The organism is Janthinobacterium sp. BJB401, from assembly GCF_013372745.1.
In the GTDB taxonomy this organism is placed as follows: domain Bacteria; phylum Pseudomonadota; class Gammaproteobacteria; order Burkholderiales; family Burkholderiaceae_D; genus Janthinobacterium; species Janthinobacterium rivuli.
The window spans coordinates 1-56,724 of the sequence record NZ_JABXFH010000005.1 but is presented as its reverse complement, the minus strand read 5'-3'; the positions used below and the strand labels follow the sequence as shown (position 1 = coordinate 56,724).

General features: G+C 62.8%; 52 protein-coding genes, 2 pseudogenes and 1 riboswitch (1 of these 55 only partly in view). Of the genes and pseudogenes, 17 read left to right on the top strand and 37 right to left on the bottom strand.

Translation table 11 applies throughout. The features are described from left to right. The 3 genes from HWE17_RS05410 to HWE17_RS05400 form a co-directional block, all read left to right on the top strand. Nucleotides 1-471, top strand: the 3' portion of a protein-coding gene (locus HWE17_RS05410) for a DUF3455 domain-containing protein (protein ID WP_035824701.1). The gene continues 87 nt to the left of window position 1, outside the view; the window shows 471 of its 558 coding nt (coding positions 88-558); its start codon lies beyond the left edge, outside the window; it ends in the stop codon at nt 469-471. 215 nt (nt 472-686) lie between these two features. Further along, on the top strand, nt 687-1,244 hold the full coding sequence (locus tag HWE17_RS05405) for a sigma-70 family RNA polymerase sigma factor (protein WP_176388078.1): 558 nt from the start codon (nt 687-689) through the stop codon (nt 1,242-1,244). Next, nucleotides 1,241-1,957, top strand: a complete 717-nt coding sequence (locus HWE17_RS05400) for an anti-sigma factor (RefSeq protein WP_176388077.1) — start codon at nt 1,241-1,243, stop codon at nt 1,955-1,957. Before HWE17_RS05405 ends, HWE17_RS05400 begins: the two co-directional genes overlap by 4 nt. Nucleotides 1,958-1,960: 3 nt before the next feature. Here HWE17_RS05400 and proC read toward each other — a convergent pair whose 3' ends face one another. Continuing rightward, on the bottom strand, nt 1,961-2,791 hold the full coding sequence (gene proC, locus HWE17_RS05395; protein WP_176388076.1) for a pyrroline-5-carboxylate reductase: 831 nt from the start codon (nt 2,789-2,791) through the stop codon (nt 1,961-1,963). Between the two features lie 16 nt (nt 2,792-2,807). Beyond that, complete coding sequence (locus HWE17_RS05390; RefSeq protein ID WP_176388075.1) at nt 2,808-3,509, bottom strand: YggS family pyridoxal phosphate-dependent enzyme; 702 nt, start codon at nt 3,507-3,509, stop codon at nt 2,808-2,810. A gap of 70 nt (nt 3,510-3,579) precedes the next feature. Here HWE17_RS05390 and HWE17_RS05385 point away from each other — a divergent pair, with 70 nt between their 5' ends. The 4 genes from HWE17_RS05385 (at nt 3,580) to HWE17_RS05370 (ending at nt 8,550) form a co-directional block, all read left to right on the top strand. Continuing rightward, nucleotides 3,580-4,623: a type IV pilus twitching motility protein PilT gene (locus tag HWE17_RS05385; protein ID WP_035824693.1), complete on the top strand. Its 1,044-nt coding sequence runs from the start codon at nt 3,580-3,582 to the stop codon at nt 4,621-4,623. A gap of 3 nt (nt 4,624-4,626) precedes the next feature. Then, complete coding sequence (locus HWE17_RS05380; RefSeq protein WP_176388074.1) at nt 4,627-5,766, top strand: PilT/PilU family type 4a pilus ATPase; 1,140 nt, start codon at nt 4,627-4,629, stop codon at nt 5,764-5,766. A gap of 1 nt (nt 5,767) precedes the next feature. Continuing rightward, nucleotides 5,768-6,253 carry a glutathione peroxidase gene (locus tag HWE17_RS05375; protein ID WP_176388073.1) on the top strand — a complete coding sequence of 162 codons (486 nt, stop codon included), beginning with the start codon at nt 5,768-5,770 and terminating at the stop codon, nt 6,251-6,253. 185 nt (nt 6,254-6,438) lie between these two features. After that, nucleotides 6,439-8,550, top strand: a complete 2,112-nt coding sequence (locus HWE17_RS05370; protein ID WP_176388072.1) for a bifunctional diguanylate cyclase/phosphodiesterase — start codon at nt 6,439-6,441, stop codon at nt 8,548-8,550. On the opposite strand, the gene glcF is transcribed toward HWE17_RS05370, so the two are convergent. Genes glcF through HWE17_RS05355 form a run of 3 tightly spaced genes read right to left on the bottom strand, consistent with a single transcriptional unit; the run spans nt 8,543 to nt 12,360 of the window. Then, nucleotides 8,543-9,778, bottom strand: a complete 1,236-nt coding sequence (gene glcF / locus HWE17_RS05365) for a glycolate oxidase subunit GlcF (RefSeq protein WP_176388071.1) — start codon at nt 9,776-9,778, stop codon at nt 8,543-8,545. The two genes, HWE17_RS05370 and glcF, sit on opposite strands and share 8 nt — an antisense overlap. 4 nt (nt 9,779-9,782) lie before the next feature. Further along, nucleotides 9,783-10,853 carry a glycolate oxidase subunit GlcE gene (gene glcE, locus HWE17_RS05360; RefSeq protein WP_176388070.1) on the bottom strand — a complete coding sequence of 357 codons (1,071 nt, stop codon included), beginning with the start codon at nt 10,851-10,853 and terminating at the stop codon, nt 9,783-9,785. A gap of 16 nt (nt 10,854-10,869) precedes the next feature. Further along, nucleotides 10,870-12,360 carry an FAD-linked oxidase C-terminal domain-containing protein gene (locus HWE17_RS05355; RefSeq protein ID WP_176388069.1) on the bottom strand — a complete coding sequence of 497 codons (1,491 nt, stop codon included), beginning with the start codon at nt 12,358-12,360 and terminating at the stop codon, nt 10,870-10,872. Nucleotides 12,361-12,511: 151 nt separating this feature from the next. Between HWE17_RS05355 and HWE17_RS05350 the strand changes: the two genes are divergently transcribed. Then, nucleotides 12,512-13,066, top strand: coding sequence for a cob(I)yrinic acid a,c-diamide adenosyltransferase (locus HWE17_RS05350; RefSeq protein ID WP_176388068.1), 555 nt, complete (start codon nt 12,512-12,514; stop codon nt 13,064-13,066). 50 nt (nt 13,067-13,116) lie between these two features. Here the strand turns inward: HWE17_RS05350 and HWE17_RS05345 are convergent, their stop codons facing one another. The 12 genes from HWE17_RS05345 to HWE17_RS05290 all read right to left on the bottom strand — a co-directional run bounded on the left by HWE17_RS05345 (nt 13,117) and on the right by HWE17_RS05290 (nt 25,142). Continuing rightward, complete coding sequence (locus HWE17_RS05345) at nt 13,117-13,317, bottom strand: hypothetical protein (RefSeq protein WP_176388067.1); 201 nt, start codon at nt 13,315-13,317, stop codon at nt 13,117-13,119. A gap of 83 nt (nt 13,318-13,400) precedes the next feature. Further along, the gene (locus tag HWE17_RS05340) at nt 13,401-13,601 is read right to left on the bottom strand and encodes a hypothetical protein (protein ID WP_035824671.1); all 201 of its coding nucleotides are present in this window, start codon (nt 13,599-13,601) and stop codon (nt 13,401-13,403) included. A gap of 89 nt (nt 13,602-13,690) precedes the next feature. Next, a complete protein-coding gene (locus HWE17_RS05335; RefSeq protein WP_176388066.1) occupies nt 13,691-13,882 on the bottom strand; it encodes a hypothetical protein in 192 nt (63 codons plus the stop codon). A gap of 30 nt (nt 13,883-13,912) precedes the next feature. Continuing rightward, entirely contained in the window at nt 13,913-14,293 is a 381-nt protein-coding gene (locus HWE17_RS05330) for a glutaredoxin family protein (protein ID WP_255206125.1), read from the bottom strand. A gap of 82 nt (nt 14,294-14,375) precedes the next feature. Next, nucleotides 14,376-14,561 carry a hypothetical protein gene (locus tag HWE17_RS05325; RefSeq protein ID WP_176388065.1) on the bottom strand — a complete coding sequence of 62 codons (186 nt, stop codon included), beginning with the start codon at nt 14,559-14,561 and terminating at the stop codon, nt 14,376-14,378. Nucleotides 14,562-14,845: 284 nt separating this feature from the next. Next, nucleotides 14,846-15,994 carry a cytochrome-c peroxidase gene (locus HWE17_RS05320; RefSeq protein ID WP_255206124.1) on the bottom strand — a complete coding sequence of 383 codons (1,149 nt, stop codon included), beginning with the start codon at nt 15,992-15,994 and terminating at the stop codon, nt 14,846-14,848. A 25-nt stretch (nt 15,995-16,019) separates the two neighbouring features. Next, complete coding sequence (locus HWE17_RS05315; protein WP_176388064.1) at nt 16,020-18,569, bottom strand: TonB-dependent receptor plug domain-containing protein; 2,550 nt, start codon at nt 18,567-18,569, stop codon at nt 16,020-16,022. Nucleotides 18,570-18,781: 212 nt separating this feature from the next. Next, entirely contained in the window at nt 18,782-20,854 is a 2,073-nt protein-coding gene (locus tag HWE17_RS05310) for an FUSC family protein (protein WP_176388063.1), read from the bottom strand. A 155-nt stretch (nt 20,855-21,009) separates the two neighbouring features. Next, the gene (locus HWE17_RS05305; protein ID WP_176388062.1) at nt 21,010-21,978 is read right to left on the bottom strand and encodes an IS1595 family transposase; all 969 of its coding nucleotides are present in this window, start codon (nt 21,976-21,978) and stop codon (nt 21,010-21,012) included. 135 nt (nt 21,979-22,113) lie between these two features. Beyond that, nucleotides 22,114-23,982 carry a 1-deoxy-D-xylulose-5-phosphate synthase gene (dxs, locus tag HWE17_RS05300; RefSeq protein ID WP_176388061.1) on the bottom strand — a complete coding sequence of 623 codons (1,869 nt, stop codon included), beginning with the start codon at nt 23,980-23,982 and terminating at the stop codon, nt 22,114-22,116. Next, nucleotides 23,983-24,894 (bottom strand): polyprenyl synthetase family protein, encoded by a 912-nt coding sequence (locus HWE17_RS05295; RefSeq protein ID WP_255206123.1) that lies wholly within the window; start codon nt 24,892-24,894, stop codon nt 23,983-23,985. It abuts the gene before it with no gap. Then, the gene (locus HWE17_RS05290; RefSeq protein ID WP_046683420.1) at nt 24,891-25,142 is read right to left on the bottom strand and encodes an exodeoxyribonuclease VII small subunit; all 252 of its coding nucleotides are present in this window, start codon (nt 25,140-25,142) and stop codon (nt 24,891-24,893) included. Before HWE17_RS05290 ends, HWE17_RS05295 begins: the two co-directional genes overlap by 4 nt. Before the next feature lie 405 nt (nt 25,143-25,547). On the opposite strand from HWE17_RS05290, the gene HWE17_RS05285 reads away from it, so the two are divergent. Both HWE17_RS05285 and HWE17_RS28940 read left to right on the top strand, forming a co-directional pair. Further along, on the top strand, nt 25,548-26,648 hold the full coding sequence (locus HWE17_RS05285) for an aromatic ring-hydroxylating dioxygenase subunit alpha (RefSeq protein ID WP_035824656.1): 1,101 nt from the start codon (nt 25,548-25,550) through the stop codon (nt 26,646-26,648). 54 nt (nt 26,649-26,702) lie between these two features. Beyond that, nucleotides 26,703-27,095: pseudogene (locus HWE17_RS28940) on the top strand (EamA family transporter); the annotation flags it as partial. On the opposite strand, the pseudogene HWE17_RS28935 reads toward HWE17_RS28940, so the two are convergent. Next, nucleotides 27,050-27,145, bottom strand: a pseudogene (locus HWE17_RS28935) (hypothetical protein); the annotation flags it as partial. The pseudogenes HWE17_RS28940 and HWE17_RS28935 overlap by 46 nt on opposite strands. 494 nt (nt 27,146-27,639) lie before the next feature. Between HWE17_RS28935 and HWE17_RS05275 the strand changes: the two are divergent. Continuing rightward, complete coding sequence (locus tag HWE17_RS05275) at nt 27,640-28,491, top strand: sulfurtransferase (RefSeq protein ID WP_176388060.1); 852 nt, start codon at nt 27,640-27,642, stop codon at nt 28,489-28,491. 45 nt (nt 28,492-28,536) lie between these two features. Here the strand turns inward: HWE17_RS05275 and HWE17_RS05270 are convergent, their stop codons facing one another. The 4 genes from HWE17_RS05270 to polA all read right to left on the bottom strand — a co-directional run bounded on the left by HWE17_RS05270 (nt 28,537) and on the right by polA (nt 35,268). Then, a complete protein-coding gene (locus tag HWE17_RS05270) occupies nt 28,537-30,273 on the bottom strand; it encodes an ABC-F family ATP-binding cassette domain-containing protein (RefSeq protein ID WP_176388059.1) in 1,737 nt (578 codons plus the stop codon). Between the two features lie 257 nt (nt 30,274-30,530). Further along, a complete protein-coding gene (locus tag HWE17_RS05265) occupies nt 30,531-31,289 on the bottom strand; it encodes a ZIP family metal transporter (RefSeq protein ID WP_176388058.1) in 759 nt (252 codons plus the stop codon). A 243-nt stretch (nt 31,290-31,532) separates the two neighbouring features. Beyond that, nucleotides 31,533-32,417 carry a dienelactone hydrolase family protein gene (locus HWE17_RS05260; RefSeq protein WP_035824644.1) on the bottom strand — a complete coding sequence of 295 codons (885 nt, stop codon included), beginning with the start codon at nt 32,415-32,417 and terminating at the stop codon, nt 31,533-31,535. A 91-nt stretch (nt 32,418-32,508) separates the two neighbouring features. Continuing rightward, on the bottom strand, nt 32,509-35,268 hold the full coding sequence (gene polA / locus HWE17_RS05255) for a DNA polymerase I (RefSeq protein ID WP_176388057.1): 2,760 nt from the start codon (nt 35,266-35,268) through the stop codon (nt 32,509-32,511). A 292-nt stretch (nt 35,269-35,560) separates the two neighbouring features. Between polA and HWE17_RS05250 the strand changes: the two genes are divergently transcribed. From HWE17_RS05250 to HWE17_RS05240, 3 genes are all read left to right on the top strand, one after another. Then, on the top strand, nt 35,561-35,956 hold the full coding sequence (locus HWE17_RS05250) for a hypothetical protein (protein WP_176388056.1): 396 nt from the start codon (nt 35,561-35,563) through the stop codon (nt 35,954-35,956). Between the two features lie 83 nt (nt 35,957-36,039). Next, entirely contained in the window at nt 36,040-36,996 is a 957-nt protein-coding gene (locus HWE17_RS05245) for a homoserine kinase (RefSeq protein ID WP_176388055.1), read from the top strand. Between the two features lie 2 nt (nt 36,997-36,998). After that, nucleotides 36,999-37,790, top strand: coding sequence for a BPSS1780 family membrane protein (locus tag HWE17_RS05240; protein ID WP_176388054.1), 792 nt, complete (start codon nt 36,999-37,001; stop codon nt 37,788-37,790). 171 nt (nt 37,791-37,961) lie between these two features. Here the strand turns inward: HWE17_RS05240 and HWE17_RS05235 are convergent, their stop codons facing one another. Continuing rightward, the gene (locus HWE17_RS05235; protein ID WP_034749150.1) at nt 37,962-40,265 is read right to left on the bottom strand and encodes a UvrD-helicase domain-containing protein; all 2,304 of its coding nucleotides are present in this window, start codon (nt 40,263-40,265) and stop codon (nt 37,962-37,964) included. Nucleotides 40,266-40,374: 109 nt separating this feature from the next. Between HWE17_RS05235 and HWE17_RS05230 the strand changes: the two genes are divergently transcribed. Beyond that, nucleotides 40,375-40,650: a hypothetical protein gene (locus tag HWE17_RS05230; RefSeq protein ID WP_176388053.1), complete on the top strand. Its 276-nt coding sequence runs from the start codon at nt 40,375-40,377 to the stop codon at nt 40,648-40,650. Continuing rightward, the gene (locus HWE17_RS05225; RefSeq protein WP_176388052.1) at nt 40,647-41,171 is read left to right on the top strand and encodes a GNAT family N-acetyltransferase; all 525 of its coding nucleotides are present in this window, start codon (nt 40,647-40,649) and stop codon (nt 41,169-41,171) included. Before HWE17_RS05230 ends, HWE17_RS05225 begins: the two co-directional genes overlap by 4 nt. 13 nt (nt 41,172-41,184) lie before the next feature. Here HWE17_RS05225 and HWE17_RS05220 read toward each other — a convergent pair whose 3' ends face one another. From HWE17_RS05220 to HWE17_RS05165, 12 genes are all read right to left on the bottom strand, one after another. Further along, on the bottom strand, nt 41,185-42,039 hold the full coding sequence (locus tag HWE17_RS05220; protein WP_176388051.1) for a hypothetical protein: 855 nt from the start codon (nt 42,037-42,039) through the stop codon (nt 41,185-41,187). A 183-nt stretch (nt 42,040-42,222) separates the two neighbouring features. Beyond that, nucleotides 42,223-43,329: an S-(hydroxymethyl)glutathione dehydrogenase/class III alcohol dehydrogenase gene (locus HWE17_RS05215; protein WP_152284325.1), complete on the bottom strand. Its 1,107-nt coding sequence runs from the start codon at nt 43,327-43,329 to the stop codon at nt 42,223-42,225. 26 nt (nt 43,330-43,355) lie between these two features. After that, complete coding sequence (locus tag HWE17_RS05210; RefSeq protein ID WP_035824626.1) at nt 43,356-43,988, bottom strand: ANTAR domain-containing response regulator; 633 nt, start codon at nt 43,986-43,988, stop codon at nt 43,356-43,358. Between the two features lie 78 nt (nt 43,989-44,066). Continuing rightward, a complete protein-coding gene (gene thiE / locus HWE17_RS05205; RefSeq protein ID WP_176388050.1) occupies nt 44,067-44,678 on the bottom strand; it encodes a thiamine phosphate synthase in 612 nt (203 codons plus the stop codon). Nucleotides 44,679-44,688: 10 nt separating this feature from the next. Beyond that, nucleotides 44,689-45,444, bottom strand: a complete 756-nt coding sequence (locus HWE17_RS05200) for a hydroxymethylpyrimidine/phosphomethylpyrimidine kinase (protein ID WP_176388049.1) — start codon at nt 45,442-45,444, stop codon at nt 44,689-44,691. An 8-nt stretch (nt 45,445-45,452) separates the two neighbouring features. Further along, nucleotides 45,453-46,247 carry a thiazole synthase gene (locus HWE17_RS05195; RefSeq protein WP_176388048.1) on the bottom strand — a complete coding sequence of 265 codons (795 nt, stop codon included), beginning with the start codon at nt 46,245-46,247 and terminating at the stop codon, nt 45,453-45,455. A gap of 143 nt (nt 46,248-46,390) precedes the next feature. Beyond that, entirely contained in the window at nt 46,391-46,603 is a 213-nt protein-coding gene (gene thiS / locus HWE17_RS05190) for a sulfur carrier protein ThiS (RefSeq protein WP_176388047.1), read from the bottom strand. A gap of 11 nt (nt 46,604-46,614) precedes the next feature. Further along, on the bottom strand, nt 46,615-48,528 hold the full coding sequence (thiC, locus tag HWE17_RS05185) for a phosphomethylpyrimidine synthase ThiC (RefSeq protein ID WP_176388046.1): 1,914 nt from the start codon (nt 48,526-48,528) through the stop codon (nt 46,615-46,617). Between the two features lie 79 nt (nt 48,529-48,607). Beyond that, nucleotides 48,608-48,723, bottom strand: a riboswitch (TPP riboswitch). 84 nt (nt 48,724-48,807) lie between these two features. After that, a complete protein-coding gene (locus HWE17_RS05180) occupies nt 48,808-49,065 on the bottom strand; it encodes a hypothetical protein (protein WP_035824618.1) in 258 nt (85 codons plus the stop codon). Nucleotides 49,066-49,103: 38 nt separating this feature from the next. After that, nucleotides 49,104-49,910 (bottom strand): response regulator, encoded by an 807-nt coding sequence (locus HWE17_RS05175; protein WP_176388045.1) that lies wholly within the window; start codon nt 49,908-49,910, stop codon nt 49,104-49,106. 28 nt (nt 49,911-49,938) lie between these two features. Next, a complete protein-coding gene (locus tag HWE17_RS05170) occupies nt 49,939-51,843 on the bottom strand; it encodes an ATP-binding protein (protein WP_255206122.1) in 1,905 nt (634 codons plus the stop codon). Nucleotides 51,844-51,887: 44 nt separating this feature from the next. Further along, complete coding sequence (locus tag HWE17_RS05165; protein ID WP_035824612.1) at nt 51,888-52,628, bottom strand: Crp/Fnr family transcriptional regulator; 741 nt, start codon at nt 52,626-52,628, stop codon at nt 51,888-51,890. Nucleotides 52,629-52,865: 237 nt separating this feature from the next. On the opposite strand from HWE17_RS05165, the gene HWE17_RS05160 reads away from it, so the two are divergent. After that, entirely contained in the window at nt 52,866-54,950 is a 2,085-nt protein-coding gene (locus HWE17_RS05160; RefSeq protein WP_176388044.1) for a bifunctional diguanylate cyclase/phosphodiesterase, read from the top strand. On the opposite strand, the gene HWE17_RS05155 is transcribed toward HWE17_RS05160, so the two are convergent. Continuing rightward, the gene (locus HWE17_RS05155) at nt 54,947-55,996 is read right to left on the bottom strand and encodes a porin (RefSeq protein ID WP_035824610.1); all 1,050 of its coding nucleotides are present in this window, start codon (nt 55,994-55,996) and stop codon (nt 54,947-54,949) included. The two genes, HWE17_RS05160 and HWE17_RS05155, sit on opposite strands and share 4 nt — an antisense overlap. Nucleotides 55,997-56,467: 471 nt before the next feature. Continuing rightward, nucleotides 56,468-56,724 (bottom strand): ankyrin repeat domain-containing protein (locus HWE17_RS05150; RefSeq protein ID WP_176388043.1); only part of this gene is annotated, 257 nt, incomplete at its 5' end.

Sequence of the window (56,724 nt, the reverse complement as noted above, 5' to 3'; positions counted from 1 at the left end):
AGCGCGCGCTATTCGCAGGAACAATTGCCGAACGCCGTCAAAGTGCCCGATGGCCACCAGGTCGCCATGCAAACGGTGGGCGTGGGCAAGATCGCCTACGAATGCAAGGCCAAGAAAGACATGACGGGCCATGAATGGGTCTTCGTGGGACCGGACGCAGCCTTGAACGACCGCAGCGGCATGCAGGTCGGCACGTATGTCGGCCCGCCTGCCACCTGGGCCAACCTGGACGGCTCGAAAGTGACGGCGACGCAAGTGGCCGTGGCGCCGGCCGGTGCGGGCAACATCCCGTATCAGCTGGTGAAAGCCAACCCTGCCACGGGCAGCGGCGCCATGCAGGGCGTCAGCTACATCCAGCGCGTGGCCACCAGCGGCGGCGTGGCGCCAAGCAGCCCCTGCGGCATGGAGTCCATCGGCGCCAAGCAATGGGTGCCTTACCAGGCCGACTACATCTTTTGGAAAGCAGCATAAAAACACCTATCAAAACCTGCTGCGCGTCGGGATAGGCGGCCTGCGATGCTCACCGTACCTTCGTACGGTTGCGCGTCTTAGCCACCTCTCCCTTCCGCTCGCAACGGTTTTGTTAGGTGTTGTAAAACATTGAGGCAACGGTTGGCAAGCTGGTTTCTGGCCTATACTCGGTCTTGAAAACTTGCTAACCGTTAACTCCAACGATTGCGCCAACCTTGCCAACCCTAGCCACCCCTTACGATTACGATGCCGCCCTGCGCGCCTGCGCCAGGGGCGAGCAGCAGGCATTGCACGGCCTGTACCAGCAGGAAAGCCGCTATCTGCTGGGCGTGGCTCTGCGCATCGTGCGCCAGCGGGACCTGGCCGAAGACGTGCTGCACGACGCCTTTCTGAATATCTGGCGCCGCGCCGGCAGCTTCGACGCCACGCGTGGCAGCGGCAAGGGCTGGATCTATGTCGTGGTGCGGCACCAGGCGCTGGATGTGGCGCGCGCCCGCGCCCATGAAGTATCGGCCGACGAGGATACCGTGGAAACCCTGCTGCACGAACGCCAAGGCCATGATGCCGGCGATGCCTATGCCGACCAGGCGGATCTGGGCAAGCTGCACGATTGCCTGGGCCACCTGGATGAAGGCAAACGCAATAGCATCCTGTACGCCTATGTCGATGGCTGTTCCCATAGCGAAATCGCGCAGCGGCTGCAAGCGCCGCTGGGCACGGTGAAAGCCTGGGTCAAGCGGGGCCTGGCCGCCTTGCGGGAGTGCATGGGATGATCGACAGCGACGATGAATTGCACAGGCTGGCCAGCGAATACGTGCTGGGCACCCTGGAACGGGCCGAACGGGCGGACGTGGAACAGCGTTTGCCGCGCGACGCCGCCTTGCGCGACGCCATCGATGCCTGGGAACAGCGTTTGCTGCCCTTGACCACGCTGGCGCCGCCCGAAACACCCTCGGCGCAACTGTGGCCGCGCATCAGCGCCAGCCTGTTCACGCCACAAGCCGTGCGGCAGGCGGGCGGCTGGCAGGCTTGGTGGAACAACCTGGCCTTCTGGCGAGTGCTGGCCGGCGGCGGCCTGGCGGCCACGGCTGTGCTGGCCGTGCTGGTCAGCGTGCAACTGCAAGCACCAAGCGGACCCGGCTATCTGGTGGTGCTGGTGGCGCCGCAGGATAAATCGCCGGGCTGGATCGTGCAGGCGGGCGGACGCGGCGGCAAGAACCGCGACCTGAGCCTGATCCCGCTGGGCCCGACTGCCGTGCCGCAGCAAAAAGCCTTGCAATTCTGGACCAAGGGCAAGGACTGGGGCGCGCCCGTCTCGCTGGGCCTCGTCAAGCCGGGCCAGAGCCTCAAGTTGACGTTGGACAAGCTGCCGCCGCTGCAACCCGATCAACTGTTTGAAATCACGCTGGAGCCGCAAACAGGCTCGCCGACGGGCCGGCCGACGGGGCCGATCCTGTATATCGGCCGAGCCGTCAAGGTAATGTAGCGTTTATTTGCCCAGCTCGTCCCCCATCTCGCGCCCGCGCTGCGCGGCCGCCTTGATGCCCTTGACGATGGCCACCTTTACGCCGCTCTCTTCCATGCTGGTGAGTGCCGCATACGTCGTGCCGCCCTTTGACGTGACCCGCTCGCGCAGCAAGGACACGGGTTCGCTGGAGTTCGCCGCCAGCTGCGCCGCGCCCGTAAAGGTGGCAATCGCCAGTTGCGTGCCTTGCTCCGGCGTCAAGCCCAGCTCGGCCGCCGCCTGCTGCATCGCTTCGATAAAGTAAAACACGTAGGCAGGGCCGCTGCCGGACACGGCCGTCACAGGATCGATCTTGGCTTCGTCATCGAGCCAGACGGTCTGGCCGACGGCGCGCAGGATGGCATCCGCCGTCTTTTTCTGTTCTTCGCTCACGCCGCCGCTGGCCACCATGCCCGTGATGCCCATGCCGATCAGGGCCGGCGTGTTCGGCATGCAGCGCACGATGGCTGGATAATCGCCGAGCCAGCGCGACAGGTCTTGCGCGCGGATGCCGGCCGCGATCGACAGGATCAATGGCGTCCGGTCACCATCGAGGAAAGGCAGCAACTGCGCCGCCACCTCGCGCATGCTTTGCGGTTTCACGGCCAGCACGATCACGTCCACGGCGCGCAGCGCGTCGCTGGCGGAGGTGGCCGTCGTCACGCCGAATTGCGCCTGCAGTTTTTCCAGCGCGGGGGCGTGCGGGTCGATCACGTGGATGTTGCCGCCCAGGGTCAATTTGCCCGCCAGGCCGGCGATCAGGGCGGCGGCCATGTTGCCGCCGCCTACGAATGCGATATTCAATTCTGTCGTCATGCTTGTTCTCTCTTTATCAGGAATAGTTGCGGGAACCGAAAATGGCGCTACCCACGCGCACGATGGTGGCGCCTTCCAGCACGGCGGCGCGCAAGTCGGCCGACATGCCCATCGACAGGGTGTCGAGCGCCAGGCCGTCCGCCTTCAATTGTTGGTACAACACGCGCAATTGCGCAAAGGCAGCGCGCTGCAGCGTGATATCCGTTTCCGGTTCGGGAATCGCCATCAGGCCGCGCAAGCGCAAACGGGGCAGTTGCGCCACGGCATGCGCCAGCGCCGGCAGTTCGGCAGGTGTCACGCCGCTCTTGCTCGCTTCGCCGCTGATATTGACTTGCAGGCAGATATTCAAGTCCGGCAAGCCGGCCGGGCGCTGTTCCGACAGGCGCGCGGCGATCTTTTCCCGTTCCACCGTATGCACCCAGTCAAAATGTTCGGCGATGGGGCGCGTCTTGTTGCTCTGGATGGGGCCGATGAAATGCCATGCCGGGACGTGCTGCGGTGCGGCCGCTTTTACAAAGGCGATCTTGTCGAGCGCTTCCTGCAGATAATTTTCGCCAAACGCCGTCTGGCCCGCGCGCATGGCGTCCAGCACGGCGTCCGCGCCAAAGGTTTTCGACACGGCCAGCAGGGTCACGTCGGCCGGCGCACGCTGCGCCTCAGCGGCGGCCTGCGCAATACTGTCTCGCACGGCTTGCAAGTTCTGTTCGATTGTGGACATAATCATTTTCTAGTGTATAGGGGCGGCGGCACAGTGCGCCAGCCCATCAATGCAGGCACAGGGATTATAAATGGACATTTCCGAACTACTCGCTTTCTCCGTCAGCAACAAGGCTTCCGACCTGCACCTGTCTTCCGGCCTGCCGCCGATGATACGGGTCAACGGCGACGTGCGCCGCCTGAACGTGGCGCCGCTCGAGCACAAGGAAGTGCACAGCATGATCTACGACATCATGAACGACAGCCAGCGCAAGGCGTATGAAGAAGCGCTGGAATGCGATTTCTCGTTCGAGATTCCCGGCCTGGCCCGCTTCCGCGTCAACGCCTACAACCAGGAACGGGGCGCCTCGGCCGTGCTGCGCACGATTCCCTCAAAAGTGCTGACCCTGGAAGAGCTGAACGCGCCGCGCATCTTCGGCGAGCTGGCCATGCGCCCGCGCGGCCTGGTGCTGGTGACGGGTCCGACGGGTTCGGGCAAGTCGACCACCCTGGCGGCGATGGTGAACCACGTCAACGAGCGCCTGAACCACCATATTCTGACCATCGAAGACCCGATCGAATTCGTGCATGAACCAAAAAAATGCCTGATCAACCAGCGCGAAGTCGGTTCGCACACGCATTCGTTCAGCAATGCGCTGCGCTCGGCCTTGCGCGAAGACCCGGACGTGATTTTAGTGGGCGAATTGCGCGACCTGGAAACCATCCGCCTTGCGCTGACGGCGGCCGAAACGGGCCATCTGGTCTTCGGCACCCTGCATACCTCGTCGGCGGCGAAATCGATCGACCGCATCATCGACGTCTTCCCCGCCGAGGAAAAGGAAATGGTGCGCGCCATGCTGTCCGAATCCTTGCAAGCCGTCATTTCGCAGAACTTGCTCAAAACCAAGGATGGCGCGGGCCGCGTGGCCGCGCATGAAATCATGCTGGCCACGCCGGCCGTGCGCAACCTGATCCGCGAAGCGAAAGTGGCGCAAATGTATTCGGCCATCCAGACCGGCAGCAACGTCGGCATGCAGACCCTGGACCAGTGCTTGAGCGACCTGGTGCGGCGCGGCACGATCTCGGCGGAAACGGCCCGCTCGGCCGCCAAGGCCCCTGAAAACTTCCCCGGATAAGCCATGCAGACGACGCACGAACACTATGGCGCCATTCACGCGCTGCTGGCGCAGATGCGCGCACGGGGCGGCTCGGACCTGTTCATCACGGCCGGCTTTCCTGCCGCCATCAAGCTCGACGGCAAACTGACGCCGCTGGCGGGCGACGCACTCGATGCGCAGCAAGCGGCCGGCTACGTGCGTGCCGTCATGAACGAACGCCAGGCGGCCGAGTTCGAATCCAGCCGCGAAGCCAATTTCGCCATCAGCCCGGACGGACTCGGGCGCTTCCGCGTGTCCGCCTTCGTGCAAATGGGCCAGGCAGGCATGGTCTTGCGATTGATCAATACCGCCATCCCCACCCTCGATGGGCTCGGTTTGCCCGCCATCCTGCAAGACGTGGTGATGAGCAAGCGCGGCCTCGTCATCATGGTGGGCGCCACGGGCTGCGGCAAGTCGACCACCCTGGCGGCCATGGTGGGCCACCGCAACGCGCACAGCCATGGCCACATCATCACCATCGAAGACCCGGTGGAATTCATCCATCCGCACGGCAACTGCATCGTTACCCAGCGCGAAGTGGGCGTCGATACGGACGACTGGGGCACGGCCCTGAAAAACACCCTGCGCCAGGCGCCTGACGTGATACAGATCGGAGAAATCCGCGACCGGGAGACGATGGACCACGCCATCGCGTTTGCCGAGACGGGCCATCTGTGCCTGGCGACCTTGCACGCGAACAACGCCAACCAGGCGCTGGACCGCATCATCAATTTCTTCCCCGAAGAGCGGCGCCAGCAGTTGCTGATGGACCTGTCGCTCAATTTGAAGGGCATGATTTCGCAGCGCCTGATCCCCGGCAAGGACGGCGGCGGACGCAAGGCGGCGCTGGAAATCCTGCTCAATTCGCCGCTGATGAGCGACCTGATCTTCAAGGGCCAGGTGCACGAGATCAAGGAATTGATGAAAAAATCGCGCGAGCATGGCATGCAGACCTTCGACCAGGCCCTGTTCGACCTGCACGAAGCGGGCGCCATCAGCTATGAAGACGCGCTGCGCAATGCGGACTCCGTCAACGACCTGCGCCTGACGATCAAACTCAAGGGCGCCACGGCGCCGGAATCCGCCCCGCAAGCGGGCGCCACCAAACTGGGACTCCTCTGACATGACCAGCATCCACGATTTCCAGGCCGAGGCACTGGACGGCACGCCGGTCGACCTGGCGCGCTACAAAGGCAAGGTATTGCTGATCGTCAACACGGCCAGCGCCTGCGGTTTCACGCCGCAATACCAGGGGCTCGAAACGCTGTACCGCGCATTTCACGAGCAGGGCCTGGTCGTGCTGGGTTTTCCCTGCAATCAATTCCGTCAGCAGGAACCGGGATCGAACGGGGAAATTGGCGCCTTTTGCGAGAAAAACTTCGGCGTCACCTTTCCCCTGTTTGCCAAGGTCGACGTGAATGGCGCGCAGACCCATCCCCTGTTTGCGCAATTAAAACAGGCGGCGCCCGGCATATTGGGCACGCAATCGATCAAATGGAATTTCACCAAGTTTTTGGTGCGCAAGGATGGCAGCGTATTTCGCCGCTATGCGACGGCCAGCAAACCGGCCAGTCTAGCGGCCGACATACGGCAATTGCTACAGGAGTAAAAACGGATTACTTTGATTTAAGACAACAATCATGTGAAATCCATAAAACTGCATTTATTTCATGCTTGATATCAATATTGTGTTTCAAATAGCAAATATCGGTGATAATGTTTACATAATTATTCGCAGATATCGATCATAAAACGATGCCAGTCTTTGGGAAAATATTATCTTCTTGGATGCGGATGGGCAGTTATCCCCGCCTCTTCATCCCTATTACCTTCCTGATACTCGCCGTTTCCGCCGTTCGCTATCACGCCCTGCTGGGTACGGAAACGGCGCTGGCCAATGCGCGCTACCAGAGCGACGCCCGGCAACTCGACCTGTTCCTGGCCAATAGCGTGCTGCCGCTGGCCGTGCACACGGACCGGCATGCGACGCACGACAGCGTGCGGCAGGCGCTGCGCAGCGCCCTGCCGCTGAACCGCAGCCTCGTTTCCGCGCGCTGGGATACGGCTGGCGCGCATGTCGAAGTGCTGGCCGACAACAAGCCAGGCGACACACCGGCCGACGGCGTGCCGGCGTGGTTTGCGCGCCTGGCGGGCATGGCGGCCATCCGCAGCCGCCTGACGGTGGCGCTGCCGGACGGCGGCGACGGCATCCTCGACCTGCACTACACGCCCGGCCGGCCCCTGGCGCAGGTGTGGCAAAGGGTGCTCGAGCAGGCCGTCCTCAGCAGCATCAATATCGTCCTCGTCTTCCTCCTGCTGGGCTTGATCCTGGCGTCGCACCGCAAGCTGCTGGCGCGCTTCGTGCAAGCGACCGACCATTTTCGTGATGGCAATTTCGCCGTGCGCCTGGCGGCTGGCGCCACGCCCGAGGCGCAAGCCGTGTCGCAGTCGTTCAACGGCATGGCCGGCGATATCGAAGGACTGCTGACTTCGCTGAAAACCAGCCAGCGCCAGCTGGGCGAACAGCTGAACGAAACCGTGCACATGCAGCAAGCGCTGCAAAAGCTGTCGTGGCAAAACTACAATGACGTGCTGACGGGTTTGCCCAACCGTGCCGCGCTGGCCGCCCGCTTCGAGCAGGAACTGTTCCTCGCGCGCGAACGCCAGCGCCTGCTGGCCGTCTGCCTGTTCGACCTCGACCACTTCCAGGCCATCAACGACCGCTACGGCGCCGAGGCCGGCGATGAAATCCTCAAGCAGGTGGCCGGCCGCCTGCACGCCTTTACGGGCCAGATCCATTACGCGGCGCGCCTGGGCGGCGATGAATTCGTCATGCTGCTGTGCGGCCAGGCCAGCATCGCCAGCATCGAACAGAACATCACGCAATTGATGCAGGAACTGAGCCGCCCCTACCAGTGCGACCAGCAGGCGCTGCACGTGACGGCCAGCGCCGGCATCGCCGTCTACGCGGGCAAGGACCTGAATACGGAAAGCCTGCTGCGCCACGCCGACCACGCCGTCTACCAGGCGAAACTGACGGGGCGCAACCAGTACCACTTCTTCGACACCAACCTCGACGAGGAAGTGCGCACGCACCACAACCAGCGCACGGAAGTGCGCCACGCCCTGATCAACGGCGAACTGCGGCTGTACTACCAGCCCAAGGTGAACATGCGCGCTGGCACGGTGGTGGGCATGGAAGCGCTGCTGCGCTGGCAGCATCCGCGCCGCGGCGTGCTGTCGCCTGCGCAATTCCTGCCGCTGGTGGAGCAGACGGATTTGATCATCGACATCGGCGAATGGGTGCTGCGCCAGGCCCTGTGGCAGATGCAGCGCTGGGTGGCTTGCGGCAAGCACTGGGTAGTCAGCGTGAACATCGCGGCACGCCACTTCCAGCAAGCCGACTTTGTCTCGCGCCTGGAAACCATCCTCGGCGAATTTCCCGGCGTGCGCGCCAGCATGCTGGAACTGGAAATCCTCGAATCGTCGGCGCTGCACGACATCGAAGACGTGCGCCGCATCATCCGCGCCTGCCAGGCGCTGGGCATCACCTTCGCGCTCGACGATTTCGGCACCGGCTACTCGTCGATGTCATATTTAAAACGCCTGCCGGCGAATATCGTCAAGATCGACCAGAGCTTCGTGCGCAACATGCTCAACGACCGCGACGACCTGCACCTGGTGCGCGCCGTCATCGGCCTGGCCCGTTCCTTCAGCTTGACGGTGATCGCCGAAGGCGTGGAAAGCGTCGAGCATGGCGCGCGCCTGATCCAGCTGGGCTGCGACCTGGCGCAAGGCTACGGCATCGCCCGCCCCATGCCGGCCGACGCCGTGCTGGAGTGGGCTGCGAACTTCGTGCCGGCGCCCCAATGGCGCATTGCGCAGTACAGCGAAGCGCCTATTTAGGCGTCAAGGCGGAGTCGATCAGCTCGATCCAGTGCCGCACGGGCGTCTCCGTGCCTGACTGCAGGTGGCTCAGGCAGCCGATATTGGCCGACACGATCATCTCCGGCTCGCACGCTTCCAGATTCGCCACCTTGTTGTCGCGCAGCTGCTGCGACAGTGCCGGCTGCAGTATCGAATACGTGCCCGCCGAACCGCAGCACAGATGGCTGTCGGCGCACAGGCGCACGTCGACGCCGACGGCGCGCAAGACCTGCTCCACCTTGCCGCGCACCTGCTGGCCGTGCTGCAGGGTGCATGGCGGGTGATATGCCACCCTTTTCCCGATGCGTCCTTTCAGCAGCGCCGCCAGCTCGTTTTCAAACGCCGGCATGATCTCGGACAGATCGCGCGTCAGTGCCGCGATGCGCCGCGCCTTCTCCGCATACTGCGCATCGTGCGCCAGCAGATGGCCATACTCCTTGACGGTGGCGCCGCAGCCGGAGGCCGTCATGACGATGGCTTCGGCGCTGTCCACGCTGTCTACGTAAGGCCACCAGGCGTCGATATTGCGGCGCATGTCGTCCAGCGCCGCGTCCTGGTCATTCAAGTGATGGCGCAGCGCGCCGCAGCAGCCGGCCTTGGGCGCGACGATCAATTGCACGCCCAGCGCGTCAAACACGCGCGCCGTGGCCGCGTTGATGTTCGGCGACATGGCCGGCTGCACGCAGCCGTCCAGCAGCAGCATGCTGCGCGCATGCTGGCGCGTCGGCCATGCCCCCGCTTGCGCGCCCGGACGCAATTTATCCTGCAAGCTTTTCGAGAGCAGCGGGCGCAGCGCCTGCCCCGCCTTGTAAACAGGCGTAAACAGCCAGCGGCGCGGCAAGGCTTCCTTCAGGGCGAAGCGCAGCGCGCGTTCGCGCAAGGGGCGCTGCACGCGCTGCTCGACGACGTTGCGGCCGATGTCGACCAGGCGCCCGTACTGCACCCCGGACGGACAGGTCGACTCGCAGTTGCGGCAGGTCAGGCAGCGGTCCAGGTGCGTCTGCGTCTTGGCCGTGACGGGCGCGCCTTCGAGCACTTGTTTGATCAGGTAAATGCGTCCGCGCGGGCCATCGAGTTCGTCGCCCAGCAATTGGTAAGTGGGACAGGTGGCCGTGCAAAAGCCGCAATGCACGCAGGCGCGCAAAATGGCTTCGGCTTCGTCGCCTGCCGGCGTATTCTTGATGAAATCGGCGAGATTGGTTTGCATGCGCTCAATCCATTCTGTGCGGGTTGAAGATGCCGGCCGGGTCGAAAGCCTGCCGCAGGCGCTGGTGGATGGTGGCGATAGCGGGCGCCAGCGGGTGGAACACACCCACGGCCTTGTCGCCGCCGCGAAACAGCGTGGCGTGGCCGCCGGCGGCCGCCACGGCCTGGCGAATCTGCGCGCTGCTGGCCGCATCGGCGTCGCCATCGAGCTTGAGCCAGCGCTGCGCCCCGCCCCACTCGATCAGCTGGCGCCCCTTTAAAATCATGGCGCTGGCGTGCGGCGGCAGAGACAAGCGCCACAGGCTGCCCGCGCCCGCGAAGAATGCGTGCGTTTGCTCGCGCACGGCCAGCCAGAAGGCGGCCGCGTCATCGTGCGTCAGCACTTCGCCTCCCAGCGATTGCTGGGCCGCCGAGACAGCCGCCTCGGCGCCGGACAGGCGCACCGTCAACACGCCATCGTGCCAGCAGCTGGCCGATATCGGCAGCGGCTTGCCCGCCCACTCATTGAGCATGCGCAAGGCGGCGATTTCCGCGCAGGCCACGCGGAGCGTCGCTTCGCGCAGCGGCAAGGGCAGCACCTTCAGCGACACTTCCAGGATCAGGCCCAGGGTGCCCAGGGACCCCGCCAGCAGGCGTGAAACATCGTAGCCGGCCACGTTCTTCATGACTTGCCCGCCAAAGGCCAGGCGTTCGCCATGGCCATCCATCAGCACGGCGCCCAGCACGAAATCACGCAAGGCCCCCGCGCTGGCCCGGCGCGGGCCGGACAAGGCGCTGGCGACGACGCCGCCCACCGTGGCGCCGGGGCCGAAGTGCGGCGGCTCGAACGCCAGCATCTGGTTGTGCGCGGCCAGCGCCGCCTCGATTTCCAGCAGCGGCGTGCCGCAGCGGGCCGTGATCACCAGCTCCGTCGGTTCATAGTCGATGATGCCCGCATACGCGCGCGTATCGAGCACCTCGCCTGTCAGCTGCTGGCCATACCAGTCTTTCGAACCGCCGCCGCGCAGGCGCAAGGGGCTGCCCGCCGCGCTGGCCGCCAGGATCTGCTGCCTGAATTGTTCCACGATTGCTTGCAAAAGAGTCTCCGGCAGATTAAAAACGGGGCAGGTTGGCGAACGGCAAACGCCCCGCCGTCACATGCATCTTGCCGAATTCGGCGCAGCGGTTCAAGGTGGGGATCGCCTTGTCCGGGTTCAGCAAAGCATGGGGATCGAAGGCGCGCTTGACGGCGAAGAAGGCATCGAGTTCGGCGCGCGTAAATTGCACGCACATGGAATTGATCTTTTCCATGCCCACGCCATGCTCGCCCGTGATGGTGCCGCCCACGGCCACGCACAGGGCCAGGATGTCGGCGCCGAACGCTTCTGCGCGCTCGAATTCGCCGGGCATGTTGGCGTCGAACAGGATCAATGGGTGCAGATTGCCGTCTCCAGCGTGGAACACGTTGGCGCAGCGCAAGCCATGCGTTGTTTCCATGGCGGCGATACCCGTCAGCACTTCCGCCAGTTTCTTGCGCGGGATGGTGCCGTCCATGCAGTAGTAATCGGGCGAAATGCGCCCGGCGGCGGGAAAGGCGTTCTTGCGGCCGGACCAGAATTTCATGCGCTCCGCTTCCGACTGCGACACGGCAATCGCGCTGGCGCCCGCCCCTTCCAGCACGGCCGTCATGCGCGCGATTTCCTCTTCCACTTCCTCGTGCGTGCCATCCGCTTCGCACAGCAAAATGGCGGCCGCGTCGATGTCGTAGCCAGCCTTGACGAACGGCTCGACCATGCGCGACGACGTCTGGTCCATCATTTCCAGCCCGGCCGGGATGATGCCGGCGGCGATCACGTTGGCCACGGCGTTGCCGCCCGTGACGACGTCGTCGAACGAGGCCATGATGACTCTGGCCGTGGCCGGCTTCGGTATCAGTTTCACCGTCACTTCCGTGACGATGCCGAGCATGCCTTCGGAGCCGATGAAGACGGCCAGCAGGTCGAGGCCCGGAGCGTCGAGGCATTCGCCGCCCAGTTCCAGCACGTCGCCAGCGATGGTGACGACGCGCACGCGCAGCACGTTGTGCACGGTCAAGCCGTATTTCAGGCAATGCACGCCGCCCGAGTTTTCCGCCACGTTGCCGCCGATGCTGCAGGCGATCTGCGAGGATGGATCGGGCGCGTAATACAAGGCATATTGCGCCGCCGCTTCGGAAATGGCCAGGTTGCGCACGCCCGGCTGCACCACGGCGATGCGCGCATACGCATCGACGCGCACGATGCGGTTCAAACGCGCCGTCGACAGCACCACGCCATCGGCGATCGGCAAGGCGCCGCCCGACAGGCCCGTGCCGGCCCCGCGCGGCACGATCGGCACCTTCAACTCGCGGCAGACGCCGAGGATGGCGATGACCTGTTCTTCCGTGTCCGGCAGGGTCACCACCATCGGCAGCTGGCGGTAGGCGGCCAGGCCATCGCATTCATACGGGCGCGTATCTTCGGCGTCGGACAGCACGCAGCGTGCCGGCAGCACGGCCAGCAGGGCAGCGACGACGGCTTGCTGGCGCGCGGCGGTCAATCCGGATTCAGGAGCGGTATTGAGCATAAGATGGAGGACAAATGAGCATGGGCGTGCAACGATTGTAAGCACAAACGTGGCGTGCAGCGCATTTTTTGTCACAATGGCGGGCAAATGCGGGGCCAGGCGGCGCGCGGTGTCGTATGCTGCCCCCATTCTTCTTTACAGGATCGACATCATGGGCAACCGACTTTCGAAAATCGCCACGCGCACGGGCGACAATGGCAGCACCGGCCTGGGCGACGGCAGCCGCACCAGCAAGGACAGCGCCCGCATCCACGCCATGGGCGACGTGGACGAACTCAATTCGAATCTGGGATTGCTGCTGTGCGAAGCCATGCCCGACGCCTTGCGCGACGAGCTGGTGGCCATCCAGCACGACCTGTTCGACCTGGGCGGCGAAATCTGCATCCCCGGCTACCAGCTGATCAAGGAAGAGCACGTGCTGCGCCTCGACGACCTGCTGGCGAAATACAATGCGGACTTGCCGGCGCTCTCCGAATTCATCCTGCCGGCCGGCTCGCGCGCCGCCTCGCTCGCGCATGTATGCCGCACCGTGTGCCGCCGCGCCGAGCGCAGCATCGTCGCGCTGGCCAATGCGGAAGCCCTGCACGAACATCCGCGCCAGTACGTGAACCGCCTGTCCGACCTGCTGTTCGTGCTGTCGCGCGTGCTCAACCGCTTTGCCGGCGGCAGCGACGTGCTGTGGCGGCATGACCGCACGCGGGGTTAAAGCGGCCTATGCCGGCCTGGCCAGCGTACTGGCCAGCCGGCAATCATCATTTACGGCAAGTATGGATCGCAGCTTTTAGTGCACATCCGGTGAATCTTGGTGCACGCGCCTGGTGCGGTCGGATGATCCGTCATGCACTGCACCAGATCGTCGTCACACTGCGCATAGCATTCCGGCTCGCCGCCGCCGGCGATCGCATACGAGGCGCTGACGCCCATGGCAAACAAAAAGAAACCCAGCTTTTTGAACATAAGTACTCCTTTGTAGAAACGAGGGACTGCGGACGGATGAGGTGATTCAGCCAGACCTTCCAGGATACTGGCAGGCCGGTAATTTACGGCAAGTCTGGAGCGCAGCGGTCATTGCACAGCATGTATGCCTTATTGCAGATACCTGGCGACATCGGATTTTTAATCATGCACTGCTCCAGATTGTCATCGCAGGTGAGATAGCATTCCAAATCGCCGCCGCCAGCGATCGCATACGAGGCGCTGACGCCCATGGCAAACAAAAAGAAACCCAGTTTTTTGAACATAAGCACTCCTGTTGAATTGACAGACGATGAGCAACAGCCATGGCGCGCCGTCTCTTACGCGCCATCGATAAGCTGGTATTGTCTCCGCGTCAAGGACGCGGTGGATGCAGGCATTCCTTCTGGCAAGCCTGATAATTTTCCATGCAGGCCGGCTGGCCGAATTCCACGCAATCGAGCAGGTTGCGTTCGCAGACAAAGGTGCAGTCAGGGCCAAAGGCCTGGGCACTGAAGGACAGCGCGGCGCCGGCGGCAAACAGGAACGCGGCAATCTTTTTGAACATGGTCAGCCTTTCAAGTTAACAATTGAAACGTCAGATTTTCTTCAGCGCCGCTTCCAGCGCGCCCGTATTGAAACCCTGGATCTTGCGGTTGCCGATCAACACCACGGGCACGCCGCCGCCACCGAGTGCTTCATGGGCTTTTCGTGCTTCCGGGGATTTTTCGATATCAAGATCGACGAAATCGATCTTGTTCTCCTTGAAGTACGCGCGCGTCTTGGCGCAATAGCCGCACCAGTCCGTGCCGTACAGCACCACTTTCGTCTGGGCGTTCGGGAAATACGCGGCGTAATTGCCCTCTGTGTAATTCGACTTGAGCAAGCCGGGCAACAGGGACAGGCCATAACCGCTGCCCAGGCCGGCGGCCAGTATCAAGCCATACATGGCGATGGTTTTAATTTTTTTCTGCATCATAAGTATTGTCAGAGGCGTCAAGAATCGAGGGCGACCGGTGCAGCATGCGCTTGCCGGCCGCCTCGCAATGCAAAAACAGCTATCAGGCGCCGGTTTGGCAGGCTCTCAGGCAGGCTTTGTAATTGTTGCTGCACAATGGGGATCTGTCGCCATACATCATCTTGCATTCCCGCAGTTCCTCCTCGCAGCTATAGCAGTCGATATCGGAAGCGATGGCATAGGAAGCGCTCAGTCCCAAGGTAAAAATAAACGCGGCAATCTTTTTCATTTACTACTCTCCATGTTGGCGATGGCATCAGGCAAAGCCGGCAATCGCGTCAGATCAGTCGTAAAAAATCCATACAGATTTCGTCTTTGCTTGCTACGAAAACGAATATAGACCGCACTTATTTTAGAGTCAACGTTTCCTTTCGATAAATTTCCAGTTAGGAAAATATATCGGGAAAGCCCGTGAAATGTGGAATTTGGAGAGATTGGCAGGCGTCAAACGTCTATACAATATCGGCGCCGCATGCAGGAAAAGGCCGGTTGCGGGCGCAACCGGCCGAGCGGCTACAGCACTTCGAGAAAACTCTTCAGCGCGATGATTTCCTCGGATGTCAGCTGCAATTGCTGCAGCAAGGGCGAGGTAACGGGAAACTTCGGATCGGCCGCCTGTTCGGCGTTGCGCGGCACGGGGCGCGACATGCCCGCGTTGTACATGTTCAGCAAGCCCACCATCTGCGGGAACAGGCCATTGTGCATCCACGGCCCCGATTGTGCCACGCCGCGCAAGCCGGGCGTGCGGAACTTGCCCACGTCCTCATCCTTGCCCGTCACCAGGTAGCGTCCCAGGTCTTCATATTTCTTGCGCCCGTAATACGTCAGTCCCAGGTTGTGAAATTGCTGGTCCGTCAGCATGGCGCTGCTGTGGCACGTCATGCAGCGCGCCTTGGTGCGGAACAGATGCAGACCCAGCAGTTCGCGGTCGTTCAAGTCCGTGCGCCGGCCCTCCAGGAAAGTATCGAAGCGCGTGACGGGCGGCAGCACCGTGCGCTGGTAGTCGGCCAGCGCCGTCAGGATGCGCGGCAGGGTCACGCCGGCCCCCTCGCCAAAGGCGGCGTCGAACTGCGCCGGGTAATCGTCCAGTTTGGCCAGCTTGGCCGCCAGGGCTGGCACGTCCATGGCCATCTCGTCCGGATGCTGCAAGGGGCCCAGCGCCTGCTCTTCGAGGGTGGCCGCGCGGCCGTCCCAGAACAGCGGCTTGAGCTGGCCCACGCCCAGCAAGCCAGGCGCATTGCGCTGTCCCAGTCGTCCTTCGTGGCCGACGGAGGTACGCTTGCTGTCGGCAAAGCTGTGGGCCGGACTGTGGCAGCTGATGCAAGCCACCGCGTTCGAGCGCGACAAGCGTGGATCGTTGAACAGGCGCTGCCCCAGCGACGCCACGGCCGGCGCCACCTGCGGTGCGGGCATGGCCGAGACGGGTGCCATTTCCTGCGGCGTGACGCCATCAGCCACCTGCGGCCGGGGCCAGCTGGCGATGGGCTGCGCGTACGTCTGCCGCAGGCACGCCATGTCCCAGCCCTTGTCCGCCGCGCAGGCCACGCTGGCGGGCACGGCATCGCTGGCGCGGCCATCCATGCTTATCATCAGGCCCGCGCCGCCCACCAGCAAGGCGGCCACGGCGAAGGTGGTTTTTTTCAGGTGGGATGCGATGCTCATGCGCCTGCCGTCATGGTCGTTGTCATCAGAAGCGGTAACCGAGTTCCAGCGTGAACTGGCGGCCTTTTTCATACACCAGCGCGGTAGCGGACTGATACAGCGGGTTGGTGCGGTTGGTGAGGTTTTCAATGCCCAGGTTGACGAATCCTTCGCCCGGGCCCGTTTTCGGCAATGCATATTGCACGCGCATGTCCCAGCTGATGGACTTGCCCACCGTGATGTCCTTGAAAACCGTCGCCACGCCACCGTCGAACATCAGCGATTCGCCCGTTGTCACCATGCCCGTTTCCGGACCCCGCACGCGGAAGAAATTATCCACTTTCAGGCGGTAGGCAGGCACGTCCGTCGACAGCAGCAGGCGCGCCGTCCAGGGCCGGTTGTAATTATTCGCCGGGCGGTCGATCCAGCGCACAAACTTGCCCTGGTAATAGATGTAGTCATCGAGTTCGCCGGCGAGATTGCTCAGAGTGTCATCGTAGCTGGCGTGCGACGAACGGGTGCGCGTGTGGTCATAGGCGAACTGCACCTGCGTGCTGCTGCCGCCCCAGCGCAGCGGACGCGCCGTTTCGGCCGCCAGCGTCCACACCTTGCTGTCGGTGCTGCCAATATTATCCCAATAATAATGGGCGGCCGATTCCAGGTGCTGCACGATTTCGTCGCGCCCCTCGCGCAGCACGCGCTTGGCGCTCCACTTCACGCCGCCCCAAAGATGGCTGACGCCCAGCATTTTTTCATCCGTGTACGGCGTTTTCATGTCGCCCAGCTGGTACCAGGTCCAGTTGGTGGCCATCTCGGGCGCGGCCCAGTCTTTCAGCAGGCCGCCCGACAGGGTGCGCGTCTGCGCCTTCGTCTGCAGTGCCAGGCGCTTCGAGTTGGCATAAAAATCGAAGAAATTGCGGCCATAGTAGCGGTTGGCGCCCACTTCGACCTGCGTCGTGCCCTTGCCCGCCACGTCCCAGAACGCCGACAGGCGCGGCGCGATGCTCGACTTGGGCGACAGGTCGTCGCTGTCGTAACGCGCGCCCAGGCGCAGGCGCACATTGCCGGCCCGGATATCGTCCTGCAAAAAGGCACCGCGCGTCTTGTTGCTCAGCTCATAGCCGCCCGCGTAATAAATGACGCGCGACGACAGGTATTGGCCGCGCACATTTGAGGCCGCGTTCCAGGGCGTCGCCAGGGAACAGTATTGCGTATCGACGCCGCCCACCATATTGCAGGTGCTGGTATTGACCGACGCCGTGTACTGTTCGTACGTGGTGTTGCGCTGGTAACTCGAATGCTGGGTGCCCAGTTCCAGACCCGCCTGGAAGGTGTGCGTGGCGCCCAGCAGGGCGAACGACTCCCACTTCAGCTTGCCTTGATACTGGGCGCTTTCCTGCTCCTGGTCAACGTCGCCATAGCCGCCCTCGTTGCTGGACCAGCCCGTCGCGCCCGTGCCCGTCTTGACGCCCCAGTTCTTGTTGCTCGAATAGCGCCAGCCTTTCCAGACGGTGGCATCGGCATCGCGCGAGCTGTCCATCCTGTTCCAGCTCAAACGGTGTTCCGCCGTGGCGTTGCCCAACAGCGCTATCGGGTGGGTCAGGCCCAGGTTGAGGCCATTGCCGCCGCTTTTCAAATGATACGTGCTGTTCTTCGCATTGGCGATGAAATAGTCGCCGTCTGACGGTGCATGCATGAGAGAAAAATCGGCCAGCACGCCGGGGCTGATGCTCCAGAAACCGCGCACAAAGGCGTTGTCGCTGCCGCGCCGCTGCACCTTGCGATTGGCGTCGCTTGCGCTCTGCAGGCCGTTGCCGTAACCATTCAGCGGAATTTCCGAGGTCTTGCGGATGAAGCTGCCGATCAGGCTGAAATTCTCCGTCACCTTGCCCTGCAGCGCGGCGCGGTACGTCCATTTCTCGAATTCCGGCTGCAAGTCGGCCGTGGCCGAGTTGGCAGCGCTTTCCCGCTGCGCGTCGCTGAGTTTGTACTTCATCCACGCCGAGCGCGTGCTTTCGACCGACACCTGGCCGGCCAGCTTGCGCGCGGGCGCGCAGGTATTGGCATTGACGACGCCGCCCTTGAAACGGCCATATTCGGCGCCGATGTTCGAGTCGAGCACCGTCACATCGCACAGCAGACTGGTATCGACTGCAAAGCCCTGGCTGGCCGACGGCGGCGTGGTGAGATTGGCAGGATTGTTGCTGCCCGGGCCGATATCGTTGTTGAGCGACATGCCATCCATCTGGTACAGATTGTCGTAGAACTTGGCGCCATTGATGCTGATGTCGGCTGGCGCCAGCTCGCCCTGGGTGGCGGAGGCTTGCTGCTTGTTATCGAATTGCACGCTGGGATTGATACGCAACAAACTGGTGATATTGCCGTCGATTCCATTCATGGCTTCGATCTGGCGCTTGTCCAGGCGCTGTTCGCCCACGGATTCGCGCTCGGCCTGCAAACGCACTTCGGGCAGCACTTGCGGCGTGGATTCTTCGCTGTCGGTGTCGGCGGCAAAAACACATGGCGTGACGGCGCTGGCGCCAAAGGCCAGGCTGATGGCCAACACGGACTGGCGCACGGTAAGAATGGAAGACATGGAAACCTTGCAACTGCGGATGAGAAGGCGGCAGTCTCATGATGCCGTCCTTCACTCGCGTCGCCAGTGTCGCCTTCTCATGCTGCCAGTCACAAATGATAACGATTACCATTTGCATTTACAATGCAGGAAAATCAAGACTCGGCCGTTTTTTTGACATGGGTAAAAATTTCAGCCGTCTTGTTGCATCCTCACCACGCCTGCTTTGTCATTCAGGCGCCTGACGCCACGCCACCTGGCTGCGCTTGCGCCAGCACATGCTCGCGCAGCAAGCCGCGCAGCAGCTGCACCTGGGCCACGGCATCGGCTTGCAGCGGCGTCAGGCTGTCGGCAAGACACGGGCCAGGCGCGCCGGCAGTGGCTTCACCGCGCAGCAGCGCATCGATTTCCCCGCTGACCTCGGCAATCCACCGTTGCAATGCCGGCGGCGCCGGCTCGGCCTGGGGACTCAGGCTGATGCGCGCCGTGCTGCCTGCCACGCGGCGCAGCAGCGGCAAGGTGCGCAGCGCCGCCAGGCCCACGCCACTGCTGCGGTCCAGGCGGCGCTCGATGCGCAAGCGCTGCAGCACCTGTTCCGCGTTATTGCTGGCCAGCCCCGCCTCGCGGCGCAGGCGCGCGATGGCGCTGTCCCATTTACCACCGGCGGCCAGCACGGCCAGCAAGTATTTCAGGTTGGCCGACACGGCTTGCGCCAGGCGTTGATCCAGGTCGTCCGCCTCGCGGTCCGGCCACAGGAAAAACGTGGCCAGCAAGGCCAGCACGCAGCCGAGCACATTGTTGCCGAGGCGGCTCATGGCATACACCATCTCGCTGGCCGGCGCCGCATAGTCGGCCACCAGCACGAAGGCGGGCGTCATGAACAGCACGTGCAGGCTGTAGCTGACACGGCGCAAGGCCATGGTGGCAACGATCAAGGGAAACACCACCAGCGAGATGCCCAGCGGTGTGTAAATGGCCAGGCCGATCAGCACGGCCAGCACGGCGCCCAGCACGCTGCCCGCGACCCGTTCGATGCCGCGCGGCCAGGTGGTCGACACGGACGGCTGCAGTATCAGCAAGGTCGCCATCGTGGCCCAGTAGCCGAACGGAATATGCAAGGCCTCGACCAGCAGGAAGCCGGCCGTCGTCGCCAGCGACACGCGCGCCGCATGGCGCCAGCTCAGCGACTGCGGCGTGGCGTTGACTTTCGCCGTTTGCCAGGCCTGCCCCAGCGCCAGGAAAGCGGCCTCGCGCCACGGCAGCTGCGCCGCGCGCGGCAAGCCCAGTTCCATGAAATCCACGTTCAGGCGCAAGGGCAGCAAGGCGCCCAGCGCCGCTTCCAGGCGCCGTCCGCAGCCCGCCAGGCGGCGCTGCAATGCCAGCGGCGGCGTTGCCGGCTGGCGCTGCACGGCTTGCCCCAGGCGGCGCAGCAGCACGGCCATCACTTCCAGGCTGCGCCGCGCGCGCGGGTCCTGGCGCAGGCGCTGCTGCTCGCGCTCGCACGTATGCGTGACGGCGATCAGATAGGCGAAGATGCGCTCGGCATCGCTGAGCGCCAGCAGCAGATTATCGTACAAGGCGCTGCGTCCCGCGCGCGCCGGGGGCACGGCGGCCAGCGCCACCCGCGCCGCTTCCAGCGCGGCGCGCGCCTGCGAGCGGTAGCTGGCGCCATGCGCGGCAACACCCGCCTGCGCGGCGCCATGTTCGAGGAAGCGCGCATTGTCGCGCGCGATGCCGGCCAGGCGCGAATACGCGGCACGGATGGCGCGTCTGGCCGGGCTGAACGGGTGGATGCGCCAGACGGTAAAACTGAGCACGGTGGCGAACAGGCAGCCGAACATGTACAGGCCCAGGAAAGGCGCCGTCTGCGTCATCGATTCCAACGGATGCGTGACCATCACCACGCAGGCCGTGGCCGCCAGGATGGCCACCTGCGCCGTGGCCGCGCCCCAGATGCGCGCCAACGCGCCGGCCCAGGAAAACAGCAGCACGGCAATGGCCGCCGCCGCCACGCCATGCCCGGCCGCCAGCGCCGTCAGGCCGCCAGCGACCGTTGACAGCAAGCCGAAGCCCACCATCGAGACGAAGCGCATGCGCCGCGTGCCAGCCGCGTCGGCCAGGCAGGTCCAGAAGGCGCCGATGGCGGCCCAGGAAAAATCGGGGTGGTCGAACAGCAGGCCCAGCAGCAGCATGGCGCTCGAGGCGCAAGCGGCCCGCAGTCCCTCGGACAGATTCGTTTCATCGATGGCCAGGCTGACCATCCACAGGGGACGGCGCTGCGCCAGCTTGTCGGTATAGGCGTGCATGCCCGTCAGCCAGCGGCCGGCCAGTGCGCGCGTACGGCGGTGAAGTTTCCTGAAGTGCAAGTTGGACTTTGAGAAGGTATCAAAGCGTCATCGTAGCATTCCCCGGCAGAAAATGCTGCAGTGCAGCGTAAAATTCCTGCGAACGAAAAAAAAGGCTATGTCACCGTCAAATGTGGGAATGCGCCCAGCGTTGCTTTCAATAACGTTTCCGGTGAGCGGATACGCCTGGCGTCGAGTATCCAGCGCCATCCCAGGTAGTTCGGCAGGTAGCGCGTCGCCACGCCATGAAACGGACCCAGCCATTGCCGCAAACGGCTGTGATAGGCATTGACGTTCTGCACATGGGCGGCGCCCTGCACGCGGATGCCGGCGCGCAAGTTGACGGCCTGGTGGCTGATGCCCGCTTCCCTCGCAAAGGCCCGGTAGGCGGCATGGCCATCAGTCACCAGCAGCACGTCCTTGTCGATAACGGGTAACAAGCAATGATGCAGCTGCGCTTTCGTCAATGCCCCTTTTCCCGTGACAAAATCGAGCGTCTGCCCCGTGCGGTCGCGTGCCACCAGGATGCAGACCTGTTCATTGGAAATGCCGCGCTTGTGGGCATGGCCGCCCCGGCGGCGCGCCGGACGCGTCATGTTTTTGGATCCCTTTTCCGATTCCAGCAGATATAACTCGTCGGCTTCGGCAATGCCATGCAGACCATGCGGTCTGTCCGTCTTTGCCAACGACAAAAACCGGTGGCGCCAGCGGAACGTCGTGTTGCGGTGTACGCCCAGCTGTAACGCCGCCTTGCGCACGGAATCCGATGCCAGCAGGGAATCGGCATAATCGAGCCACAGCGCCTTGTGGCGCAAGCGGGCCAGCGGCGTGCCCGTCAAGGCATTGAAGGTGCGGCCGCAGGACACGCAGCGGTAGCGCTGCAGGCCGTGCGCATGGCCATGCCGGTGCAAGTGGTCTGAATGGCAGGCGGGACAGGCCAATCGCGGTTGGGCCACACTTTCCAGCAGCGCGACGGTCGCGTCGTGTGGCGCGCTGCCACACAGCAGGGCAATGCTTGCTTGCCGCTGACGCTGGCTCAACTGAGCAAACTGCGCAATCAAGGTGATCCATTCGGCTGGCCGCATGATCTGCTCCTGCAGGGTGGGTATGCAGAGTCAGACAGCACGGTCACAGGAAGATTCCGGCATTTCCCCTACTTGCCGATGACAGAGCCAAAAAAAAGCGGCACCGCAGTGCCGCTTTTCAATATGCAGGCAAACTTAGCTGACGGCGGCCAGGCGCGGCTGCGTGCCGCCAAAACGCTGCTCGATCGACGCGGCGATGCCGGTGGCATCGAGACCCACGCTTTTCAGCAACTGCACGGGGTCGCCATGGTCGATAAAGACGTCGGGCAAGCCCAGCATCAAAATCGGCTTGACGATCCCTTCCGCCGCCAGCGCTTCGGCCACGGCCGAACCGGCGCCGCCCATGATGCAGCCCTCTTCCACCGTCACCAGATAATCGTGATCAAGAGCAAGCTGCTTCACCAGCGCCACGTCGAGCGGCTTGACGAAGCGCATGTTGGCGACCGTCGCGTCGAGCTTATCGCCCGCCGCCACGCTCGGCGCCACCATCGAGCCGAAGGCCAGGATGGCGATGCGCTTGCCGTGGCGCTTGATCTCGCCCTTGCCGATTTCAATGCTGGTCAGTTCCGGCACGATGGCCGCGCCGGCGCCGGCGCCGCGCGGATAGCGGATGGCGGCCGGGCCCGGATAGTGGTAACCCGTGGTGAGCATCTGGCGGCATTCGTTTTCGTCCGACGCGGCCATGACGACCATGTTCGGGATGCAGCGCAGGAACGCCATGTCGTAATTGCCCGCGTGCGTGGCGCCATCGGCGCCCACGAGGCCGGCGCGGTCCAGCGCAAACGTCACGTCCAGGTTTTGCAGGGCCACATCGTGGATCAATTGATCGTAGGCGCGCTGCAGAAACGTGGAATAGATGGCCACGACGGGTTTCAAGCCTTCGCAAGCCAGGCCCGCGCCAAAGGTCACGGAATGCTGCTCGGCGATGCCGACGTCGAAATAGCGGTTCGGGAATTGCTGTTCGAACTTGACCATGCCCGAACCTTCGCGCATGGCCGGCGTGATGCCCACCAGGCGCTTGTCATGCGCGGCCATGTCGCACAGCCAGTTGCCGAACACTTCCGTGTACGTCATCTTGGCCGGCGCCGTGGCCGGCTTGATGCCTTCCGCCGGATTGAACTTGCCCGTGCCGTGGTACAGGATCGGCTCCGCCTCGGCCAGCTTGTAACCTTGCCCCTTCTTGGTGACCACGTGCAGGAATTGCGGGCCCTTCAGTTGCTTGATGTTTTGCAAAGTCGGGATCAGCGAATCGAGGTCGTGGCCATCGATGGGGCCGATATAGTTAAAACCGAATTCCTCGAACATGGTGGCGGGCACGACCATGCCTTTGGCATGCTCTTCAAAGCGCTTCGCCAGCTCCAGCACGGGGCCGGGCAAGACGGACTTGCCGACATTTTTCGCGGCCGCATAGAACTGGCCCGACATCAAGCGCGCCAGGTGACGGTTCAGCGCGCCGACGGGCGGCGAGATCGACATGTCGTTGTCGTTCAGGATCACCAGCAGGTTGACGTCTTCTTGCACGCCCGCATTGTTCATCGCCTCGAAGGCCATGCCGGCCGTCATCGAGCCGTCGCCGATCACGGCGATCGCGTGCAGCGGGTCGCCCTTGATCTTGGCGGCCTGGGCCATGCCCAGCGCGGCCGAGATCGACGTCGACGAATGCGCCGTGCCGAAGGTGTCGTATTCGCTCTCGTCGCGTTTCGGGAAGCCGGAAATGCCATCCTTCTGGCGCAGGGTGTGCATGCGCTCGCGGCGGCCCGTGAGGATCTTGTGCGAATAGGTCTGGTGGCCCACGTCCCACACGATGCGGTCGTGCGGCGTGTTGAACACGTAATGCAGCGCGACGGTCAGCTCGACCGTGCCCAGGTTGGACGACAGGTGGCCGCCCGTCTTGGAAACGGAATCGAGCAGGAAGCCGCGCAATTCCTGCGCCAGCGGCACCAGTTGCGAGCGGGCCAGCTTGCGCACTTGCGCTGGTTCATTGATGGTTTCTAACAGTTTCATTTATGCCTTCCGCTGCACGACCAGGTCTGCCAGCTCGCGCAGACGGCGTGCCTTGTCCCCGAATGGCGCCAGCGCCGCATGGGCGTCGCACCGCAATTGTTCTGCCAGGGCTCTCGATGGTTCCAGCCCCAGTATCGATACGTAAGTGGGCTTGTTGGCGGCCGCATCCTTGCCTGCCGTCTTGCCCAGGGTGGCCGAATCGGCCGTGGCGTCGAGCACGTCGTCGACCACCTGGAACGCCAGCCCGACGGCGCGCGCATACGCGTTCAGCGCCGTCATGTCGTCGGGTGTCAAGTCCTTGCCGGCCAGCGCGCCGAGAATCACGGCCGCGCGCAGCAAGGCGCCCGTTTTCAGTTGATGCATCTGTTCCAGCTGCGGCAAGGTCAAGGCCAGGCCGACGCTGTCGAGGTCGATCGCCTGGCCGCCGCACATGCCGCTAGACCCGGAAGCCTGTGCCAGCAGGCGCACCATGGCCATTTGCCGCGCCGGCGGAATGGCCGCGCCTTCGGCCAGCAGCATGAAGGCCTGCGATTGCAGGGCGTCGCCGACCAGCAGGGCCGTCGCTTCATCGTAGGCGATGTGCACGGTGGGTTTGCCACGGCGCAAGGCATCATCATCCATGCACGGCATGTCGTCATGCACGAGCGAATACACGTGAATCATTTCCAGCGCGCAAGCGGCGCGCGCGAGGGTATCTTGATCGGCATCAAACAATTCGCCAGCCGCCATCACCAGCAGCGGACGCACGCGCTTGCCGCCACCGAGCAGCGCATAGCGCATGGCCGCGTGCAGCTTGTGCGGCACGACGTCCGCCGCCGGCAGGAACTGGTCGAGCCGAGCTTCCACGCCGGACTGGGTCGCTTGCATCCAGTCGCCGAAGGTCACGCCGTCTTGTTGCACGCTGGCCATCATTGAGCGGCCTCGCCGGCATCCACGAACGGTTTCAACATGTCGCCTTCGAGTACTTTCACCTGCGCTTCGACACTGTCGAGCTGGGTAGCGCAATACTTGACCAGTTCCGAGCCGCGCTGGTAGGCCGCGACCGATGCTTCCAGCGGCAACTGGCCCGCTTCCATTTGCGTTACCAGCTGCGCCAGTTCCGCCATCGCCTCTTCAAACGAGGCCGGCGCTGCGGCAGCGGCAGTTAATTTCTTCGACATAGACTCAGATCTCTTCGTGGCACGAGGGGCTTGTAGGGAGACGCCGGGGATTCCCGGCCAGCATAGAAGCGTTATTTTAGAACAAACCACACTATTAAGTGAAAACTAAAGCGCAATCGGCGCGCTCAAAGTCAATAGCGTTGCCAGCTTGGCAGTGAATTTTAGCGCAATCGCCCCCATCTACCGGAAATTGCGCGCCAAATGACAATGTTTCTCATTAAAGTCATTATTTGCCGGGGGGTTTGGCAATGCCGAGGCCGATACGCGCTATAATCGCCGGTTCTGTCCGAAATACCGTTTCAACAAATTTGAATTCAGGTCTTTGCGGATTCTTTCTCTCTGTAGCGGCTGCCCAGGGAATGGCCTGGGGCACTGCTGACCGTTGTACATTTATGGGGGGTTGGGATGTCCGATCTGGCTACTCACGCCAAGCTGGCGCGCTCAAACGCGCAACTTCCGGTCCACGTCTATTTTGACGAAACGCTGTTGCAGCGTGAAATGCAGCAATTGTTCCAAGCCGGCCCGCGCTATGTCGGGCATGAGCTGATGGTGCCGGAAACCGGCGATTTTGCGACCCTGGCGTCTGAGAACGAAGGGCGCATGCTCGTGCGCAACGCCAATGGCATCGAAGTGCTGTCCAACGTGTGCCGCCACCGGCAGGCGCTGATGTTCAATGGCCGCGGCAATGCAAACAACATCGTCTGCCCGCTGCACCGCTGGACCTACGACCTCAAGGGCGAACTGATCGGCGCGCCGCATTTCCCCGAGACGCCGTGCCTGAACCTGTCGAAAACGCCGCTGCAAAGCTGGAATGGCTTGCTGTTCGAGCAAAATGGCTACAACGTAATGGAAAAATTGAAAGATTTGTCCGTCTCGAAAGAACTCGATTTTTCCGGCTATATGTTCGACCACGTGGAAATCCACGAGTGCGACTATAACTGGAAAACCTTCATCGAAGTCTATCTGGAAGACTATCACGTCGAACCGTTCCATCCGGGCCTGGGCAGCTTCGTCAGCTGCGACGACCTGCGCTGGGAGTTCGGCAAGGATTACAGCGTGCAAACCGTGGGCGTGCACCGCGGCTTGCAGCAGGCCGGCTCGCCCGCCTACAAGAAGTGGCAGGAGCAGGTGCTGCAATTCCGTGGCGGCGAAGCGCCACCGTATGGCGCCATCTGGCTGACCCTGTATCCGAACATCATGGTGGAATGGTATCCGCACGTGCTGATCGTCTCGACCCTGTGGCCCGACGGTCCGCAAAAGACGCGCAACGTGGTGGAGTTCTATTATCCGGAAGAAATCGTGCTTTTCGAGCGCGACTTCGTCGAAGCGGAACGGGCCGCCTACATGGAAACTTGCGTCGAGGACGATGAAATCGCCCTGCGCATGGATGCCGGCCGCAAGGCCCTGATGGCGCGCGGCGTGAGCGAAGTGGGCCCTTACCAGTCGCCCATGGAAGACGGCATGCAGCATTTCCACGAGTGGTACCGCAATAATATCGAACTATAATTCCCTCCAGGGCCGCATTGCGCGGCCTTTTCTTTTTCATCGTCAGGATTTCTCATGCAATCGCTTTGGATGCTATTTGCCAGTTTCATGTTCGCCATCATGGGAGTGTGCGTCAAACTGGCGTCGGATATGTATTCGACGTCCGAAATCGTCATGTACCGCGGCATCATCGGCATGACCGTCATGAGCTGCACGATTTTGTACCAGGGCGGCAGTTTTAAAACCACGATGCCGGGCCAGCATCTGTGGCGCGGCGTGGTGGGCGTGATCGCCCTGTGGCTGTGGTTTTATGCCATCGCCATCCTGCCGCTGGCCACGGCCATGACCCTGAACTATATGGCGCCCATCTGGATCGCCGTGATCCTGCTGGCCGGCGGCTGGTGGAAAGCAACAAAACAAGTCGAGTGGCCGCTGGTGGCGGCCATTGCCATGAGCTTTGTCGGCGTGACCCTGCTGCTGCAACCCGTGTTCGAAACGGACCAGGCGGCCGGCGCCATCACGGCCTTGATTTCCGGCATGCTGTCGGCCCTCGCCTATTTGCAGGTGCGCAAGCTGGGCTTGCTGGGCGAACCCGAATACCGGGTCGTGTTTTATTTCTCGGTCGTCAACTTCCTGGCCGGCGTGATCGGCCACGTGGCCAGCGCTGGCGGCGGCCCCGTCGTCTGGCACGCGCACACGAGCGGCTATGGCATCGGCTTGCTGGCCGCCATCGGCCTGTGCGCCACCATGGCGCAGATGGCCATGACGCGCGCCTATCGCCTGGGCAAGACCCTCGTGGTGGCGAACTTGCAATACACGGGCATCGTCTTTTCCAGCTTCTGGGGCGTGGTGATCTTTGGCGACCTGTTCGACTGGCACGGCTGGGCCGGCATCGGCATCATTCTCGCGTCCGGCATCGCGGCAACCTATTACAATACCCGCAACACGGCCCGTGGCGCGGCGATCGCGCGCACGGATCCGATTGCCAGCGAAGTGTAAAGGAGCATTTCCGATGTACACCACCTTGTTACAGGCCAGCGAACTGGCCGACCACCTGAATGACAGCAACTGGGTCATCCTCGATTGCCGCCACGACTTGCTCAACCCGACCGCCGGCAGCGACGCGTTTGCCGCCGGCCATATCCAGAACGCGCAGTTCGCCGATATCGACACGGCCCTGTCCGGCCCGAAGACGGCGCGCGGTGCGGCATTTACGGGACGGCATCCCTTGCCCGAGCGCAACGCCCTGCTGGCCACTCTGCGTGGCTGGGGCATCGATGACGACACGCAAGTGATCGCCTATGACGGCCAGGGCGGCATGTTCGCCGCCCGTGTGTGGTGGCTGCTGCGCTGGGTCGGCCATCCAGCCGTCGCCGTGCTCGACGGCGGCCTGGCCGCCTGGCAGGCGCAAGGCTTGCCCCTGGTCACGCCGGTGGCGCCCCGCCCTGTCGGCACCCTGACGGAAAAAGCCAGCCTGACGCGCACGGTCAGCGTGCAGGACGTCATCGCCAACCTGGAAACCCAGGCCTTGACCGTCATCGACGCGCGGGCACCCGACCGTTATCGCGGCGAAAACGAAACCATCGACCCCGTCGGCGGCCATATCCCCGGCGCGAAAAACCGTTTTTTCAAGGACAACTTGCAGGCGGACGGCCGTTTCAAAAGCGCCGATGAACTGCAGCGCGACTTCAGCGCATTGATCGCCTCGCCGCAAGCCACCATCCTGCAGTGCGGCTCCGGCGTGACGGCTTGCCACAACCTGCTGGCCCTGGAAGTGGCCGGTCTGCCTGGTGCGGCCCTGTATCCGGGCTCGTGGAGCGAATGGTGTGCCGATCCGGCGCGGCCCGTGGCGACGGGGAATTAAAAAATGGCGGACCAACTGGTCCGCCATTTTCTTACCAGTGGATAACTACGACGTTATCCCCAGCGCTTGATTCAAACGTTCCAGTTCTGCCAGCCACGCCTGCTGGCTGGCCGGCTTCTGGTGGCGCGGCTTGCGTGCCAGGTCCTCGGCCAGCAATTGCTCCAGTTCACACAAGCGCTCCAGCTGCACGTCGATGTCCGCCAGTACCGCAGACACCTGCTCCACTCTTGGCGCGGGCGTCAGCGCTTGCCCATCCTCTGCGCTCAGCCGTGCATACGCGCTGGCCGCATCCGGCCACTCTTCCAGCCCGCCATCGGCCACCACCCAAAAACGGTTGCAGGCCGTCTCGATCAGATCGCGGTCGTGCGACACCAATAAACAGCCGCCGGCAAAGCCGCGCAAGGCTAGTCCCAGTTCCGCCTTGCCCTGCATGTCCAGGTGGTTGCTCGGTTCGTCCAGCAGCAGCAAGTGGTAGCTGGCCAGGGACAAGCCCAGGAACAGCAGCCGCGCCCGCTCGCCGCCGCTCAGGGTCGCGACTGTCTGGCCATGGCGCGCATACGGAAAGCCGGCCGCAATCAAGGCCTGCTTGCGCGCCACCTGGCTGCGCGCGGCCTCGTTCTGCACGGCAAACGGATACAGGGCGTCAGGCAGGTCGGCATCATCGGCCAGCTGCTTGAGCGACTGGTCGTAGTAACCGATGTTGGCGGCGTGGTGGTAGCGCAAGTCACTGCGCTCCTCCTGTGCCTGGATCGCTTGCCAGCACAGCCGTAGCAAGGACGACTTGCCGCTGCCGTTGGCGCCCAGCAAGGCGATGCGGTCGCCCGGTTTCAGCCACAGCTGGCCGACCCGGAATAGTACGGCAGACGTGGGCACGGCGCGCACATCGAGTTCGTCCAGCGCCAGCAGCTGGTCGGCTGCCAGCGCCTTGCCGCGCAGGCGCAAACACCACGGCGCACCGTCGCTGACGAACGACTGTTCATCCTGCAGCTTGTCGATGCGCCGCTGCATGCTCTTGGCCTTGCGCGCCATGCCGACGTTATCGTAGATCTTGCCCCACAGGGCCAGGCGGGTGCTGCTGACGGCCAAGCGGTCGATTTCCTTCTGTTCGGCCGCATGGCGGGCGGCCGCGGCAAGATCGGCTTCGGCCAGCGCCGCCAGCGCGGGGCCGCACGGCAAGTCGAAGTCGTACAGGCGGCTATCGCGCAAGATCCAGCTGCGCGTGGCAACATTGTCGAGCAGGCGCTGGTCGTGCGAGACGAGGATGAAGGCACCGCGCCAGGCCAGCAGGAATTGCTCCAGCCACAGCAGCGACGGCAAGTCCAGGTGATTGCTCGGTTCGTCGAGCAGCAGCACGTTCGGCTCCTGCAGCAGGGCGCGTCCCAGCAATAATCTCGTGTGCTGGCCGCCGGACAGCGAGTGCACGGGCACTTGCGCGGTTTCTTGGTCGAAACCCAGTTCAGCCAGCAGGCTGTCGACCCGCCAATGCAGTTCCGGCTGCTCCAGCACGGGCGCCAGCAAGGCGTCGTACAGGCTCAGGTTGGCAAGTTCGGCCGGCAAATGCTGCTCCACATGCTGCAAGCGGCAAGCGCGGGCGTAGTGGATGGTGCCGGACGTGGCTTCGCGCGTGCCGCTGAGCAGACCCAGCAAGGTGGATTTGCCGCAGCCATTGTGGCCGATCAGGCCGATGCGGTCGCCCTGGCGCAAGGTAAAGGCGAGTTCATTGAACAGAAAACCGTCGTGGGTATCCAGTTGTAAAGCTTGTGTCGAGATAAGGGTAGTCATGGCTCTTGTCTTTGTTCGGGATGCAAGCATCCGCGTTAACAGGAGCGCTAACGACAACGGAGTACCAGGAAAGGACTCGTGGAGGAGGGTAACTTTGCTCTGGCCAGGTTATCGCAGCGCGATAGAACGTGGGCAAGAGCTGGCAAATGTGCTTAAAGAACGCGCATCCCATAGGGCGAGCATAAAAATTTCCATATTTTCCTCCTTTCTGTGCAAGTTAGTCAGAAAGGCAATACTACACCCACACAGTCAGTACATCAACCGCCGTGGCGCCTATGCGTCAGGAACAGCACGATGCACACGCCCAGCGCGATCAAGAGCACTTGCGGAATGGTTTCGCGCAAGGTGGCGCGGCGCTGCATCTGCGGCATCAGGTCGCTCAAAGCGATGTAGATGAAGCCGGACGAGGCGAACACGAGCACGTAAGGAATCAGATTGCTGGCGCGGTCCAGGGTGAAATAGCCGAGCAAGCCGCCCGCCACCGCCATCAGGCTGCACAGCAGGTTGAAGATGTAGGCACGCAGGCGCGAGAAGCCGGCGTTGAGCAGTACAATAAAATCGCCGATTTCCTGCGGGATTTCATGCGCGATGATGGCCAGGCCCGTCACCAGGCCCAGCTTCGGGTCGGCCAGGAAGGCGGCCGCGATCAGGATGCCGTCCGTAAAATTGTGCATGCCGTCGCCGACCAGGATCATCCAGCCGGCCTTGCCCGCTTCGTGCTTGTCGTGGCCGTGCGCATGGTGGTGTCCATCGCCTTCATGGTGGTGCGAATGGCGCAGGATGGCGAATTTTTCCAGCATGAAGAAGGCCAGCAAGCCCGCCAGCAGGGTGGCGAACAGGCTGCGCGGGTCCGCCTGCGATTCAAACGCTTCGGGCAAGGCGTGCAGCAGGGACGTCGACAACATGATGCCGACGGACAAGCTGACCATGCGCTCGACCACTTTGGACAGGAATGCAAACGAAAAGATCGCCGCCGCGGTAATACTGAACACGCCCGCGATCGTGGTCGCGAGCAAAATGGATATAAGGACGGGATCGATGATTTTCTTACCTCAAAATGGCGCCGGGTCACTGGCGCCCGCGATGCTGGCGTCTGGCCTGATGAATGCGTTGTTATCTATTGTTTACATTTGCGCGTCTGGCGGCAGCGTCGCGCGATGAAGATGCAATTGTACTGCATTGGCGCGCAGCGGGCATTTTACAGCCCGGTGCGCCTTTCGCGTTAACTTCTGGGAAATGCGGTGTTTTTCTGTTGCCGATCACGCCACGCCGTGCTGCTTGAACCAGGCCAGGCAGCGCGCATAGCCGTCTTTCGCATCGGCCGCCACGTAACTGGGGCGGTAATCGGCATTGAAGGCGTGGCCCGCATCGGGATACACGACGAATTCCGACTTGTTGCCGCCCTTGGCCAGCGCATCCTTCATTTTGCCGATCGATTCCTGGCTGATGCCCGTATCCTTGCCGCCATACAAACCCAGCACGGGGACCTTCAGGGTGGCGGCGATATCGATGGGGTTGCTCGGCTGCAAAGGAGTCGGTTCGCCCACGAGGCGGCCATACCAGGCCACGCCCGCCTTGACGGCCGGATTGTGCGCCGCGTACAGCCACGTGATGCGCCCGCCCCAGCAGAAACCCGTGATGCCCAGGCGGCTCGTGTCGCCGCCATTCTGTTTCGCCCACGCCACCACCGCATCGAGGTCCGCCATCACTTGCGCATCCGGCGTCTTGGCGATGATGCCTTTCATTAATTCCGGGATGCTGCCCACCTTGGTCGGGTCGCCCTGGCGCACGAACAAATCAGGCGCCAGCGCCAGATAACCTTGCTTGGCGAAGCGGCGCGCCATGTCGGCGATATGTTCATGCACGCCAAAGATTTCCGAAATGACCAGTACCACGGGCAAACCCGTCTTGCCTTCCGGCTGCGCCGCGTACACGGGCACGGCCTGGCCATCGACCATCACCGACATGCTGCCCGTGACAAGCCCGGCGGAATCCGTCTTGATGACGTTTTGCGCCGCCACGGGCAATACGGCCACGGCAAAGCCCGTGCCCAGCGCCACCTTCAGGAAACCACGCCGGCCATCCGGCCCGGACAAGCTACTCTGGCCCAGCAAACTTTCACAATCGGTGATCATGTCGCTCATGCGTTTCTCCTGAAGGGTGTGTTGACAAAAAATGTCGGCTTACGCGCTGCGCGCTAAGCCGACCTACGGTCATTGCAGCTATGTCAGATGGTTAATGCGCTTCGTCCCAGTTCTTGCCGACGCCCACTTCCGCCGTCAGCGGCACCTTCAGCGCGGCCACGCCAGCCATCAGTTCCGGCAGCTTGCGCTTGACCAGTTCCAGCTCCGCGTCCGGCACTTCCAGCACCAGTTCATCGTGCACCTGCATGATCATTTTTGTTTGCAAGTTGTCCGTTTCCAGCCAGCCTTGCACGGCGATCATGGCCAGCTTGATCAGGTCGGCGGCCGTGCCCTGCATCGGCGCATTGATCGCCGCCCGTTCCGCACCCTGGCGGCGCGGGCCGTTTGGCGAATTGATTTCCGGCAGCCACAAACGGCGGCCGAACACGGTTTCCACGTAGCCGCGCGCCTTGGCTTGCTGGCGCGTGTCTTCCATATACTGTTTCACGCCCGAGAAACGGGCGAAATATCGGTCGATATAGCTTTGCGCGGCCGTGCGGTCCACGCCCAGGTTGCCGGCCAGGCCGAATGCGCTCATGCCGTAGATCAAGCCGAAATTGATGACCTTGGCGTAGCGGCGCTGTTCGTTCTGCACTTCCGCAGCCGGCACGCCAAAGATCTCGGCGGCCGTGGCGCGGTGAATATCGATGCCGTCGGCAAACGCGCGCAGCATGGCTTCGTCGCCCGAGATATGCGCCATGATGCGCAATTCAATTTGAGAATAGTCGGCCGAAACGATGTGGCTGCCGGGCGGCGCAATAAACGCTTCGCGGATGCGGCGCCCTTCCGCGCTGCGGATGGGAATATTCTGCAAGTTCGGGTCGTTCGACGCCAGTCGTCCCGTCACGGCCACGGCTTGCGCATAGTTCGTATGCACGCGTCCCGTCGTGACGTTGATCATCTTCGGCAATTTATCGGTATAGGTCGATTTCAGCTTGGCCATGCCGCGGTATTCGAGCAGCACTTTCGGCAGCGGATAATCCTCGGCCAGCTTTTGCAGCACTTCTTCATCCGTCGATGGCGCGCCCGTCGGGGTTTTCTTGACCACCGGCAGTTTCAGCTTTTCAAAGAAGATTTCGCCGATCTGCTTGGGCGAACCGAGGTTGAACGGCTGCTCGGCCAGCTCATACGCCTTCTTTTCCAGCTCGAGAATTTTCACGGCCAGCTCGGCCGACTGGATGTTGAGCAATTCGTCATCGATCAGCACGCCGTTGCGTTCGATCTTTTGCAAGACCACAGCCGTCGGCATCTCGATCTTTTCATAGATGAAGGTGAGTTTTTCATCGTTGGCCACATTGCCCCACATGGCATTGTGCAAGCGCAAGGTGACGTCCGCATCCTCGGCAGCGTATTTCGCCGCCTGCTCCACTTCCACCTGGTTGAACGTGATCTGCTTGGCGCCCTTGCCGCACACGTCCTCGAACGGGATCGTCGTATAGTTCAGGTGGCGCAGGGCCAGGCTGTCCATGTCGTGCTTCTTGTGCGACTCGAACACATACGATTCAAGCAAGGTATCGTGGGCGATGCCGCGCAGAATCACGCCATGGTTGGCGAAGATATGGCTGTCGTATTTCAGGTTCTGGCCCAGCTTGGGCTTGTTGGCATCTTCCAGCCACGGGCGCAGTTTCGCCAGCACGTGTTCGCGCGTCAATTGTTCCGGCGCGCCCGCGTAATCGTGGGCCAGCGGGATGTAGCAGGCGGCGTGCTCTGCCACCGAAAGGGAAATGCCGACCATTTGCGCCGTCATCGGTTCCAGCGAGGTGGTTTCCGTGTCGACGGCCGTCAGGGGCGCCGCATCGATGAGGGCGATCCATTTGTCCAGCTGCTCATCCGTCAGCACGGTTTCATACACGGCTTCCACCGCTGGCGCGGCATCGGCAAACATGTCGCCGGTCGTGTTGGCAACAGCACCGCCGGCAACAGGTGCACCGACCGGCGACATCGGCGGCGGTGCCGCACCCAATTCGCGCAGCAGGGCCTTGAAGCCGTAGCGGTTGAAGAAGGCCAGCAGCGCTTCCTTGTCTTCGTGTTTTGCCACCAGCGAGTCGGCGATCGTTGTCATGTGCTCCGACAAATCGCAATCGGTCTTGACGGTGATCAAGGCGCGCGCTTGCGGCAACCATGGCAGGGCCGTGCGCAGGTTTTCACCGACGGCGCCGCCCACCTTGGCCGCATTTTCCATCACGCCTTCCAGACTGTCGTACAAGGTCAGCCATTTGACGGCCGTCTTCGGGCCGCATTTCGACACGCCCGGCACGTTATCCACGGTATCGCCGATCAGCGACAGGTAATCGATGATGCGGTTCGGCGGCACGCCGAACTTGACCAGCACGGCCGCTTCGTCGAGCTTTTCATTGCTCATGGTATTGATCAGGGTCACCTGGCTGTTGACCAGCTGCGCCAGGTCCTTGTCGCCAGTCGACACCACCACGTTCATGCCGGCGGCCGCCGCCTGCACGGCCAAAGTCCCAATCACGTCGTCCGCTTCCACGCCGTCGACCATCAGGATCGGCCAGCCCATGGCGCGCACGGCTTCGTGGATCGGTTCGATCTGCAATCGCAGGTCGTCCGGCATCGAGGCGCGCGTGGCCTTGTATTCGGGATACATGTCATCGCGGAAAGTTTTACCTTTGGCATCGAACACGCAGGCGATGTAAGCGGCCGGGAAATCGGCGCGCAAACGGCGCAGCATGTTGACCATGCCGTGCATGGCGCCCGTGGGATAGCCGTCCGGGCTGCGCAGGTCGGGCAGCGCATGGAAGGCACGATAAAGATAACTGGAACCGTCGACTAACAGCAGGGTGTTTTGCATAATGCCAATAAAATAAGGTGAGCCGCGCCAGCCGGGAAGACACAGCGGCGAACGGGCGGAATATCGCACAATTATCGCAGAGTTTAGGGCCGCGCCACTGGCCGCCACACGTGCCGTTCCTGCTGTTTTTGCCACCCTGGCGACCCCGTGCGGGCGCGCGGGCTGCCACCTCGGCCGATTTCAACCCATTTAAACAGCATTGCCTACCAGTTTGTTACAATGCCTTATAGATAAATTGACGGCATTACACCACTGCACGCGCTGCAGTCCCACACATGGAAGCGAACCCATCATGATGCGTACATCGACACTCTGGACATTCCTCGCCCTGCCCCTGCTGGCATGTTCGGCCATTGCCAGCGCCCAGACGCCGGCCAAACCGAGCGACGCGCCACCCCAGCTCGAACGTATCGAGGAAATGGGCGAAGCGCCGATCACCGTGGCGCCAGCGGTGGCCAAGCAGCAGATCACCGAAAAACGCGAAGCGGGCGTGACGTCCGAAGTGAAAGTGACGAGCGGCGGCAGCACGTATTACATGAAACCGGCCGCCGGCGCCGACCAGGCCCACGGCGGCGCCCTGCGCGGCCCGCAATGGAAAGTGCTGGAGTTTGACCTGGGCAAGAAGAAACAGAAACAACGCGACGAAGAGGCAGCGGACGCGCCAGCGCCGCCCGCACCAGCGAAGTAAGGAGCCACTCTCTTCTGCCCTGCCCCGGCCACCTGCGGGGCAGCCGGCTTTTTTTGACCTTTTAGACCATTCCCCTCTTTCCCATGGCAGTTTTTACCGCGCTACACCTGGACGATATCGGCCAGTGGATCACGCAATTTCCACTCGGCAAACCTCTGGCGCTCAAGGGCATCGCGTCCGGCATCGAAAACAGCAATTTCTTCCTGAGCACGGAGCGCGGCGAGTATGTGCTGACGATCTTTGAAAACCTCAGTTTCGAGCAATTGCCGTTCTATCTGCAACTGATGCGCCATTTGGCGGACCGCGGCGTGCTGGTACCGGCGCCGATCGCCAATGCGGACGGCGAACTGGTGACGGCCCTGCAAGGCAAGCCGGCCGCCATCGTCAGCAAACTCGACGGCAGCTCGCAGATGGCGCCGCAAGCCGTGCATTGCGCGGCCGTCGGCGCCATGCTGGCGAAGATGCACCTGGCGGCGCAGGACTTCCCCCTGCAACAGCCGAATCTGCGTGGCCTGGACTGGTGGAACACCACCACGCCGCTGGTCTTGCACCACCTCGACGATGCCAAGGCGCATCTGCTGCGCGCGGAAATCCATTTCCAGGACGCCTTTGCTGCCTGCGATACCTATAAAGCCATCCCGCGCGGTCCTGTGCATGCCGACTTGTTCCGCAACAACGTCATGTTTGACGGTGAGCAACTGACGGGTTTTTTCGACTTTTACTTTGCCGGTTGCGACACCTGGCTGTTCGACGTGGCCGTCACCGTCAACGACTGGTGCGTGGACCTGGCCACGGGCGTGCTCGACACGGCAAGAGTGCGCGCCCTGCTCGACGCCTACCAGGCCGTGCGCCCGTTTACGCAGGAAGAACAAACGGCATGGCAAGCGATGCTGCGCGCCGCCGCGCTGCGCTTCTGGCTGTCGCGCCTGTACGATTATTACCAGCCGCGCGAAGCGGAAATGCTGACCCCGCACGATCCGGCGCATTTCGAACGCATTCTGCGCGAACGTATCGCCACACCTGCTCCGGAACTGTTTTAAACATGGAAAAATTACCTGCAAGTACAGGTTGGCAATGGGTGAAACAAGGCTTTGCCCTGTTTCGCAAGCAACCTGGCGGCATGTCGATGCTGTTTCTCGGCTATATGTTCTGCATGCTGGCCGTCAGCATCGTGCCCGTGCTCGGCCAATTGCTGCCCGTCATCCTCGTCCCCGTCTTTTCCGTCGCCTTCGTGCAAGGCTGCCTGAATATCGACCAGGGCAAGCGCGTCTTGCCCAGCCTCTTGATCTCGGGCTTCCGCAAGCCAGCCTTTCCTTCCCTGTTCGGCCTGGGCGTGCTGTACATCCTGATGGCCATCGTCGCCATCGGCGCCTCGACCCTGGTCGATGATGGCTTGCTGTGGAAACTGGTCACCGGGCAACTGACGGAAGAAGCGGCACGCGCCGCCATCCCCGAATCGCGCCTTGGCCTGGGCATCCTGCTGGCCATCGTGCTGTACGTACCGGCCGCCATGGCCTTCTGCTTTGCCGCGCCGCTGATCTACTGGCAACGTATCAGCCTGGGCAAGGCCCTGTTCTTCAGCTTTTTCGCCGTCTGGCGTTCGCTGTCGGCCTTCATCGTCTTCGCCGCCACCTGGTTCGCCATCAGCATCGTCACCAGCCAGTTGCTGGCCATCATCTTTGGCCGCACGCAACTGATGATGCAACTGATGATGCCGCTGTCGATGATCTTGACCATCATCATGCATTGCTCGTTCTACGCCGCCTACCGCCAGATCTTCGGCCTGCCCGTCGATGAGAGCAAGACGGTGTCGCTGGACAAGAGCGGCGAGTGATCGCCAGACACCGGTCGGCCGCGTAATCTGACGCTGCGAGGCCAACAATGGTGTCGGATTACGCTTCGCTAATCCGACCTACGCGACCGGCCAGTAGGTCGGATTAGCGGGGCCGAAGGCCACGCGTAATCCGACAACATTGTTAGCGCCCGCGTTGGTGACGGATGACCTTCACAGCCTTTCCAGCTTCGCAATCCCCAGATCCAGCACCTTCATGCCGTGCTGTCCGAAATTGATCTGCGCGCGCGCATTGCCGCCGCCGCCTTCGATGTTGACGATCACGCCTTCGCCGAACTTGGCGTGCGCCACGGATTCACCGATGCGCCAGCCGCCGCCCGTGGCTTTTTGCGCGATCTTTTGTGCAATCGCATTGTCCGACCCCAGGCTGGCCACGCGCGGCGCCTCGTCCCAGGCCGACTTGCGGTTGCCGAACCAGTTCGCCTGCACCTTCGGCGACAGCCATTTCAGCGATTCTTCCGGCAATTCATCGAAGAAACGCGACTTCATGTTGTAGCGCGTCTGGCCGTGCAGCATGCGCGTCTGCGAAAAACTCATGTACAGCCGCTTGCGCGCGCGCGTGATGGCCACGTACATCAGCCGACGTTCTTCTTCCACGCCATTGTCTTCCTTCGAGCTGCTTTCGTGCGGGAACAGGCCTTCTTCCAGGCCCGTGATGAACACGTTGTCGAATTCCAGGCCCTTGGCCGAGTGCACCGTCATCATCTGCAGCGCATCCTGGCCCGCCTGCGCCTGGTTGTCACCCGCTTCCAGCGACGCATGCGACAGGAAGGCGGAGAGCGGCGACATCACGGCCGGCAGCGGTGCGTCCGCGTCCAGGATTTCGATGCCATCCTGGTTGACGACGGGCGCGCCCGACTGGGCCTGGGCCGCTGGCCCCAGATGGGCCGGTGCGCCCTGGCCAAAACCTTCCTCGGAAATGAACTGGCTGGCCGCGCTGACCATCTGCTCCAGATTCTCGATGCGGTCGGCGCCTTCTTTTTCGTTCTGGTAATGCTGCAGCAAAGTACTCGCTTCGAGCACCACTCTGACCATTTCCGGCAGCGACAATTGCTGCGTTTCAAAGCGCACGCCTTCGATCAGCTTGACGAAGCCGGCCAGCACGCTGCCCGCCTTGCCCGCCACGTAAGGCACGGATGCATACAGCGAAATGCCGTACTGTTCCGAGGCGGCCTGCAATTGCTCGATTGAGCGCATGCCGATGCCGCGCGTGGGGAAGTTCACCACGCGCAAGAAGGCCGAATCGTTGTGCGGATTGTCCATCAACTGCAAATAGGCAATCGCGTGCTTGACCTCGGCGCGCTGGAAGTAGCGCTGGCCGCCATACACGTGATATGGAATCGCGGCCGAAAACAGCGCATGTTCGATCACGCGCGACTGCGCATTCGAACGGTACAAAATCGCGATTTCGCTGCGCGAAGCGCCATCGGCGATCAGGCTTTTCGCCTCTTCGATGATCCACTGCGCTTCCTGCAGGTCGGAACTGGCTTCATACACGCGCACCTGCTCGCCATGGCCCGCATCCGTGCGCAGATTCTTGCCCAGGCGCTTGCTATTGTTCGCGATCAACACGTTGGCACTGTCGAGGATGTGACCATGCGAGCGGTAGTTCTGCTCCAGCTTGATCAAGTTCTTCACCTGAAACTCGTGCTCGAAGGCGCTCATATTGCCCACGTTGGCGCCACGGAAGGCGTAGATGCTCTGGTCATCGTCGCCGACGGCAAACAGGGCGCCGCCATCGCGGCTGCCGTGGCCGGCCAGCAATTTGAGCCAGTTGTATTGCAGGTTGTTCGTATCCTGGAACTCGTCCACGAGAATGTGGCGGAAACGCGCCTGGTAGTGTTCACGCAGCGGCTGGTTGCGGCTCAGCAATTCATACGTGCGTAGCAGCAATTCCGCAAAATCGACGACGCCTTCGCGCTGGCACTGGTCGTCGTACAACTGGTACAGCTCGACCATCTTGCGCTCGTGCGCGTCGTACGCTTCCACATCCGTGGCGCGCAAGCCCTGATCCTTGGCATTGTTGATGAAATACATCACCGTCTTCGGCGGGAATTTTTCATCATCGATGTTGTTCGCCTTCAACAAGCGCTTGATCACCGACAATTGATCCTGGGAATCGAGAATCTGGAACGTTTGCGGCAAGGCCGCATCGCGGTAATGCGTGCGCAGCAAGCGGTTGCACAGGCCGTGGAAGGTGCCGATCCACATGCCGCGCGTATTGATCGGCAGCATGGCCGACAGACGCGTGAGCATTTCCTTGGCGGCTTTATTGGTAAACGTCACGGCCAGGATGCCGGGCGGCGATACCTGCTGGGTCTGGATCAGCCACGCGATGCGGGTGGTCAGCACGCGGGTCTTGCCCGAACCGGCGCCTGCCAGGATCAGCGCATGTTGCGCCGGCAAGGTGACGGCAGCCAATTGTTCGGGATTGAGGTTGTGAAGAAGATTTTGCATCCCATGATTATACCGGCATGGCTAAAAATACTGTGCATTTGTCCAGCGGTCGCGCCAGTTTTCCATGTGCGCGCTACAATCGGCGTCCCGACACAGCAGCCTGTATCCCATGACACCTCCCAGCCACCTCGACGGCGCCCGCGTACTGGCCTGGGCCTGGTCCGACCTGCCCTTCGGCCATGTCGCCAGTGAAGACGGCGCCGCCCCCACCGCCATCCACGGCCTGGCCGTATGCCGCTACGCAGACGAAGCGCGCGTCTACCGTTTCAGCTGCGACGCGCAGTGGGAAACCGTGCAGGATGACGTGTATGCCAGCGAGGACGACGCCAAGGGGCAGTTGCCGGCACAATACCGCGCCGTGGCGGCCGTGTGGAACACGCCATGAGCGACACCATCCGCGCGGCCACCCGTGCCGACCTGCCGTTGCTGGCCCAGGTCGAACGCAGCGCCGCAATCCTGTTTGCCCAGGCCGGCCCCGAACTGGCCTGGCTGGCGCATGGCGAACCCTTGCCACTGGAGACCTTGCAGGCGCTGCAGCAGGATGGCGGCGTGTGGGTGGCCGCCGATGGGCAGGATGCGCCAGCGGGTTTCCTGGCCGCCCAGCCGCTCGACGGCCAGTTGTTCATCGTGGAATTGTCCGTTGCACTGCCGCAGCAACGGCAGGGACTGGGCGCGCGCCTGCTCGACGCGGCGGCGGCCCATGCCCGGGCGCTGGGCTGCGCCTGCCTGACACTGAGCACGTATCGCCACCTGCCATGGAACGCGCCCTACTATGCGCGCCATGGCTTCAGCGAAATCGAGGCCGTGGCGCTGGGCGCTGGGCATGCGCTCAAGCTGGCGCGCGAAGCGCAGGACGGGCACGATCCGGCGCTGCGCTGCCTGATGCGCAAGCCACTGGCCCGCTGATTCGGCACAGCACTCAGCGCACCAGCTTTGCCTTGCCTTCGCTGAGCGCCTGGGCGATCACCTGGCGCGTGGTCTTGTCGGCGATCTTGACGACTTTTTCCTGCTGGCGGCCCAGGTCGCCCATTTGCTTGCCCAGCGCTTCCATCGGCTTGCTGCGCTGCTCCATCTGGCGCGACATCTGCTCCACTTTCTCGGCCTCGCGCTCGTGCACGTCGGCGATGCGGTCGTTGATCTCTTCCATCTCTTCCTGTGCATCTTCCATCTGCTGCTGCAGGCGCTCCACGTCGCGCTCGGCCGCGCGGCGCGCCGTGTCGCTCGTTGCAAGCGCCTGGCGGCGCGAGGCGTCGCCAAGCTTGCGGCCCAGTTCCTGCTGCTGGCGGCCCAGCGCGCGCAGCTGCTCCGACTCGCGCGCGCTGCCTTTTTCCAGGCTGCGGGCACCCATCTTGCGGCCCATTTCGCCCATGGCCTTGCCATGCGCGCCCATTTGATCGCCGAGCGCGCTCATTTCCTTGCTGAGCTGTCTCGAGGGCTGCCATGCCGTGCGCACCTTGCCCAGCAAGGCCGCATCCTGCAGCACATAGGCCTGGCCCTGGTCGCGGAACCACAGGAACGGGCCCTTGATCGAGCGCTTGAGCTTTTCCACCTGCTGCGAGTGGATATCGCTGTCGACGACGATGACGCCCTCGCTATCCGTGGCGCCATCGACGAGCGCATAGCTTTCGCCCTTGTCGAGCGAACGGCTGACCTGCACGCTGGGTGCGGCTGGCGGGGCCGGTGGCGCGGGCGGCTGCGGCGGCTGCACGGCCAGAGCGCTGCCGCCAAGCAGGATACCGGCCAGGCTGAGGATCAAACGGTGGGAAGTGGACATGGCTGCCTCGTCGCAAAAGTAGTGGAGCATTGACTTTAGCGGCGGGTGGAGCACGGCTCCAGCGCGATGCGACAGGCTGCAAAAAGACCTGCCTGGATGGCAGACATGGACGATGGATGGCAAGCGGGCAAAAAAAACGGAGGCCGCAGCCTCCGCAAAACGCCGTGGTACGGCGTATTTATATTAGTACAACACGACGGAACGGATCGACTCACCGCTCTTCATCAGGTCAAAACCCTGGTTGATATCGTCGAGCTTCAAACGGTGCGTGATCAAATCGTCGATATTGAGCTTGCCTTCCATATACCAGTCGACGATCTTCGGCACGTCCGTGCGGCCGCGCGCGCCGCCGAAAGCGGAACCTTTCCACACGCGCCCCGTCACCAGCTGGAACGGACGGGTGGAAATTTCCTGGCCGGCCGCGGCCACGCCGATGATGATGGACTGGCCCCAGCCCTTGTGGCAGCACTCGAGCGACTGGCGCATGGTGGTGGTGTTGCCGATGCATTCAAACGAATAGTCGGCGCCGCCGTCCGTCAGCTGCACGATGGTGTCGACCACGTTTTCCACCTCGTTGGCGTTGACGAAATGCGTCATGCCGAACTTGCGCGCGATTTCCTGGCGCGCCGGGTTGATGTCGACGCCGATGATCTTGTCCGCGCCGACCATCTTGGCCGCCTGGATCACGTTCAGGCCGATGCCGCCCAGGCCGAACACGACCACGTTGGCGCCCGCCTCGACCTTGGCCGTAAACAGCACGGCGCCCACGCCGGTGGTGACGCCGCAGCCGATGTAGCAGACTTTATCGAACGGTGCGTCTTCGCGGATCTTGGCGAGAGCAATTTCCGGCACGACGATGTAGTTGGAGAAGGTCGAGGTGCCCATGTAGTGGAAGATGGGTTTACCGTCGATGGAAAAGCGCGAGGTCGCGTCCGGCATCAGGCCGCGGCCCTGGGTCGAGCGGATCGACTGGCACAAATTGGTTTTTTGCGACAGGCAGAATTTGCACTGGCGGCATTCCGGCGTGTACAGGGGAATGACGTGGTCATCCTTTTTCAGGCTTTTCACGCCCGGACCCACGTCGACGACGATGCCGGCCCCTTCATGGCCGAGGATCGATGGGAAGATGCCTTCCGGATCGGCGCCCGACAGGGTGTAGTAATCGGTGTGGCAAATGCCGGTGGCCTTGATTTCGACCAGTACCTCGCCCTCGCGCGGGCCGGCCAGGTCGACTTCTTCGATCGTCAAAGGCGCGCCCGCCTTCCATGCAATCGCTGCTTTGGTTTTCATGTGTGTCCTGTGTATGGTTGAAACGTTTACTTGGCTTTCGCGCGGTTGAGGAAGGCGCCGTGCAGGCCGTTCAGGGTTTCCTCGGCCAGCAGCAGCTGGCTGGCGATTTCATTGATCTTGCGGCGGCTGGAACGGGCGTGGTCGCGCAGCACTTCGAAAGCCGTGTTGCGGTCCGTCTGGAATTTGCCCATCAGCAAGCCAACGGCCAGGCTCGTTTCGCGGCCGGCGGCCAGGGCCGCGTTCAGGTTCAGCTCGGTGCGGCGCAGCTGGCGGATTTCATCGGCGCGCGCCAGGCCCGCTTCGAAGGCGGGCATCAAGCGGGCTTCATCGACGGGTTTCACCACGTAACCGACGGCGCCGTAGGCGGCCGCCTGCTTGCCCGATTCGCTGTCGCCGCTGCCGGACAGGAACATGAATGGCACGGCCGTTTCGCCATGCAGGCGCTTGGCCAGTTCCAGGCCGGACATGCCCGGCATATGGATGTCGAGCAAGGCCAGATCCGGCTCGCGCTGGGCGATCAGCTGCAACGCCACTTCGGCCGAATGGGCCAGGGCCGTCTCGTAGCCGGCATGGCGCAGGACTTCGCCGAGGAATTCCAACAGGAGCTGGTCATCGTCAACGATCAGGATAAGGCGTTTCGCGGCGGCTGGCTGACTCATGGGTGGGGGACCTCGGTAATGAATGATGCTCATATTATATGCCGATTACTGCCCCAAACCAGCCCTGCACGCCCACGCTCATGCCGCAAACAATTGATTGAATTGCTGCACCGCAATATCCACATCGTCCGCTTGATAGACGCTAGTGATGGCCGCCACCATGTCGGCGCCGCGCGCGGCCAGCGGCGCCGCGTTCTCCGGCGTCATGCCGCCGATCACCACGCACGGCAAGGCGATCTCGCGCTTGGCTTGCAGCACGATATCCAATGGTGTCGTGAGCGGGTATTTTTTGACCAGCGACGGATAAAAGCCGCCGAAGGCCACGTAGCTGGCGCCGCCGGCCTCAGCCGTCCTTGCCAGGGCCATGTCGCCATAGCACGAGGCGCCGATGATTTTGTCCTTGCCCAGGCGCGCGCGCACCTGCGCCACGGACGCATCCGTGCCGCCCACGTGCACGCCGTCCGCGTCGAGTTCTTCGCACAGCTCGACAAAATCATTGATGATGAAAGGCACGCCATATTTGCGGGCCAGCGCCAGCAAGGCGCCCGCCTGTTCGCGCCGCTGCTCCGCCTCGGCACTCTTGTGGCGGTATTGCAGCAGGGCCACGCCTTCCTGCAAGGCTTGCTCGCTCACGTCGAGCAGGCGGTCGGTGTCATCCCAGTTTGGGGTGACCAGATACAGTCCACGCATGATGTTTTCCTTATGTAAAAAATCGTTGCGGCATGAGTTGACCTGGCGCAATCGCATACGCGCCGGCCAGCGCCGCGTGGCAATAGCGTTGCGCCAGATCCAGCGCTTCGGGCAACGCCTGGCCCAATGCCAGGCGCGCCGCGATGGCCGACGCCAGGGTGCAGCCGCTGCCGTGAAATTCACCGGGCAAGCGGGGCCAGCGCCACTCGCGCTCGCCGCCAGCGCCGTCAAACCAGCGGTTGACGATCACCTCGCCTACGCCATGGCCGCCCGTCACCAGCACGTTCTGACAGCCTTGCGCAAGCAAGTTGTCCTCGCCACCCAGGGCCAGCGCTTCCGGCCCGTTCGGTACGATGACGGTCGTCACCGGCAGCAAGGGCGCCAGCGCCTGTACGGCGTCGTCGCGGCTCAGCACGTCGCCATGGCCGCTGGCCAGCACGGGATCGAGCACGACAGGCAAATCCGGCCGGAGTAGCTTCAATTGCGCAATCAGTTGCGCGATGACGGCCGCATTCGCGGCGCTGCCGGGAATGCCGATCTTCACGGCGTGAATGGCCATCTTGTCGATCAGCGCCAGCGCCTGACGGCGCAACAGTTCCGGCGCCACCGGCTCGACGCCAAAGACCCTGTCGTTGTCCTGCACCGTCAGCGCCGTGATGACGGGCAAGGCATGCGCGCCCTGCGCGGCAATGGCCACGATATCGGCGGCGATGCCGGCGCCACCCGACGGGTCGGCGCCGGCAAACACGAGAACAGTGCGGCGCATCGGCACCATCACGCCAGGCGGCCCGCCATCGGCGACGATGGCGAGGCGGCAAACTTGCGCGGCATGCGGCCCGCCAGAAATGCTTCGCGACCTGCCCGCACGGCCAGCTTCATCGCACGCGCCATGCGCACGGGGTCGCGCGCGCCGGCAATGGCTGTATTCATCAGCACGCCATCGCAACCGAGTTCCATGGCAATGGCCGCATCGGACGCCGTACCCACGCCAGCATCGACGAGCACGGGCACTTTCGCCTGGTCGATGATCAGCGACAAGTTCCACGGATTCAAGATGCCCATGCCCGAGCCGATCAAGGAGGCCAGCGGCATGACAGCCACGCAGCCGATGTCTTCCAGAATCTTCGCCTGGATCGGGTCGTCGCTGCAGTAGACCATCACGTCAAAGCCATCCTTGACCAGCGCTTCGGCCGCAATCAAGGTTTCCGGCATGTGCGGAAACAGGGTCTTTTCATCACCGAGCACTTCCAGTTTCACCAGATTGCGCCCGCCCAAGAGTTCCCGCGCCAGTTGCAAGGTGTAGACGGCGTCTTTCGCGTTGTAGCAGCCGGCCGTGTTCGGCAAAATCGTGTACTGGTCCGGCGGCACGACATCGAGCAGGCTGGGCGCGTTCGGGTCTTGCCCGATATTCACCCTGCGGATCGCCACCGTGATGATTTGCGCCTCGGCCGCATCCGTCGCTTCGCGCGTCTGCGGCAAGTCCTTGTACTTGCCGCTACCGACCAGCAAGCGTGATTGATACTGTTTGCCTGCGATGGTCAGCAGGTCGTTATGTGTTGCGGTATTCATGTGTTCTTCCTTAAATTTTTAAACGTCCGAAGAAAACCGTAGCGAGCGGCGACGATTTGTGGCCGAGAAGCGCAACCGTGCTTGAGCACGGTGAGCATCGCAGGCCCCAAAGCGCGGCGCGCAGTAGGTTTGCTTGGACGTTTTCAGCCGCCGCCGATGGCGCGGACGATTTCCACTTGGTCTTGTATTTGCAAGACCTGTCCCGGCCACGCCTTGCGCGGCACGACATTGCGGTTGACGGCCAGCGCCAGCGCCTGGTTTTCCAGCGACAGGGCGGCGATCAATTGGTCGAGGGTTTGCCCCGGCGGCACCTGGTGCGGTGCGCCGTTGAGCGTGATGGATATCAATGCAGGCATCACGCTCTCCTTCAGACCTTGCGGTACAGCTCGGCGCCGTTCTTGATGAATTCGATGGCCTTGATTTCCATGCCCTGCTTGAGTGCCTTGTCTTCCGCGATGCCCATGCCGGCCGCGTATTCGCGCACTTCCTGGGTGATCTTCATCGAACAGAAATGCGGGCCGCACATGGAGCAGAAATGCGCCACCTTGGCCGAATCCTTGGGCAGGGTTTCATCGTGGAATTCACGCGCCTTGTCCGGGTCCAGGCCGATGTTGAACTGGTCATCCCAGCGGAATTCAAAGCGGGCTTTCGACAGGGCGTTGTCGCGGATTTGCGCGCCCGGATGGCCCTTGGCCAGGTCGGCCGCGTGCGCCGCAATCTTGTAGGTGATGATGCCGTCTTTCACATCGGCCTTGTTGGGCAGGCCCAGGTGTTCCTTCGGCGTCACGTAGCACAGCATGGCCGTGCCGTACCAGCCGATCATGGCCGCGCCAATGCCCGAGGTGATGTGGTCGTAGCCGGGCGCAATATCGGTGGTCAATGGCCCCAGCGTATAGAACGGCGCTTCGCCGCACTGTTCCAGCTGCAAGTCCATGTTTTCCTTGATCAACTGCATCGGCACGTGGCCCGGCCCCTCGATCATCACTTGCACGTCGTGCTTCCAGGCGACTTGCGTCAGCTCACCCAGGGTTTTCAGCTCGCCCAGCTGCGCCTCGTCGTTGGCGTCATAGATGGAGCCGGGACGCAAGCCGTCGCCCAGCGAAAACGACACGTCATACGCCTTCATGATTTCGCAGATCTCTTCGAAATGCGTGTACAGGAACGATTCCTGGTGATGCGCCAGGCACCATTTCGCCATGATGGAGCCGCCGCGCGAGACGATGCCCGTCAGGCGCTTGGCCGTCATCGGCACATAGCGCAGCAGCACGCCTGCGTGGATGGTGAAATAATCGACGCCCTGCTCGGCCTGTTCAATGAGAGTATCGCGGAAGATTTCCCAAGTTAAATCTTCGGCCTTGCCATTGACCTTTTCCAGCGCCTGGTAAATCGGTACGGTGCCGATCGGCACGGGGCTGTTGCGCACGATCCATTCGCGCGTTTCGTGGATGTGCTTGCCTGTGGACAGATCCATCACGTTGTCGCCGCCCCAGCGGATGGCCCAGGTCATCTTTTCCACTTCCTCGCCTATCGACGAGGTGACGGCGGAGTTGCCGATATTCGCGTTGATCTTCACCAGGAAATTGCGGCCGATAATCATCGGCTCGACTTCCGGGTGGTTGATGTTGGCGGGGATGATGGCGCGGCCGCGGGCGATTTCCTCGCGCACGAATTCCGGCGTGATGTCAAACGGAATGCTGGCGCCGAACGACTGGCCCGGATGCTGGCGGCCCATCAGGTCGGCCAGGCGCTCGCCCATGGGGCCGGAGGCTTTCAGCTCGCGCAAATATTCCTGGCGGCGCATGTTTTCGCGGATGGCGACGAATTCCATTTCCGGCGTGATGATGCCGCGCCTCGCGTAATGCATTTGCGTCACGTTCTTGCCGGCGATGGCGCGGCGCGGCTTGCGGTGCAGGTTGAAACGCAGCTCGGCCAGTTTCGGGTCCGCCAGGCGGGCGATGCCGTAATCGGAGGTCGGGCCGGACAATTCTTCCGTGTCGGCACGTTCGACGATCCACGGCAGGCGCGGCGTATCGAGACCCGAGCGGATGTCGATGTTCACGTCCGGATCCGTGTACGGGCCGGACGTGTCGTAGACGTAGATCGGCGGATTCTTTTCGCCGCCGAACGACGCTTCCGTGTCGGACTGGCTGATTCTGCGCATGGGCACGCGGATGTCGGGGCGGCTGCCCTGCACGTAAATCTTGCGCGAATTGGGCAGCGGCGCGATGGCGGCTTCGTCGACCGTGGCGGTGGCGGAGAGGAATTTCGGGTTGGCGTTCATTTTGGCTCCTTGGCTAGACTTGTTTTAAGCCTGGAGCCAGCTAAGGAGGTTCGGAATTACGCACGCGGAAAGGCGGGGTGCGTTCATCCTAAAGCTTCCCTTCGCTGGCATTATCCAGATCAGGTTCGGAGGGTATTTCTCACCCGCGCTTGCACCGTGTTTCCACAGCGAAAGGCAGGACCCCTAGCGTTTGCCGCCTTGCGGCAGCGAGCCAATTATACGCGGTTCACGCCGCGCGGCCAGATGATTTCTTGCAGGTGTCGTCTTTGTACATCGCCCTTACTTCTTCTTGCCCCAGCGCCAGCTGGTCGGTTCACCCTTCAGCTGGCAGATGAAAATGAGCGCGGCAACGATGGCCACTTCATAGACGATGTAGCCCACCAGCATGGTTTGCGGCGGGAACAGGAAGGCGCCGCAGGCGAACAGCGCCAGCGCGCTCAAAAAGACCAGCCAGCCCTGCCAGGTGATGGGCAATCCCCAGCCCCAGCCATAGGTCTTGGCGGGGAACCAGTATTGCGGCGTTGATTTGTCAGTCATGATTTTTCCTGGTCAGTATCGATAGCACCCAGTATAAATCAGGCAATGCGATGGCGCTCCGTGACATCGAGGCCGATGCCGCGGTAGCCGATGAAGCGGCTGCCATTGTCGAACATCGGCTCGCCGCTCACTTGCAGATACTGCGTGCTGCCGTCGAGGTTGGCGCGGCTATAGATGAAATCGAGAAACGGTTCGCGCGCGGCAATTTTTGCGTCGAGCAAGGCCCGCTCGGTGGCATTCCAGCGCTGTGGCTCTTGCTCGCTGCCGATGCCCAGCATTTCAGCCACGGGGCCGGAAAAGCGCGTCAGGTTGCCCTGCGCATCTTGCTCCCAGTACCAGTCGGACGACAGTTCCGTGAAGCGCTGGAAACGCGCTTCGCTTTCGCGCAACTCCGCCGTGCGCTCTTCCACCATCTGCTCCAGCGACTTGTTGTATTCGGCCAGCTTCTGGTACAGCAGGCGCACTTCCAGCATGTTGTGGATGCGCGTCTTGACTTCCACCAGGTCGAACGGTTTGCTGACGAAATCCTTGGCGCCCGCTTGCAGCGCGCGCAGCTTGTGGCCCGGCTGGGCCGTGATCACCAGCACGGGCAGGTAGCTGCCCGCTTCGATGTCGCGCAAGCCTTCCATGACTTCAAAACCATCCATTTCCGGCATTTGCAAGTCGAGCAGGATCAGGTCGTAGCGGTGCTGCTGGTGCAGCGCGTGCACGGCTTGCGGGTCCATGGTGGAGGTGATGCGCGTATAACCGGCATTGCGCAGCACCTGTTCCAGCAGCATGACGTTCGCCTCCTGGTCATCGACGATGAGGATGCTGGCGTTCAGGATCTCGGTGGCTTGAAGCATGGCGGTATTCCTAAAAATAAATGCTGAATTAGCGTACTGCGTGAATGTCGTCGGCCAGGCCGTGCGCGGCCGCATGGTGCAGGGCCACGTCAAGTGCATCCATGAATTCGACGACCTTGATCGGCTTGGTCAGGTAGCGGAAGAAGCCCGCTTCCAGGCCCTTCTCGATGTCGCGCGGCACGGCGTTGGCCGACAGGGCCATCACGGGAATATGGCTCGTCAGCGGGTCGTCATGCAGGATGTGCAAGGCGCCAAAGCCGCTGATGCCGGGCAGGTTGATGTCCATCAGGATCACGTCCGGCTGATACGTGCGCGCCAGGTCGATGCCCAGGTGCGCATCGATGGCCGTGAGCAATTTCAAATCGCTGCGGCGGGCGATCAATTGCTCCACCAGCGCCAGATTGGCGGGATTGTCTTCCACGTACAGCAAGGTGCGCTGGCTTTCCTGCGGCACCTGCACCTGCGGCAGCGCGTCGCCATCGCCCAGCACCAGGGCCGGCGCGCTGCTGGCGGCCAGCTCGAACCAGAACGTGGTGCCCACGCCGACCGTGCTGTCGACGCCGATGGTGCCACCCATCAATTCGACCAGCTGCTTGGTGACGACGAGGCCGATGCCCGTGCCCTCTTCCGTGCTGTTTTCCTGTCCCAGGCGATTGAAGGGCTGGAACAGCTGGGCCACCTGGCCCGCATCGAGGCCGGCGCCGCTGTCGCGCACGCTGACCCGCACCTTGCCGCCGCGCTGGCTGCAGTCGACGGTGACGGCGCCGCCGCTCTGGTTGTACTTGATGGCGTTCGACAGCAGGTTGACCATCACCTGTTTCACGCGCGTGCGATCCGCATGCACAAAGTAAGCTTCGCCGCAGCGGGGGAATTGCATGCGGATGCCGCGCTTTTCCGCCTGCGGCGCGATCATCGCCTGGCAATCCTGCAACACGTCGAGCAAGGACATGGCTTCCTGCGACAAGGTGACCTTGCCCGATTCGATCATGGCCAGGTCGAGGATTTCATTAATCAAACGCAAGAGGTACCAGCCACCCTTGAGGATTTGCTCGATCGAGCGCTGCTGCGGCGGGCTCGGTGGCGGCACGTCGGACGCCATCAGCTGCGCAAAGCCCAGCACGGCATTGAGCGGCGTGCGCAATTCGTGGCTCATGCTCGACAGGAATTCGGACTTGGCGCGGTTGGCCTTTTCCGCCACCTGGCGCGCCTTCTTCAACTCCGCATTGTTGGTCTCGACCAGCGAACGGGTGTACGCCTGCTGCTCCTGCAGGCGCTGGTCCAGCAAGGCCTGTTCCGCCTCGACCTGCTTGCGTGCCGTGTTGTCCGTGCCGATCAGCAGGTAGCCGATGACCTTGCTTTGCGCATCGCGCAAGGCCGTCACGGAGACGATGGCGGGGAAGCGGCTGCCATCCTTGCGGATATACGTCAGTTCATAAATGTCTTCGATGCCGCGCGTGGCCTTGAACACGAGCGTTTCCACGCCAGGCGTGATGACGGTATCGAGTTCGGCACTGAGGGCGGCCGCGCGCGCGACGATTTCTTGCGCATCGGAAATACCAGCCGGCGTCAGCTTGTCGACCACGTCGCTCGCCGCATAGCCCAGCATGCGTTCGGCGCCCACGTTGAAAATCTGGATCACGCCCTGCGCATCGGTGGCGATGCACGAGAAATTGGCGCTGTTGAAAATCGCATCCTGCAAGGCGCCCGCCTTGAGCAGCTGGCGCGGCAGGCTGGCCGCCAGGGTGCGCCGGTACAGCGCCACGAGCAGCATCAGCAGCAAAAAGACCAGCGCATCGATGACGCAGGCCGTTTCGAACGGCGCGCGCCAGGCCAGCAGCCCGATGGCCAGCAGCCCGATGGCGCTGAACGAAAACGCCAGCGCCATGGGCCAGCGCGACGGTGCGCGCGGAGGAATGTTTTCAACAGATTGCATGAGGTAGCCTGGGCTGTGACAACGATAGAGAGAAGATGCGGTGTTCAGCGCGCCTGGCGCTGGCGCACGTCCGACAACAGGCGCGCGAATTCCTTTTTGACCACGCCATAGCATTCGCACACATGGCCTTCGAGGCCGGCGCGGTCCAGCACGGAAATATGGCCGCGACGGTAGCTGATGAAGCCGCGCGTCTGCAAACGCCCGGCCGCTTCCGTCACGCCTTCGCGGCGCACGCCCAGCATGTTGGCAATCAACTCCTGCGTCATGGTCAGCTCGCGGTTCGGCAGGCGGTCCATGGTCAGCAGCAGCCAGCGGCACAATTGTTGCTCCACCGTATGGTGGCGGTTGCACACGGCCGTCTGCGACATTTGCGTGATCAAGGCTTGCGTATAACGCAGCAGCAAGCGCATGACAGGACCGGCGCGGTCGAATTCTTCCATCAGCAAATGCGCCTTCAGCCGGTAGCCGACGCCGCCCGTCTGCACGACGGCGCGGCTCGGCGTCGAGTTGCCGCCCATGAACAGCGACACGCCCACGACGCCTTCATTGCCGACGCCGGCAATTTCCGACGAGCCGCCGTTTTCCAGCAGGTAGTGAATGGAAACGATGGCCGTGGTGGGGAAATACACATGCTGCAGCTTGTCGCCCGAATCGTAGATCACGTCACCGAGCAGCATCGATACTTGCTCCAGGTGGGGAGCCAGGCGCGCGAAATCGGCGTCGAGCATGGCGGCGAGCAAATGGTTTTGATTCGGGTTGTGCAGCTGGGCATGCGGACTCGACATGGGCAGGTTTCCTGTTTTCCAGTCGTCAGCTAGGGGATAGTTGAAAGGCGTCCGAACGAGGGGCGCCATGTGGTGCAGCGTAACACAGCGCTGGCACAGTGACCCGACTATATTTCTTGTCAGCATCGCCGTCCGTTCGGTAGCGAACGGACGACATTTCGCCGCGCACCCTACAGTCGGTCACTGCCCGGCCTGCCTGATCATGGATCGGCACCGGCGCTGCCACGGGACGTCACCATGCAATCATTCTTCAAACGCATCTCCATTTCCGTTTCCACCTCGGCCCTGCTCACCCTGGCGTTCGGACTGTGCCTGACAGCGCTGTGCTACGCCTCGGCGCGCCAGATCGAAGCGGAAAGCGCACGGCTGCTGCTGCAGTACCACGCCAGCGGGCACACCGTGGGCGCCGCCCTGCTGCCGGCCAAAGGCATGAGCCTGGACGCCAACCATCGCGGCTCGCTGTATGTGCTGCTGGGCGGTGTGCTGTCGAGCCTGCTGGCGGCGGCGTATGTGTATCAGCTGGTGTCGCGCAATTCGGTCATTGCCCGCATCACGGGCGAACGCACGGCGGCGCTGCAGTTTGCCAATTTGCGCCTGTCCGAAGACATCGCTGCGCGCATGCGCAATGAAAAGTCGCTGCGCCTGCGCGAGCGCATCATCGAAGTGTCGGCCAATGCCATCATCCTGTGCAGCGCCGATGCGCCAGGCTACCTGATCGAATACGTCAATCCCGCCTTCGAACGCATCACCGGCTATGCGGCCGGCGACGTCATCGGCCAGCGCCTGGAGGATCTGCAGGGGCCGGAACATGCGCGCCAGGACATGCACGCCATCAGCGCAGCCTTGCACGAACAGCGCGAAGGCAAGGCCATCGTGCGCAATTTCCGCAAGGATGGCAGCACTTACTGGAGCGAGCTGTTCGTCGCTCCCGTGCGCGACGAGGGCGATGGCGCCGTCAGCCACTTCGTGGTGGCGCAATACGACATCAGCACCGTCATGCGCTTCGAGCAGGAACTGGAATTCCAGTCCCGCCACGATATCCTGACGGGACTGGCCAACCGTTTGCTGCTGCGCGAACGGCTGGAACAGGCGATGGCCGTGGCGCGCCGCAGCACCCTGCCCCTGTGGGTGGTCTTCATCGACCTCGACCGTTTCAAATTCGTCAATGACACCCTGGGCCACGACGCGGGCGATACCCTGCTGAAACTGATCGCCGACCGCCTGCGCGCCGCCACGCGCGAAGTCGATACGGTGGCGCGCCTGGGCGGCGACGAATTCGTCCTGCTGCTGCCGCAACACACGAACAGCGAACCTGGCCAGCTCATCCTGCAGCGCGTGCTGGACACGGTGGCCCAGCCACTGCAGGTGGGCGGCCATGAATTCTTTCTTACATGCAGCATGGGCGTGGCCACCTATCCCGACGATGGCGACAGCGCGGAAACCCTGATCAAGCATGCCGACATCGCCATGTACCGGGCCAAGGAGCAGGGACGCAACCATTGGCAAAGCTACGCGCCGGCCATGAATGCCAGCATGCTGGCCCGCTTAAGCCTGGAAAGCGAATTGCGCCATGCACTCGAGCGTGGCCAGTTCCACCTCGTTTACCAGCCGCAGGTGGAACTCGACAGCGGCAGGATCGTCGGCATGGAAGCGCTGCTGCGCTGGCAGCATCCCACTCTGGGCGCCATCGCGCCCGGCGACTTCATCCACCTGGCCGAAGAAATGGGCTTGATCGTGCCCATCGGCGCGTGGGTGCTGCAGACGGCGTGCGCGCAGGCAAAAACATGGCAACGGCAGGGACTGGGTGGCTTGCGCCTGGCAGTGAATTTGTCTGCCCGGCAATTCCGGCAAAGCGGCTTGCTGCAATCGGTGCGGGAAATTCTGGCCGTGACGGGCCTGGAAGCGCGTTTCCTCGAGCTGGAACTGACGGAAAGCATGATGATGCAGGATGTGGAACAGGCGATCAGCACCATGGGCAAGCTCAAGACGCTGGGCTTGCAACTGTCGATAGATGACTTCGGCACAGGCTATTCAAGCCTGGCGCACTTGCGCCATTTCCCCATCGACGTATTGAAGATCGACAAGTCCTTCGTCAGCGACATCACGCACAGCAACGACGACGCGGCCATCGTGCAAGCCATCATCGCGCTGGCGCACAGCTTGCGCCTGAAAGTCATCGCCGAAGGCGTGGAAACGGCGCAGCAACTGGCCTTCCTGCGCCAGCACGGCTGCGACCAGATGCAGGGCTACCTGTTCAGCCGCCCGCTGGCCGCCGCCGCCTTCGAAACATTGCTGCTCGAAGGCAACATGCTGCCCGCTTAAAACGCGTGGCGCAGGCCGACGTTGAAGGCGCGGTTGCCGCTGCCCACTTCGGTGGCATTGCCCACCATGTAGGCGGCGTCGTTGCGGTTGCGGATATGCGCGTAGGCAAGATACACCTTGCTGCGCTTGGATAAGGCATACGTGGCGCCGATGGCCAGCTGCCGCGCGTCGCGGTTGGCTGCGTCACGGTCATCCTTGTGCACGTACGAGGCCAGCAAGGTCGTCGCGCCCAGTGGCACGGACACGCCGACGATGGCGTCGCGGCTGTCCGTCGACTGGGCCGGCGCCTGCGCCGCGCCGTACGGGTTTTCCGCAAAGAACATGGTGCTGCCGTCGCCCGTGTTGCGGCCATAGCCGGCAAACGCCGTGGCCACGCCGAAGTTGTAGTTACCGGCCAAAATCGTGTTGTTCACGTCGGCCTTGCCCGGTTCGCCGGCACGGCTCTGGCGCGCCAGGCGCAGGGTCAGCGGACCGTTGACATAGCCGAGGGCCAGGCCCAGCGAACGCTGATCTGCCACAATCCCCGTGTGCTCGCCGGCACCATACATGACGGTGGCCGTGACGCCACGCCATTCGGGCGAGGTGTAGCGCACGGTATTGTCGATGCGCGTGGCCGAATAGCCGGCCAGGTTGGTCGCCGCGCCAGCCAGGCCGCCTTCGAATGGATCGGCCACGTCGGTCAGCGCCTGGCTTTGCAGATTGTACTGGCGGCCCACGGTCAGCATGCCCAGTGGGCTGTTGAGGCCGACAAACGCCTGGCGGCCGAACAATTGCCCGGCCTGGTCGGAGCGGCCCGTGTCGCTCAGGACGCCCGCTTCCAGGGTGAACACGGCTTGCAAGCCATTGCCCAGCGATTCCGTGCCGCGCAAGCCCAGGCGCGAGCCGGCCGACACGCCGCTGGTGAGCTTGCTGACGCCGCCTTCCTGCACCAGGCCCGCATCCATCAAGCCATACACATCAACGGATGATTGGGCGTGGGCCGCAGGCAAGGCGCCCACGGTGGCGATGGTCGACACGAGGCCGACGGTGATCGAGATTTTTTTCATGCTGGTTTCCTTGTCAAGGCAAAACCGGGAAAGCGCGCGGCCATGGCGCGGCCACAGGCGCCAAAGGCGCGCTGGGGAGTGCCGTATCGAAAGACGACTGGCCAGGCAGCAAGATTCCTGGCTAAGCTGTGGCGGCAGCGGCGTGCAATGATGCGCCGCGTTGATTCCGCCGTGAATGGTGCACCGCTGGCGGTGCGCGTGGCTCAGGCGCCCGGCCCGAAGGGGACGCTCTGAAGGTGGCTGGCATCGCGGATGCGCTGGCCTTGAGACGCGGACGAGTGCTGGATATGAAACTTAAATACAACCGCGTCTGCTGGCGCCGTCCGCAAGGATGGGGCAGGAGGCGCCGGGGCCAGAATTATAGCATCGGCAGCGCCTTGATCCCCGTTCTGTTGCAGGAAAACGACTCGCCAGGCCGCTAAAACCCGGCGTTGTCGCCGGGCAAGATGACGCATGCCGACCAGGCAAACGCTATTGCGGCAACGGTGCGGCGGCCGCAGGCTTGCGCGCCGCGGCGGCCGCCTTCAGCAAGCTCAGCACCGCCTTACTTTCCGGCGTCGACGCCCGTTGCTGCGCCATCTTCAATACGGGAAATTCCCCGCCCAGCGGATCGGCGCCCAGACTCAGCAGCAGCTTGACCATCGCCGCGTCGCTATTTTCGACGGCCGCCAGCAAGGGCGGCAGATAACCGCCGGTGGCGATGGGCGCGCCCCTCGCGGCCAGGCGGG

Bases quoted from the DNA above. Each gene is read 5' to 3' on its own strand.
- HWE17_RS05400 (WP_176388077.1), top strand. From the start codon at position 1,241: ATGATCGACAGCGACGATGAATTGCACAGGCTGGCCAGCGAATACGTG.
- proC (WP_176388076.1), bottom strand. From the start codon at position 2,791: ATGACGACAGAATTGAATATCGCATTCGTAGGCGGCGGCAACATGGCC.
- HWE17_RS05390 (WP_176388075.1), bottom strand. From the start codon at position 3,509: ATGTCCACAATCGAACAGAACTTGCAAGCCGTGCGAGACAGTATTGCG.
- HWE17_RS05385 (WP_035824693.1), top strand. From the start codon at position 3,580: ATGGACATTTCCGAACTACTCGCTTTCTCCGTCAGCAACAAGGCTTCC.
- HWE17_RS05380 (WP_176388074.1), top strand. From the start codon at position 4,627: ATGCAGACGACGCACGAACACTATGGCGCCATTCACGCGCTGCTGGCG.
- HWE17_RS05375 (WP_176388073.1), top strand. From the start codon at position 5,768: ATGACCAGCATCCACGATTTCCAGGCCGAGGCACTGGACGGCACGCCG.
- HWE17_RS05370 (WP_176388072.1), top strand. From the start codon at position 6,439: ATGGGCAGTTATCCCCGCCTCTTCATCCCTATTACCTTCCTGATACTC.
- glcF (WP_176388071.1), bottom strand. From the start codon at position 9,778: ATGCAAACCAATCTCGCCGATTTCATCAAGAATACGCCGGCAGGCGAC.
- HWE17_RS05355 (WP_176388069.1), bottom strand. From the start codon at position 12,360: ATGCTCAATACCGCTCCTGAATCCGGATTGACCGCCGCGCGCCAGCAA.
- HWE17_RS05350 (WP_176388068.1), top strand. From the start codon at position 12,512: ATGGGCAACCGACTTTCGAAAATCGCCACGCGCACGGGCGACAATGGC.
- HWE17_RS05345 (WP_176388067.1), bottom strand. From the start codon at position 13,317: ATGTTCAAAAAGCTGGGTTTCTTTTTGTTTGCCATGGGCGTCAGCGCC.
- HWE17_RS05340 (WP_035824671.1), bottom strand. From the start codon at position 13,601: ATGTTCAAAAAACTGGGTTTCTTTTTGTTTGCCATGGGCGTCAGCGCC.
- HWE17_RS05335 (WP_176388066.1), bottom strand. From the start codon at position 13,882: ATGTTCAAAAAGATTGCCGCGTTCCTGTTTGCCGCCGGCGCCGCGCTG.
- HWE17_RS05330 (WP_255206125.1), bottom strand. From the start codon at position 14,293: ATGATGCAGAAAAAAATTAAAACCATCGCCATGTATGGCTTGATACTG.
- HWE17_RS05325 (WP_176388065.1), bottom strand. From the start codon at position 14,561: ATGAAAAAGATTGCCGCGTTTATTTTTACCTTGGGACTGAGCGCTTCC.
- HWE17_RS05320 (WP_255206124.1), bottom strand. From the start codon at position 15,994: ATGAGCATCGCATCCCACCTGAAAAAAACCACCTTCGCCGTGGCCGCC.
- HWE17_RS05315 (WP_176388064.1), bottom strand. From the start codon at position 18,569: ATGTCTTCCATTCTTACCGTGCGCCAGTCCGTGTTGGCCATCAGCCTG.
- HWE17_RS05310 (WP_176388063.1), bottom strand. From the start codon at position 20,854: ATGCACGCCTATACCGACAAGCTGGCGCAGCGCCGTCCCCTGTGGATG.
- HWE17_RS05305 (WP_176388062.1), bottom strand. From the start codon at position 21,978: ATGCGGCCAGCCGAATGGATCACCTTGATTGCGCAGTTTGCTCAGTTG.
- dxs (WP_176388061.1), bottom strand. From the start codon at position 23,982: ATGAAACTGTTAGAAACCATCAATGAACCAGCGCAAGTGCGCAAGCTG.
- HWE17_RS05295 (WP_255206123.1), bottom strand. From the start codon at position 24,894: ATGATGGCCAGCGTGCAACAAGACGGCGTGACCTTCGGCGACTGGATG.
- HWE17_RS05290 (WP_046683420.1), bottom strand. From the start codon at position 25,142: ATGTCGAAGAAATTAACTGCCGCTGCCGCAGCGCCGGCCTCGTTTGAA.
- HWE17_RS05285 (WP_035824656.1), top strand. From the start codon at position 25,548: ATGTCCGATCTGGCTACTCACGCCAAGCTGGCGCGCTCAAACGCGCAA.
- HWE17_RS05275 (WP_176388060.1), top strand. From the start codon at position 27,640: ATGTACACCACCTTGTTACAGGCCAGCGAACTGGCCGACCACCTGAAT.
- HWE17_RS05270 (WP_176388059.1), bottom strand. From the start codon at position 30,273: ATGACTACCCTTATCTCGACACAAGCTTTACAACTGGATACCCACGAC.
- HWE17_RS05260 (WP_035824644.1), bottom strand. From the start codon at position 32,417: ATGAGCGACATGATCACCGATTGTGAAAGTTTGCTGGGCCAGAGTAGC.
- polA (WP_176388057.1), bottom strand. From the start codon at position 35,268: ATGCAAAACACCCTGCTGTTAGTCGACGGTTCCAGTTATCTTTATCGT.
- HWE17_RS05250 (WP_176388056.1), top strand. From the start codon at position 35,561: ATGATGCGTACATCGACACTCTGGACATTCCTCGCCCTGCCCCTGCTG.
- HWE17_RS05245 (WP_176388055.1), top strand. From the start codon at position 36,040: ATGGCAGTTTTTACCGCGCTACACCTGGACGATATCGGCCAGTGGATC.
- HWE17_RS05240 (WP_176388054.1), top strand. From the start codon at position 36,999: ATGGAAAAATTACCTGCAAGTACAGGTTGGCAATGGGTGAAACAAGGC.
- HWE17_RS05235 (WP_034749150.1), bottom strand. From the start codon at position 40,265: ATGCAAAATCTTCTTCACAACCTCAATCCCGAACAATTGGCTGCCGTC.
- HWE17_RS05230 (WP_176388053.1), top strand. From the start codon at position 40,375: ATGACACCTCCCAGCCACCTCGACGGCGCCCGCGTACTGGCCTGGGCC.
- HWE17_RS05225 (WP_176388052.1), top strand. From the start codon at position 40,647: ATGAGCGACACCATCCGCGCGGCCACCCGTGCCGACCTGCCGTTGCTG.
- HWE17_RS05220 (WP_176388051.1), bottom strand. From the start codon at position 42,039: ATGTCCACTTCCCACCGTTTGATCCTCAGCCTGGCCGGTATCCTGCTT.
- HWE17_RS05215 (WP_152284325.1), bottom strand. From the start codon at position 43,329: ATGAAAACCAAAGCAGCGATTGCATGGAAGGCGGGCGCGCCTTTGACG.
- HWE17_RS05210 (WP_035824626.1), bottom strand. From the start codon at position 43,988: ATGAGTCAGCCAGCCGCCGCGAAACGCCTTATCCTGATCGTTGACGAT.
- thiE (WP_176388050.1), bottom strand. From the start codon at position 44,678: ATGCGTGGACTGTATCTGGTCACCCCAAACTGGGATGACACCGACCGC.
- HWE17_RS05200 (WP_176388049.1), bottom strand. From the start codon at position 45,444: ATGCGCCGCACTGTTCTCGTGTTTGCCGGCGCCGACCCGTCGGGTGGC.
- HWE17_RS05195 (WP_176388048.1), bottom strand. From the start codon at position 46,247: ATGAATACCGCAACACATAACGACCTGCTGACCATCGCAGGCAAACAG.
- thiS (WP_176388047.1), bottom strand. From the start codon at position 46,603: ATGCCTGCATTGATATCCATCACGCTCAACGGCGCACCGCACCAGGTG.
- thiC (WP_176388046.1), bottom strand. From the start codon at position 48,528: ATGAACGCCAACCCGAAATTCCTCTCCGCCACCGCCACGGTCGACGAA.
- HWE17_RS05180 (WP_035824618.1), bottom strand. From the start codon at position 49,065: ATGACTGACAAATCAACGCCGCAATACTGGTTCCCCGCCAAGACCTAT.
- HWE17_RS05175 (WP_176388045.1), bottom strand. From the start codon at position 49,910: ATGCTTCAAGCCACCGAGATCCTGAACGCCAGCATCCTCATCGTCGAT.
- HWE17_RS05170 (WP_255206122.1), bottom strand. From the start codon at position 51,843: ATGCAATCTGTTGAAAACATTCCTCCGCGCGCACCGTCGCGCTGGCCC.
- HWE17_RS05165 (WP_035824612.1), bottom strand. From the start codon at position 52,628: ATGTCGAGTCCGCATGCCCAGCTGCACAACCCGAATCAAAACCATTTG.
- HWE17_RS05160 (WP_176388044.1), top strand. From the start codon at position 52,866: ATGCAATCATTCTTCAAACGCATCTCCATTTCCGTTTCCACCTCGGCC.
- HWE17_RS05155 (WP_035824610.1), bottom strand. From the start codon at position 55,996: ATGAAAAAAATCTCGATCACCGTCGGCCTCGTGTCGACCATCGCCACC.